This is a genomic window from Limnothrix sp. FACHB-881, from assembly GCF_014698135.1.
Taxonomy (GTDB): domain Bacteria; phylum Cyanobacteriota; class Cyanobacteriia; order CACIAM-69d; family CACIAM-69d; genus CACIAM-69d.
Map to the genome: position 1 here is coordinate 57672 of NZ_JACJSN010000005.1, position 56181 is coordinate 113852.

60 protein-coding genes, 3 tRNA genes and 1 pseudogene (2 of these 64 running past the window's edge) are annotated in these 56181 nt (G+C 56.8%); 23 read left to right on the forward strand and 41 right to left on the reverse strand.

From position 1 onward, the window contains the following. From H6G52_RS06585 to H6G52_RS06600, 4 genes are all read right to left on the reverse strand, one after another. Positions 1–351 carry the start of a diguanylate cyclase gene (locus tag H6G52_RS06585; protein WP_190527247.1) on the reverse strand. It extends 669 nt beyond the left edge of the window, so only the first 351 of its 1020 coding nucleotides appear in the window; it begins with the start codon at positions 349–351; the stop codon falls past the left edge of the window. Positions 352–592: 241 nt separating this feature from the next. After that, positions 593–3055 carry an ATP-binding protein gene (locus H6G52_RS06590; protein ID WP_190527248.1) on the reverse strand — a complete coding sequence of 821 codons (2463 nt, stop codon included), beginning with the start codon at positions 3053–3055 and terminating at the stop codon, positions 593–595. 120 nt (positions 3056–3175) lie between these two features. Further along, positions 3176–3685 (reverse strand): GNAT family N-acetyltransferase, encoded by a 510-nt coding sequence (locus H6G52_RS06595; protein ID WP_099532059.1) that lies wholly within the window; start codon positions 3683–3685, stop codon positions 3176–3178. 237 nt (positions 3686–3922) lie between these two features. Then, positions 3923–3996: transfer RNA gene (locus H6G52_RS06600), tRNA-Arg, on the reverse strand. A gap of 173 nt (positions 3997–4169) precedes the next feature. On the opposite strand from H6G52_RS06600, the gene hemL reads away from it, so the two are divergent. Beyond that, on the forward strand, positions 4170–5468 hold the full coding sequence (gene hemL, locus H6G52_RS06605) for a glutamate-1-semialdehyde 2,1-aminomutase (protein ID WP_190527250.1): 1299 nt from the start codon (positions 4170–4172) through the stop codon (positions 5466–5468). A 204-nt stretch (positions 5469–5672) separates the two neighbouring features. Then, positions 5673–5828, forward strand: a complete 156-nt coding sequence (locus H6G52_RS06610; protein WP_190527252.1) for a hypothetical protein — start codon at positions 5673–5675, stop codon at positions 5826–5828. Positions 5829–5866: 38 nt separating this feature from the next. On the opposite strand, the gene H6G52_RS06615 is transcribed toward H6G52_RS06610, so the two are convergent. The 3 genes from H6G52_RS06615 to H6G52_RS06625 are packed head-to-tail and all read right to left on the reverse strand — an operon-like array spanning position 5867 to position 6856. Next, on the reverse strand, positions 5867–6271 hold the full coding sequence (locus H6G52_RS06615) for a type II toxin-antitoxin system VapC family toxin (protein ID WP_190355447.1): 405 nt from the start codon (positions 6269–6271) through the stop codon (positions 5867–5869). Further along, positions 6271–6531 carry a hypothetical protein gene (locus H6G52_RS06620; RefSeq protein ID WP_190355397.1) on the reverse strand — a complete coding sequence of 87 codons (261 nt, stop codon included), beginning with the start codon at positions 6529–6531 and terminating at the stop codon, positions 6271–6273. Before H6G52_RS06620 ends, H6G52_RS06615 begins: the two co-directional genes overlap by 1 nt. Positions 6532–6568: 37 nt before the next feature. Beyond that, positions 6569–6856, reverse strand: a complete 288-nt coding sequence (locus H6G52_RS06625; RefSeq protein WP_190405014.1) for a hypothetical protein — start codon at positions 6854–6856, stop codon at positions 6569–6571. A 307-nt stretch (positions 6857–7163) separates the two neighbouring features. On the opposite strand from H6G52_RS06625, the gene H6G52_RS06630 reads away from it, so the two are divergent. Then, positions 7164–7595: a GFA family protein gene (locus tag H6G52_RS06630; RefSeq protein ID WP_190527255.1), complete on the forward strand. Its 432-nt coding sequence runs from the start codon at positions 7164–7166 to the stop codon at positions 7593–7595. 227 nt (positions 7596–7822) lie between these two features. Here the strand turns inward: H6G52_RS06630 and H6G52_RS06635 are convergent, their stop codons facing one another. After that, entirely contained in the window at positions 7823–8722 is a 900-nt protein-coding gene (locus H6G52_RS06635; RefSeq protein WP_190527257.1) for a metal-dependent hydrolase, read from the reverse strand. Between the two features lie 305 nt (positions 8723–9027). Between H6G52_RS06635 and H6G52_RS06640 the strand changes: the two genes are divergently transcribed. Continuing rightward, complete coding sequence (locus H6G52_RS06640; protein WP_190527259.1) at positions 9028–9972, forward strand: glycosyltransferase family 2 protein; 945 nt, start codon at positions 9028–9030, stop codon at positions 9970–9972. A gap of 79 nt (positions 9973–10051) precedes the next feature. On the opposite strand, the gene H6G52_RS06645 is transcribed toward H6G52_RS06640, so the two are convergent. After that, entirely contained in the window at positions 10052–10660 is a 609-nt protein-coding gene (locus H6G52_RS06645) for a pentapeptide repeat-containing protein (RefSeq protein ID WP_199312224.1), read from the reverse strand. A 229-nt stretch (positions 10661–10889) separates the two neighbouring features. Here H6G52_RS06645 and H6G52_RS06650 point away from each other — a divergent pair. Further along, positions 10890–10963, forward strand: a tRNA-Val gene (locus H6G52_RS06650). A gap of 60 nt (positions 10964–11023) precedes the next feature. Here the strand turns inward: H6G52_RS06650 and aroQ are convergent. Together aroQ and H6G52_RS06660 are read right to left on the reverse strand one after the other, a co-directional pair. After that, on the reverse strand, positions 11024–11464 hold the full coding sequence (aroQ, locus tag H6G52_RS06655; protein WP_199858076.1) for a type II 3-dehydroquinate dehydratase: 441 nt from the start codon (positions 11462–11464) through the stop codon (positions 11024–11026). A gap of 248 nt (positions 11465–11712) precedes the next feature. Beyond that, positions 11713–11853: a hypothetical protein gene (locus tag H6G52_RS06660; protein ID WP_190355392.1), complete on the reverse strand. Its 141-nt coding sequence runs from the start codon at positions 11851–11853 to the stop codon at positions 11713–11715. Positions 11854–12176: 323 nt separating this feature from the next. On the opposite strand from H6G52_RS06660, the gene H6G52_RS06665 reads away from it, so the two are divergent. From H6G52_RS06665 to hisS, 3 genes are all read left to right on the forward strand, one after another. Beyond that, on the forward strand, positions 12177–12851 hold the full coding sequence (locus H6G52_RS06665; protein WP_190527261.1) for a MotA/TolQ/ExbB proton channel family protein: 675 nt from the start codon (positions 12177–12179) through the stop codon (positions 12849–12851). Positions 12852–13079: 228 nt separating this feature from the next. Further along, positions 13080–13364, forward strand: coding sequence for a hypothetical protein (locus H6G52_RS06670; RefSeq protein WP_099532068.1), 285 nt, complete (start codon positions 13080–13082; stop codon positions 13362–13364). 119 nt (positions 13365–13483) lie between these two features. Further along, entirely contained in the window at positions 13484–14755 is a 1272-nt protein-coding gene (gene hisS / locus H6G52_RS06675; protein WP_190527263.1) for a histidine--tRNA ligase, read from the forward strand. A gap of 73 nt (positions 14756–14828) precedes the next feature. Here hisS and larB read toward each other — a convergent pair whose 3' ends face one another. From larB to pyrH, 6 genes are all read right to left on the reverse strand, one after another. Further along, a complete protein-coding gene (gene larB / locus H6G52_RS06680; protein WP_190527265.1) occupies positions 14829–15629 on the reverse strand; it encodes a nickel pincer cofactor biosynthesis protein LarB in 801 nt (266 codons plus the stop codon). Between the two features lie 69 nt (positions 15630–15698). Then, positions 15699–16499, reverse strand: coding sequence for an alpha/beta fold hydrolase (locus tag H6G52_RS06685; protein ID WP_190527267.1), 801 nt, complete (start codon positions 16497–16499; stop codon positions 15699–15701). Then, the gene (locus tag H6G52_RS06690; protein ID WP_234406562.1) at positions 16489–17016 is read right to left on the reverse strand and encodes an NUDIX hydrolase; all 528 of its coding nucleotides are present in this window, start codon (positions 17014–17016) and stop codon (positions 16489–16491) included. Before H6G52_RS06690 ends, H6G52_RS06685 begins: the two co-directional genes overlap by 11 nt. Then, on the reverse strand, positions 16979–17458 hold the full coding sequence (gene bcp / locus H6G52_RS06695) for a thioredoxin-dependent thiol peroxidase (RefSeq protein ID WP_099532071.1): 480 nt from the start codon (positions 17456–17458) through the stop codon (positions 16979–16981). The genes H6G52_RS06690 and bcp overlap by 38 nt, the downstream gene beginning before the upstream one ends. Positions 17459–17639: 181 nt before the next feature. Then, the gene (frr, locus tag H6G52_RS06700; RefSeq protein WP_099532072.1) at positions 17640–18191 is read right to left on the reverse strand and encodes a ribosome recycling factor; all 552 of its coding nucleotides are present in this window, start codon (positions 18189–18191) and stop codon (positions 17640–17642) included. Next, positions 18178–18906, reverse strand: a complete 729-nt coding sequence (gene pyrH, locus H6G52_RS06705; RefSeq protein ID WP_099532073.1) for a UMP kinase — start codon at positions 18904–18906, stop codon at positions 18178–18180. The genes frr and pyrH overlap by 14 nt, the downstream gene beginning before the upstream one ends. Before the next feature lie 292 nt (positions 18907–19198). On the opposite strand from pyrH, the gene H6G52_RS06710 reads away from it, so the two are divergent. Further along, positions 19199–19594, forward strand: coding sequence for a metalloregulator ArsR/SmtB family transcription factor (locus tag H6G52_RS06710; RefSeq protein ID WP_099532074.1), 396 nt, complete (start codon positions 19199–19201; stop codon positions 19592–19594). A gap of 95 nt (positions 19595–19689) precedes the next feature. Beyond that, positions 19690–20409 carry a heterocyst differentiation pentapeptide repeat protein HetL gene (gene hetL, locus H6G52_RS06715; RefSeq protein ID WP_099532075.1) on the forward strand — a complete coding sequence of 240 codons (720 nt, stop codon included), beginning with the start codon at positions 19690–19692 and terminating at the stop codon, positions 20407–20409. Between the two features lie 338 nt (positions 20410–20747). On the opposite strand, the gene rsgA is transcribed toward hetL, so the two are convergent. The 6 genes from rsgA to grpE all read right to left on the reverse strand — a co-directional run bounded on the left by rsgA (position 20748) and on the right by grpE (position 26898). Further along, positions 20748–21833, reverse strand: a complete 1086-nt coding sequence (gene rsgA, locus H6G52_RS06720) for a small ribosomal subunit biogenesis GTPase RsgA (RefSeq protein WP_190527268.1) — start codon at positions 21831–21833, stop codon at positions 20748–20750. After that, positions 21830–22105 (reverse strand): sulfurtransferase TusA family protein, encoded by a 276-nt coding sequence (locus H6G52_RS06725; protein ID WP_099532077.1) that lies wholly within the window; start codon positions 22103–22105, stop codon positions 21830–21832. Before H6G52_RS06725 ends, rsgA begins: the two co-directional genes overlap by 4 nt. Before the next feature lie 23 nt (positions 22106–22128). Beyond that, positions 22129–23268 carry a molecular chaperone DnaJ gene (gene dnaJ / locus H6G52_RS06730; RefSeq protein WP_190355385.1) on the reverse strand — a complete coding sequence of 380 codons (1140 nt, stop codon included), beginning with the start codon at positions 23266–23268 and terminating at the stop codon, positions 22129–22131. Between the two features lie 220 nt (positions 23269–23488). Continuing rightward, entirely contained in the window at positions 23489–25690 is a 2202-nt protein-coding gene (gene dnaK / locus H6G52_RS06735) for a molecular chaperone DnaK (protein WP_190527270.1), read from the reverse strand. 5 nt (positions 25691–25695) lie between these two features. Beyond that, complete coding sequence (locus H6G52_RS06740; RefSeq protein ID WP_190527272.1) at positions 25696–26022, reverse strand: hypothetical protein; 327 nt, start codon at positions 26020–26022, stop codon at positions 25696–25698. Positions 26023–26163: 141 nt separating this feature from the next. Further along, positions 26164–26898 (reverse strand): nucleotide exchange factor GrpE, encoded by a 735-nt coding sequence (gene grpE, locus H6G52_RS06745; protein ID WP_190527274.1) that lies wholly within the window; start codon positions 26896–26898, stop codon positions 26164–26166. Positions 26899–27581: 683 nt separating this feature from the next. Between grpE and H6G52_RS06750 the strand changes: the two genes are divergently transcribed. After that, positions 27582–29612, forward strand: coding sequence for a GspE/PulE family protein (locus H6G52_RS06750; protein WP_190527276.1), 2031 nt, complete (start codon positions 27582–27584; stop codon positions 29610–29612). A 281-nt stretch (positions 29613–29893) separates the two neighbouring features. Next, a complete protein-coding gene (locus tag H6G52_RS06755; RefSeq protein ID WP_099532084.1) occupies positions 29894–30982 on the forward strand; it encodes a type IV pilus twitching motility protein PilT in 1089 nt (362 codons plus the stop codon). On the opposite strand, the gene H6G52_RS06760 is transcribed toward H6G52_RS06755, so the two are convergent. Further along, entirely contained in the window at positions 30979–31212 is a 234-nt protein-coding gene (locus H6G52_RS06760) for a hypothetical protein (protein ID WP_190527279.1), read from the reverse strand. The genes H6G52_RS06755 and H6G52_RS06760 overlap by 4 nt on opposite strands. Positions 31213–31231: 19 nt before the next feature. On the opposite strand from H6G52_RS06760, the gene H6G52_RS06765 reads away from it, so the two are divergent. The 4 genes from H6G52_RS06765 to H6G52_RS06780 all read left to right on the forward strand — a co-directional run bounded on the left by H6G52_RS06765 (position 31232) and on the right by H6G52_RS06780 (position 34994). Further along, entirely contained in the window at positions 31232–32491 is a 1260-nt protein-coding gene (locus tag H6G52_RS06765; protein ID WP_190527281.1) for a type II secretion system F family protein, read from the forward strand. 88 nt (positions 32492–32579) lie between these two features. Next, positions 32580–32729, forward strand: a complete 150-nt coding sequence (locus H6G52_RS19040; RefSeq protein WP_190527283.1) for a pentapeptide repeat-containing protein — start codon at positions 32580–32582, stop codon at positions 32727–32729. Next, positions 32704–33450, forward strand: a complete 747-nt coding sequence (locus tag H6G52_RS06775) for a hypothetical protein (protein WP_190527284.1) — start codon at positions 32704–32706, stop codon at positions 33448–33450. Before H6G52_RS19040 ends, H6G52_RS06775 begins: the two co-directional genes overlap by 26 nt. 200 nt (positions 33451–33650) lie before the next feature. Next, positions 33651–34994 (forward strand): ATP-grasp domain-containing protein, encoded by a 1344-nt coding sequence (locus tag H6G52_RS06780; protein WP_190527286.1) that lies wholly within the window; start codon positions 33651–33653, stop codon positions 34992–34994. A gap of 30 nt (positions 34995–35024) precedes the next feature. Here H6G52_RS06780 and H6G52_RS06785 read toward each other — a convergent pair. The 4 genes from H6G52_RS06785 to H6G52_RS06800 all read right to left on the reverse strand — a co-directional run bounded on the left by H6G52_RS06785 (position 35025) and on the right by H6G52_RS06800 (position 39768). Then, a tRNA-Ala gene (locus tag H6G52_RS06785) sits at positions 35025–35097 on the reverse strand. Beyond that, the gene (locus H6G52_RS06790; RefSeq protein ID WP_190527288.1) at positions 35088–35849 is read right to left on the reverse strand and encodes an HAD family phosphatase; all 762 of its coding nucleotides are present in this window, start codon (positions 35847–35849) and stop codon (positions 35088–35090) included. Before H6G52_RS06790 ends, H6G52_RS06785 begins: the two co-directional genes overlap by 10 nt. Before the next feature lie 163 nt (positions 35850–36012). After that, entirely contained in the window at positions 36013–38307 is a 2295-nt protein-coding gene (locus H6G52_RS06795; protein ID WP_190527290.1) for a transglutaminaseTgpA domain-containing protein, read from the reverse strand. Positions 38308–38442: 135 nt separating this feature from the next. Beyond that, positions 38443–39768 (reverse strand): adenylate/guanylate cyclase domain-containing protein, encoded by a 1326-nt coding sequence (locus H6G52_RS06800; RefSeq protein WP_370567679.1) that lies wholly within the window; start codon positions 39766–39768, stop codon positions 38443–38445. Positions 39769–40269: 501 nt separating this feature from the next. Here H6G52_RS06800 and H6G52_RS06805 point away from each other — a divergent pair. Continuing rightward, a complete protein-coding gene (locus tag H6G52_RS06805; protein ID WP_190527292.1) occupies positions 40270–41013 on the forward strand; it encodes a Uma2 family endonuclease in 744 nt (247 codons plus the stop codon). A gap of 51 nt (positions 41014–41064) precedes the next feature. Continuing rightward, positions 41065–41658 (forward strand): Uma2 family endonuclease, encoded by a 594-nt coding sequence (locus H6G52_RS06810; protein ID WP_190527294.1) that lies wholly within the window; start codon positions 41065–41067, stop codon positions 41656–41658. A 10-nt stretch (positions 41659–41668) separates the two neighbouring features. Here the strand turns inward: H6G52_RS06810 and H6G52_RS06815 are convergent, their stop codons facing one another. The 8 genes from H6G52_RS06815 to H6G52_RS06850 form a co-directional block, all read right to left on the reverse strand. Continuing rightward, positions 41669–41848 (reverse strand): hypothetical protein, encoded by a 180-nt coding sequence (locus H6G52_RS06815; RefSeq protein ID WP_242026240.1) that lies wholly within the window; start codon positions 41846–41848, stop codon positions 41669–41671. Positions 41849–41992: 144 nt separating this feature from the next. Beyond that, entirely contained in the window at positions 41993–42307 is a 315-nt protein-coding gene (locus H6G52_RS06820) for a DUF2442 domain-containing protein (RefSeq protein ID WP_190527296.1), read from the reverse strand. Further along, complete coding sequence (locus tag H6G52_RS19045; protein ID WP_370567680.1) at positions 42282–42686, reverse strand: DUF4160 domain-containing protein; 405 nt, start codon at positions 42684–42686, stop codon at positions 42282–42284. The genes H6G52_RS06820 and H6G52_RS19045 overlap by 26 nt, the downstream gene beginning before the upstream one ends. 118 nt (positions 42687–42804) lie before the next feature. Next, a complete protein-coding gene (locus H6G52_RS06830) occupies positions 42805–44919 on the reverse strand; it encodes a tetratricopeptide repeat protein (protein ID WP_242026241.1) in 2115 nt (704 codons plus the stop codon). A 56-nt stretch (positions 44920–44975) separates the two neighbouring features. Continuing rightward, the gene (locus H6G52_RS06835; protein WP_190527297.1) at positions 44976–46364 is read right to left on the reverse strand and encodes an ATP-binding protein; all 1389 of its coding nucleotides are present in this window, start codon (positions 46362–46364) and stop codon (positions 44976–44978) included. A gap of 36 nt (positions 46365–46400) precedes the next feature. Continuing rightward, the gene (locus H6G52_RS06840) at positions 46401–47987 is read right to left on the reverse strand and encodes a DHA2 family efflux MFS transporter permease subunit (RefSeq protein WP_190527299.1); all 1587 of its coding nucleotides are present in this window, start codon (positions 47985–47987) and stop codon (positions 46401–46403) included. A 12-nt stretch (positions 47988–47999) separates the two neighbouring features. After that, positions 48000–49385 (reverse strand): HlyD family secretion protein, encoded by a 1386-nt coding sequence (locus H6G52_RS06845; protein WP_370567681.1) that lies wholly within the window; start codon positions 49383–49385, stop codon positions 48000–48002. Between the two features lie 184 nt (positions 49386–49569). Beyond that, complete coding sequence (locus tag H6G52_RS06850) at positions 49570–50046, reverse strand: MarR family winged helix-turn-helix transcriptional regulator (RefSeq protein ID WP_099535137.1); 477 nt, start codon at positions 50044–50046, stop codon at positions 49570–49572. 186 nt (positions 50047–50232) lie between these two features. Here H6G52_RS06850 and H6G52_RS06855 point away from each other — a divergent pair, with 186 nt between their 5' ends. The 4 genes from H6G52_RS06855 (at position 50233) to arsC (ending at position 52981) form a co-directional block, all read left to right on the forward strand. Continuing rightward, complete coding sequence (locus H6G52_RS06855) at positions 50233–50820, forward strand: Uma2 family endonuclease (protein WP_190527301.1); 588 nt, start codon at positions 50233–50235, stop codon at positions 50818–50820. Between the two features lie 56 nt (positions 50821–50876). Continuing rightward, positions 50877–51212 (forward strand): helix-turn-helix transcriptional regulator, encoded by a 336-nt coding sequence (locus H6G52_RS06860; protein ID WP_190527303.1) that lies wholly within the window; start codon positions 50877–50879, stop codon positions 51210–51212. 170 nt (positions 51213–51382) lie between these two features. Beyond that, on the forward strand, positions 51383–52522 hold the full coding sequence (arsB, locus tag H6G52_RS06865; RefSeq protein WP_190527450.1) for an ACR3 family arsenite efflux transporter: 1140 nt from the start codon (positions 51383–51385) through the stop codon (positions 52520–52522). A 51-nt stretch (positions 52523–52573) separates the two neighbouring features. After that, positions 52574–52981 (forward strand): arsenate reductase, glutathione/glutaredoxin type, encoded by a 408-nt coding sequence (gene arsC, locus H6G52_RS06870; RefSeq protein ID WP_099535131.1) that lies wholly within the window; start codon positions 52574–52576, stop codon positions 52979–52981. Here the strand turns inward: arsC and H6G52_RS19050 are convergent. The 4 genes and pseudogenes from H6G52_RS19050 to H6G52_RS06885 all read right to left on the reverse strand — a co-directional run bounded on the left by H6G52_RS19050 (position 52978) and on the right by H6G52_RS06885 (position 55319). Continuing rightward, a complete protein-coding gene (locus H6G52_RS19050; protein ID WP_370567682.1) occupies positions 52978–53412 on the reverse strand; it encodes a nucleoside 2-deoxyribosyltransferase in 435 nt (144 codons plus the stop codon). The genes arsC and H6G52_RS19050 overlap by 4 nt on opposite strands. A gap of 9 nt (positions 53413–53421) precedes the next feature. Further along, positions 53422–53961, reverse strand: a pseudogene (locus tag H6G52_RS19055) (HD domain-containing protein); the annotation flags it as partial. 106 nt (positions 53962–54067) lie between these two features. Beyond that, positions 54068–54784, reverse strand: coding sequence for an HAD family phosphatase (locus tag H6G52_RS06880; RefSeq protein ID WP_190527307.1), 717 nt, complete (start codon positions 54782–54784; stop codon positions 54068–54070). 175 nt (positions 54785–54959) lie between these two features. Then, on the reverse strand, positions 54960–55319 hold the full coding sequence (locus tag H6G52_RS06885) for a translation initiation factor (RefSeq protein WP_099535125.1): 360 nt from the start codon (positions 55317–55319) through the stop codon (positions 54960–54962). Positions 55320–55476: 157 nt separating this feature from the next. Here H6G52_RS06885 and H6G52_RS06890 point away from each other — a divergent pair, with 157 nt between their 5' ends. Further along, a complete protein-coding gene (locus tag H6G52_RS06890; protein ID WP_099535123.1) occupies positions 55477–55920 on the forward strand; it encodes a hypothetical protein in 444 nt (147 codons plus the stop codon). A gap of 89 nt (positions 55921–56009) precedes the next feature. Here H6G52_RS06890 and H6G52_RS06895 read toward each other — a convergent pair whose 3' ends face one another. After that, positions 56010–56181: the final stretch of a hypothetical protein gene (locus H6G52_RS06895; protein WP_099535121.1), read on the reverse strand. It continues 491 nt past the right edge of the window; the window shows 172 of its 663 coding nt (coding positions 492–663); its start codon lies beyond the right edge, outside the window — the gene reads right to left on this strand; its stop codon occupies positions 56010–56012.

Here is a 56181-nt window from a genome sequence, read left to right on the forward strand (position 1 = left end):
GTTGGCCGCGCTGATAAAAATGATCGGGATAGACTGCGATCGACGATCAGCCTTCAAGCGTTGACAAACTTCATAACCATCTAGGTTTGGCATCCGAATATCTAACAAGATCAGGTCTGGGCGATGGGCCGCGATCGCCTTCAGCGCCTGTTCTCCGCTGTTGACCGGCCGCACCTTGTGACCCTCCCGCACCAGCAACTGGCTCAAGACTCGCAGGTTCACCAAATTATCATCCACCAATAGGATGTTGCCTTGCACTGTCGGGATTGTGCAGGGCGGGTGCTCCAGTTCATGGATGGCTTCGTGCTGGCCGTCTGCTGGGGGGACACGATCGATCATTGAATAGTTCATCGGCTCTGCATCCTGAAGATTGTGGTTTCGAGTTTCTGAAAATTTGCAAATTTAATTCACGAATTGTGAAACTCGAATCATGAAATTCGTGAATTTATCCTAATTGCCAATGAAGCGAAGGAGCAAAATACAAGCACAATACTTAAAAAAATTCACTAAGCACCAATTAAAAATATCAATCAAATATCAATCAGATATCAATCAAATTTCGTGACAGTCTCATGGCAATTTTGTAACGGTTTCATGACAGATTGATACTCAACAATGACTGTAATTGATCATAGTCATAATCATGCAAAATACGATTCAGTTGAGCAATGATTAACGCCTCTTCCGGGGGCAACTTATGAATTAAATATTCCAGTTCAAAAAAGTCCGCTTCTTGGGCGGCTTTCAGCATTTGCTTGCGCCAAGATTCTGGCAAATTCCGTAGTTTTTGACTCACGCGATCGGTGAGTTCAGGGCTGGCCACGGGCGATCGCCCGCTGAAGCTGCTGCTGATCTCGCTTTCCAAACCGGTGGATAAGTTGGCATACAGATAGCGAACCTGGAGATGATGGGCGATCGCATCCAAAATCGTTTGCTCTCGGAAGGGTTTGCGCACAAATCCATCAAAACCGGTTGCTAAAATCTGTTGTTCATCTTCCTGAAAAGCACTGGCCGTCAGGGCCAGAATAGCCACAAACTGCTGTTTTGAGCGGGCTAGTTTCTTAATTTGTCTCATGGCCGAAATGCCATCAAGTTGCGGCATTCGTAAATCCATCCAAATTAGGTGGGGCTGCCATTTAGACCACTCCTCAATCGCCTGATAGCCGTCATGAACTTCCCGAACAGCAAACCCCACACGCTTGAGCAATTGACTCAAAAGGGTGCAATTTTCCGGGCGATCGTCAGCAATCAAAATTCGAGGAATTGGGGAATCGGGCGCTAACCCAATAATTTGTCTGGGATCGGGATTGGCGCTGTTTGGTTCTCCAATGGGCGCACTGATCGAAAAATGAAAAGCAGTGCCCTGATTGGGCTGGCTTTTAACCGTAATTTCACCCCCCATGAGTTGTATAAAAGAGCGACTGAGGGCTAATCCCAATCCGGTTCCTGCGCGGCTCGATCGCCCCGATGCGGTTTGCTCAAAAGACTGGAATAACTTGGGCAACTCAGCCAGTTCAATGCCCACCCCGGAATCAATCACTTCCACCATCAGGCGATCGGGCGGTGCATATCGCACTTGCACAGAAATGCCCCCTTCCGGCGTGAATTTAATAGCATTGCCTAAGAGATTGACCAACACTTGGCGCAATTTTCCATCATCCATCACCACATAGGTAGGCAAGGCGGAATCCAGTTCAAAATCGAGGCGTAATCCCTTTTGATGGGCGGCTAATTCGAACATGGCCATGACTTCTTTAAAGAGCGATCGCACCTCGATCGACTGTGTAACGAGTTCCGCCTTGCCCGCTTCAATCTTGGCCATTGATAGGAAGTTATCAATGAGTCTCAATAAATGCTCGCCGCTCATCTGAATCACGGCCAGGTTAGTTTTTTGCTCCTCAGTTAAGCCAATATCGCGCTTCATCAGTTGCGAAAATCCAATGACAGCATTCAGCGGCGTTCGCAACTCATGGCTCATATTCGACAGGAACTCACTCTTAGCCTGATTGGCTAGTTCCGCTTGGTGCTTGGCTGCTTCGGCCTGTTGCTTTTGGCGGGCTAATTTTTGTTCTGCCAGTTGGCGTTGGTGTCGCATGGCCACAAACTCAGTCGCCAGTTGGCCAATTTCACCATTCGCCTTAACCTCGATCGCGCGGTCTAAATTACCTTGCTTCATCAAACGAACGGCTTCTGTTAATTGCTCCAAAGGCTGCGCGATCGTATTTCCCCAAAAATAACCCATCATCCCAATGGGAAGTGCTGTGACCAAAAAAGCCAACAAAAAACTAACCCGCACACTTTGTTCATAGGCTAGGAAGCTGTCATCTACTTCCGAATCATTTTCAAATACAATGAAGCCAATAATTTGCTCATCTAATTGCAGCTCAGAAATGCGCTGTGACCATACTTGAGACCACCAACGTTGCAAGTCGAAAAATGGGACGCGATCGCCCCGCGCGGCCCGCTCAGGCGGCAGGATATAGTTGCCTGCTGAGTCCACCACGGAAAACAGCGGGCGGCTGGGGGGCCAGGCTCGCTGGTCGGTTCTGGTTTGTCCTGGCTTGGGAGGTGGGAACAGGCCAGGCATCGTTGCTGGATCTTCTGGCAACTCCGGGAAATCCGGTGGCAAAGCGGCTTCCGAATTGCACGATGATGCCCCGAATCCCCCATGGGTCACGGGAGGCGGAGAGGGTCGCCCAAACATCACCAAAGGGCCTAGCCAAGCCTTGAGCCGCTGAAGCCAGCTTTCCACAGGACAATCGATCGGGCGGGGATCCTTAGGCAGGTCAGCAGCGCGATTGTGGGCCAGTGCTGCCCGACGGCGCTGGATGAAGTGGCCTAGGTCTTCCCGCTGTTTGGCTGCGTCCCAAGATCCAGCCGATTGGTAATAGGCCAATACGTGCGATCGATACTTTTCCTGGTGGCCCTGCACGGTGGCCGGCGAAAAAGAAGCCCGCATCATCTCCAGGGTCAAGTGACCGACCACCGCCGCCCCCAGCCAGCCACTAGCCACCACAGCAAGGACGATTTTGGTGCGCAGGGGCAAAAATTTCATGGGCAAATTAGGGGCTGACGGCCCTTGCTTCTCACCATTTCAGTCTGCGATCAAAGTCCACGATCGCACCCCACGATCGCCAGAGGGCAGGCTTGGGGATCAGGGGATCAACTGCACAGCTTATCCCTTGGCCCGGCGACGGTGCTTGCGAGCAGCCCGTTCCACCTGATCTTGCTCGTAGTCAATCAGTCGGCCAAAGTAGGGATGTTGTCCCAAATCGAGCGACATGTAAACGTGGCGGCGCACATTGTCAAAGCCCTTGCGGGTAAAGAACTTCACTGCCGGTTCATTGGCGGGATCCGTATCAATAAATAGGCTGCGGGCCCCTTGGTGGATCGTGCGCTCCACGAATCGATCGACCAAGGAGTCGGCCACGCCCCGGCGCTGGAATCGGTGATCAACCCCGAGCCAATTGATGTAGCCGTAGGTCACCTGTTTTTCAATCACCGTACCCAACACAAATCCCGCAAACTCGCCTTCCACTTCCGCAATCAGGCAATATTCCGGATCCGTGTTGTAGAGGCCCGTGACCTCCCACTCATCCCAAGTGCGGTAAAGCGTGGGATACAACTCATTTTGAAAAAGCTGTTCGCCCAGGTGAAAGACCGGAGCGAGGTCATCGATCGTCATGTCGCGAGTAACCACCGCATTGGCCGGGGCTGGCTTGGCGGTCGCAGATTCCGCAGGGGGTGAAGACTCAGACCCGAGACCAACATTAGCCCCAGCCCGCGATTCGGACGACTGGGAAGATAGATGAGGCGAATGAGAAGGCGATGCGTCAGTGGTCACAATAAACCTTAGGGCTGGTTGAACAACACCAAAACCAGCCCGCGATCGCCATTTTATGCGATCGTCATTTGATGGGAACGGATGCGGAGGGACTCGAACCCCCGACCCTCAGAACCGGAATCTGATGCTCTATCCAACTGAGCTACGCATCCAGGGTCGGCTATGCAAGCGGCCGCGCAAGCGCCACTCAACATCGCTTGGCTATATTACCACTTCTGACAGCGATCGCCCCTCTCATTTTAAAATTTTAGGGTTGTAAAAATGGTTTGATATTCGCCAACCCCATCACAACCAACCATTACACCCAACTAAGGAGAAGCTCGCTGTGGTTGCCACTGCCCTTAACACCACCCGTTCAGAAGAAATTTTTGCCGCTGCCCAAACGCTGATGCCCGGCGGCGTGAACTCGCCCGTGCGCGCGTTTAAGTCCGTGGGTGGTCAGCCGATCGTGTTCGATCGCGTCCAGGGAGCCTATGCCTGGGATGTGGACAACAATCGCTACATCGACTACGTGGGCACTTGGGGCCCCGCCATCTGCGGCCATGCCCATCCCGAAGTGTTGGAAGCCCTGAAAGCCGCGATCGACAAAGGAACCAGCTTTGGTGCGCCCTGCTACCTAGAAAACGTGCTGGCCCAGATGGTGATTGATGCCGTCCCCAGCATTGAAATGGTGCGCTTCGTCAACTCCGGCACCGAAGCCTGTATCGCCGTCCAGCGCCTGATGCGTGCCTACACCGGCCGCACCAAACTGCTGAAGTTTGAAGGCTGCTACCACGGCCACGGCGACATGTTCTTGGTCAAGGCCGGCTCCGGCGTGGCTACCCTCGGTTTGCCCGACTCCCCTGGCGTGCCGAAAAACGTCACCGCCGACACCCTGACCGCCCCCTATAACGACCTGGAAGCCGTCAAGGCCCTGTTCGCGGAATATCCCGGCGAAATCGCGGGCGTAATCCTGGAGCCGATCGTGGGTAACGCGGGCTTCATCGTCCCCGAACCCGGCTTCCTGGCCGGCCTGCGCGAAATCACCAAGGAAAACGGCGCGCTGCTGGTGTTCGACGAAGTGATGACCGGCTTCCGAATCGCCTACGGTGGCGTGCAAGAAAAATTCGGCATCACCCCCGACCTGACCACCCTCGGTAAGGTGATCGGCGGTGGGCTGCCCGTGGGCGCTTACGGCGGCCGTCGCGAAATCATGCAAATGGTCGCTCCTGCGGGCCCCATGTACCAAGCGGGAACCCTGTCGGGCAACCCCTTGGCCATGACCGCTGGCATCAAAACTCTGGAACTGCTGCGTCGTCCCGGCAGCTACGAATATCTCGACCAAATCACCGGCAAGCTGATCACCGGCCTGCTGGCGATCGCCCGGGAAGCCGGTCACGAAGTCTGCGGCGGCCACATCAGCGGCATGTTCGGCATGTTCTTCACGGCGGGCCCCGTGCGCAACTACGAAGAAGCGAAGGCCGCTGACCTGACCAAGTTCAGCCGTTTCCACCGGGGCATGTTGGAGCGGGGCGTGTACTTGGCTCCCTCGCAGTTTGAGGCGGGCTTCACGTCGTTGGCCCACACGGACGAGGACATCGAAGCCACCTTGGCCGCCGCCCGCGAGGTGCTGTCGAGCCTGTAATCACTACTGTTGTAGCCCTGAGTTCTGTTTCCTGAACTCAGGGCAAATTAAGTGTGAGCACGAATGGGGGCAGACATAAAGTTTGTTCCCAAAACCGATTGAAAAATCCAACAAAACATCAACTCAAGTCCAACAAAGCAGCGGCAGCAAGACCAGCAAGCACCCGCTTTGATAGAGATATCAAATAAGTTCGGAGTGCAGCCAATGGAAACCCTCGAAGACATCAAGTTGTTGTTGGAAGTGACGGCGGCGTTGGCGGCTTTGTCGCAGACTTTTCCGGTGGCGGCGATGTTGGCTGGTTCGGCGGCGATCGCCTGGTTGGTGTTTCCTGGCTTGAAGCGGTTGCGTGACAAGAAGTAGGTTCGATCGAGGGCGTGGGGACTAGCAACCCTGCGCCCTCAATTTGTTTGCCGCAAAATTGCTGTAAATCCTTCTTGGGTGAAGTGTTTATCAGTCGTCAATGCTTCACGAATACCCCGCTGCTGCATCAAAACAAAGCTGACAGTATCGCAGAGAGAGTAAGTCTTATCAGGGCGATTCTGCAAGAGTGTGACGGCAGCTCTAACCAGAAATTCATCAACCCAAACTATTTCAATCTTTGGTGTATTCAACAATGAGTTGATAAAGTTGATAGCCTTGGTTCGCGAATAGCGCCGTGCCGTTGCTAGCGACATATATTCATCAATAATGAAGCTGTGAGTAATCCAAGCCGTTGCCATTCGATAGGCAGCGACGGCCTGCTGATGGCGCGACTCTTGCTCGTATTGCAGGCAAAGTAGCCCGGAGGTATCGAGAAGTATCATCAAGATTCCAGGTCACTAGCGTAAGCACGTGCCAAGTCAGCATCGATACTTTCATTGTCGAAATCACAAGGCTCATCGAGTGTTAATGTTCCGAATTGCTGCTCAAAAGGACTAGGTTCCGCAGTACTCAACCTATGAGACTCAAGAACTGTTGGTTTTTGCCAAAGCTGTTGCAGAATTTGCCAAAGAAGGCGGATTCGATCACCCCATGATAAATTCAGAATTTGTCTGGCTAGGTTTTCTAAAGCTGCGCTGGTCATCTTCCCTAATCCTCTTTATTCAGGGCAGAATTACACTTTAACTTGAGGGAGTGCTGTAGAGGTAGTGGTCAAGGTTGATTGAAAAATCAGCCGGCCAATCTTTCCAGGCTTCCTCGGGGAGTTCTGCACTTAGGCGCTGGGCAGTCGCAAAAAAGCTGGGTAATGGTGCGGCTTCATCCGTAGCAGATTCCGGTGTCTCTGCTTGGGGTTGTAGCGATGACTGAAGTTGTTGCTGAACAAACATCAGCAACGTCAAAACAATCTCTATGACGGTTTCGGGTGCTTGGTCGATCGCTAGGAGGAGTCGCTCTTTGGCAGTCATCATTTGTTAGCTCGCTAGGGTTGATAGAAGGCTTTGTTGGTACGCTCAATCTGGAGTGGGGCATTGAACGATCGATAGAGTTCTTGGGCGCGATCGGGCAGCACCTTCAGCCTAGATTATTGCAAGACTGGTGCTAGGGGACGAGGCAAGCGATCTCCCGATTGATTGCCGTTGCGACATTTTGGCAGTGACCATTGAGGATTATCGTACTAAAATCAAATAATGGTTGCCGTAACTGCTGTTGTTGCAGTCCTTGTTGTAACCATTGTTGCGGCCGTTCAAATAGTCTCTGATGGAGGAGGCGCGATCGATGAAAGGTCACTGTCTATGTGGGGCGATCGCCATTGAAGTTCCCGACAAAACTACCGTGGATGCTTGTCATTGTGGGATGTGTCGTCGATGGAGTGGTGGCCCAGCGCTGGGAATTGCTTGCGGTTCCGATGTGCAAATCGAAGGAAGCGAGAAACTGAAGGTTTACCGATCATCCGACTGGGCTGAGCGAGCCTTTTGCGGTGAATGCGGCACGCATTTGTTTTATCGGCTGGTTCCGACTCAGGACTATTTTGTGCCAGCGGGATTATTTGCCGATGACCAGCCTTTTGAATTCACGGAGCAAATTTTTGTCGATCGCAAGCCCCGTTACTATGACTTTGCGAACCAAACGGTGAACCTGACGGAGGCGGAAGTGTTTGCCAAGTTTGCCGCGATCGCCCCTGATTCTTCCGAAGGGGAACCCGCATAGTTCCGAATTAATTTGCTGAGTTGAAATGTCCCATGATTTTGAGCTTTCAACTCGATCGGGGCATTGCAATGTTGACGGTGAATCATGAAAAACACTGGCAGGGCGATCGATCATTTTTTGATCAGCTTGCCAGTGTTTTTGGTGGACTGGTTGTTCATGAATTGCCCAAAAAGCCCATCAACGTTGATTGTTGGGTTGTTGATTTTTGGGCTGCAAAAATGCGGTTCCTAAATTTGTTCGGGAACCCCAATTTTCATCACCTTCATGGGCGTGGTGATGCGTCTGGCTTTCAGGGCTGCGGCGAACTGTTCCGGTGTGCCCGGCAACGAAAATAAGCCGTAATGCATGGGTATCACCAATTTGGGGCGCACCAATTCCACCGCTTCAGCGGCGCGATCGGGGCCCATGGTGAATTTGCCACCAATGCAGGTCAACATCAAATCCACGGGTCCAAATTTTGGAATGAGGGCCATGTCGCCAAACAGGTCTGTATCGCCCGTGTGGTAGAGGGTGGGGCCGTTTTTCACCTTGATCCAAAAGCCGCCCGGGTTACCTGCATAAAAGGGTTGGGGGCTGCCATCTGTGCTAACGGTGGAACTATGAACCGCTGGCACGAATGCCACTTCCACTTCCCCATCCAGCAAGGAAATTTGACCGCCGAAGTTGCCCAGGGCCGGAAATTGCAATTGCTCTTTGGGGTAGCCCAACAGGGAAACCAGAGCATTGGCCAAGTCAAAGGTGGCCACCAATTGGGCCCCGGTTTTTTGGCCGATCGCCACTGCATCTCCCACGTGATCGTTGTGGCCGTGGGTGACAAGCACCAAATCAGCCCGATCGAGCTGGTTCAGGATGGCTTTTCCTTCGGGGTTGGCCGGATTTTGCAACCAGGGATCGAGCCACAGCACTTTGCCCGAAGGGGTGGTGAGCTTGAAGGCCGATTGGCCATACCAAACCAGTTCCGTGCCGCCGGGGGTTGCGGCCTGGCTGGGCTGGGTGGCTCCCCAACTAACGATGCCCCCGATCGCGGCCAGGCCAATGACCAACGCGGCCAAGAATCCCCATTTCAGATGGCCCAAGGGGGGCCAGTAGGGTCGCCAACGGGGCGATCGCGCCGCCAAATTACGCATTATTGATCAACCTCTCAATCTCTGAATTTCTGCAACCAAGGTTCTACGGAGGCTTGACGAAGGCTCGATGGTCGAGTTTTCTCGAAGTTTCGCGATCAAATCACCGCCCCATCACCCCCTCATCACCGCTCCAAACAGCATGAGGCGATCGATCCTCTGCGGCGATAATGACCACCCCATTTAGAATTCCCTGGGGTAGATCAGGCCAATGGTAAAGTAGACGGCGTTTGGTGTGCGGGTGCTAACTGCATTCCCGCTCCCTTAATTTCCCGTCACTTTCCTGTTTTTTGAGGCGATTATTTCGCATGAGTAGCAATCCCCCAAGCATCGCTAACCATCCCGCTCTGGTGGATCAAAATGAGCCAGGCGATCGCTCTGGGGAAATAGCCTATCCTGCTTTTTCTTTGGTGTTGCCGATTTTTAATGAAGAATTGGGCGTTGCTCCCACCATCGAACATCTGCAAGCCACCCTCAGTGCTTATCCGGGTGTCTATGAAATCATTGCTGTGAATGATGGTTCCAGCGATCGAACCGGTGAAATTTTGCATCAACTACCCGGTATTCGGGTCATTGATCACAACATTAATCGGGGTTATGGTGCGGCCTTAAAAACCGGAATTCGTCACGCCAAGTATTCTTTGATTGTAATTACTGATGCGGATGGAACCTATCCCAACGAACAGATTCCGGCCTTGGTGAATTTAATTCAACTGGCGGAAGCGGACATGGTTGTGGGGTCGCGGACTGGGGAGAATGTGCAATATTCCAATTTGCGGAAAATTCCTAAGTGGTTTCTCGTTCGCTTTGCGGAGTGGATTACCAAAACCAAGATTCCTGACTTGAACAGTGGTTTGCGGATTTTTCGGAAGGAAATTGCCAATCGGTTTTTGAATATTTTGCCCAATACCTTTAGCTTCACCACCACCATTACGGTGGCCATGCTCACCAATGGCTATACGGTGCATTACGAGCCGATCGACTATCACCCGCGCCAAGGCCGCAGCAAAATTAAACCGATTCGGGACACTTTGCGATTTGTGCAAATTATTCTGCGCACGGGGCTATATTTTGCGCCGATGCGAATTTTGATGCCCGTTTCAGCGGCCTTTGCGATCGGGTTTTGCGTTTCGTTGGCGCAAGATATTTTTGTGCGCAATGACTTGACGGAAGCCACCCTAATTTTGCTGTTGGCTGCCACCCAAACGGCCATTTTGGCCTTGCTGGCAGACATGATTGATAAACGGCTTTGAGGGCTGTTTTGTGGATTTTGCGTGAGCTTTGCGTGGGACTTGCGAATCAGCGCGAACCAACCGATCGCCCCATGGTCTTCTAAAACTTATTGGGTTCGGGCTTGGGGGCTTCGCAGGGTTGCCGCACCAACGTGCCATTGGGCAGGGTTGCGCCACATAACTCGGCTCCGTCGCTCCGAATATTCACCAGGTGAGCATCCCTGAGGTTGGCATTGGCCAAGCTGGCTCCTCGCAAGTCCGCGAACATCAAATTGGAGCGAGCAAAGTTCACTCGATCGAGCTGAGCTGCACTGAAATTGGTGGCCCGTAAATTGGCCCGTTCTAAATTGGCCCCTCGAAAATCTGCCCTGGTACAGTCGGCTGCGCCTAAGTTGGCCTCTGCCAAGTTTGCCCGCTGGAGATTGACGTTTCGCAGGTTGGCTCCGTAGAGGTTGGCCGATCGCAGATCCGCATCTTGCAGGTTCAAACTGGTGAGGTCTCGATAGCGCAAATCGCAGCCTCGGCAATGGTTGAAAGCCCGCAGTTGCGCCAGTGGATCCAAGTTGGGGCGGGCGGCAGAAACCTGGGCCCCAGGGGCCAACGGCAACCCGATCGCCAGGCCAATCCCCAAAGCCATGCCCCCGATCGCCCCTAAACGGGCCAGTCGATCGGGGTTGCGCAAAGACTGGTGAGCGGTAATTTTGGCCACGAATCCGAATCCTCAGGGGAAATTGCCAACCATGACAGGCTGGGGGTGCAATGTCCGGCAGCAACGGTTGGGAAAGCGCCTCTATCCTAACCAGGCTCGGGGGCGACTGACAGCCGCTGAAGGCCGCTCGATCGCCCCCCCAACGCACCGCCCGCGAAAAAACCTTGAAAAACCTTGGTCAAAGCTTTGCGTTTTTTCAAGAGATCATGGTATGGTGATAACCCGTTGCGGACGTATAGCTCAGTTGGTTAGAGCACCACGTTGACATCGTGGGGGTCACTGGTTCGAGTCCAGTTACGTCCATTCAGGTTCAGCGAAATTATCCATAACACCTGGCAAAAAGTCCGGCAGAAATTAGCCGGATCACTTGCTTGATCGCAACTGGGTGACCAACGCCCGTAGCCCCAACCGGTAGCTTTCGGGGCCGAAGCCGGAAATTTGCCCGATCGCCACGGGAGCAATGTAGGAATGGTGGCGGAAGCTTTCCCGTTTGTGGATATTGCTGAGATGTACTTCCACGGTGGGAATGGCCACCCCGGCGATCGCGTCGCGGATGGCCACGCTGGTGTGGGTGTAGCCACCGGGATTAATCACCAAACCGTCAAATTGCCCCAGAGCCTCATGGATCCAGTCAATTAACGTTCCCTCGTGATTCGACTGGCGACAATCGATTGCCACTTGCAGCTCCGCCGCATCCTGTTCCAAACGTTCATTAATGGCCGCCAGGGTCAGGGTTCCATAGACACCCGGTTCCCGTTGCCCCAGCAAATTCAGATTGGGGCCATGCAAAATCAAGATTTTCACGCGGATTTCGGCGCTCTTTCGCGGTCTAAATTCAATGGACTGAGTGGCCCATTCTCGCAAAATTCCAGCCCCAGTTTTTCTGAGGCTTTTCTGAGGGTCGCGCCAACCTCAGAGCTAACCCCATTTCTCAAAACCCCTTTCTAAAGCACAAGCAAGAGGATAGTCCCCTTGCTTGGCGAATCGTCGGTTTAAATCGGTTGTTGAAAGATACGAACGCTTGACGCTAACTTCCCAGGACAAATATCCAATTAGCGGCGGCGATAGGCGCGATCATCCACAGGCACGGGAATCGGTTCCGCCTCCGGCTGGGCCTGTGGGCCAAGCAGCGCTTCGATCACCTTCTGTGCCCACTGTTTCAGCTTTTCTATCACCTGTTCGATATAGTCCATTAATCGAAGGCTCCTTGACGGCGGTTCGATCGACTGTTGAGGGATCGCTCAGAGTCGCATGTCTTTAGATTAACCCAATCCTCCGTTGAGATGGTGCAAATTTGGTTGCAGTTTGCCCGGTGATTTTACGTTGAATCCCGATCGAGGGGCGGGGTGGCCGCTCTGGGGCGTTAGGTATGGATCCGTTAAATTTGCTAAATTTGCGAAGTTAAGTGTAAAGCCGAGCGCAATGCTATGCCCTTAGCGCGGGGCTGACCGATGCTTTGGCTCTCCTGCGCTCTGGCCAGGGAACGAGCGATCGCGCAACGAGCAAGGACGAAACCGTGAGTGTAAGTGATCTGTTTACCAAGGGCGGCCCGGCCATGTGGCCGTTGTTAACACTGTCGGTGCTGTCAGTGGGGACGGTCTTTGAGCGCTGTTGGTTTTGGGGGCGCATTTTGCTGCGAGAACGGGAGGTGGCCGATCGAATCTTGGAGTCGGCCCGCAATGACTGGAGCAGCGCCGGCCCGATCGCCAGCAAGGCCCGCGACCAACCGATCGGGCGGTTTTTGGCGGCTCCCCTAAAGCTAGAAGACCCAGACCCGGAACTCTTTCGCCTGGCCCTGGAGTCGGCCGCCGAAGAAGAACTCAGCGCCATGCGCAAGGGCGACAAGCTGCTAGAGGCGGTGATTGCCCTCTCGCCCCTGTTGGGTCTGTTGGGCACGGTGTTGGGGCTGATTGGCTCCTTGGGATCAATCCGAATCGGGCAGTTGGGAACCGATGCCACGGCGGGGGTCACTCTGGGCATTGGGGAAGCGCTGATCAGCACGGCGACGGGGCTGGTGGTGGCGATCGGGTCGTTGGCGTTTTATCGCCTCTTTCAAGGGCTAGTGTTTACCCAAGCCAAGCTGTTTCGGCGGGCGGGCAACGATTTGGAGTTGCTCTATCGACAATTGTGGGCCCAGCGGCGCGATCGCCCCGTGCCCAATGGGGAAACAGAGCCAACCCCGGAAGCCTAGGACATTTGATCTATTGCGATTGATTCTGTGTTGATCTGCACCGATCTGCACTGACTCATTCCATATCGATATTGACCCATTCCATATCGATACTGATCGCATTCATATCGATACCGATTGGATCCATATTGGCATTGACCGCAAGTGATCGCGGCGATTCGTCACAGCCGATCGACCCTTTTTATTTCGACATTATTTCGACCCTCGTTATCACCGACCGTAGCGATTATGGCGCTGTTAAATTCTGATTCCATGCGGCAAGCGTTAACCTGCGATCGCCTGCCTCTGGCGGTTTACCGTGAACTGGCGGCCCACCTGAACTTGGTCGCTGGGGTGCAGGCGGTCTTGTTGCCCCAAACCTCCCAGGAGTTTGATTATTTGCAAAGTCAGGTGGGAGGCGTGGCGATCGAACTGGATCCGGTGCTGGGCGATCGGGCCCGGCAACAGGTGGAAGCGATTTTGGATCACTATGCCGATCGGTTTGGCCCCTGGCGATCGCTCCCCACGACCTAAGCAGTTGCGGGGACTAATCAACAGAATTTGCAGGATCTCGGGGCCCCAACCGCTCTAGGATATTGAACGCTTCACCACCATTTCAATTCGATTCTTTTACCTCGACTCGATCGCCTGCCATGACTGCCATTCAAGCCCTACGCGGAACCAAAGATATTTTGCCGACCGAAATCGGCTATTGGCAGCACGTGGAAGCCACCGCCCGCCAAGTGCTGGGCCGCGCCGCATTTCGGGAAATTCGTACCCCCATCTTTGAGCAAACGGAGCTGTTTGCCCGGGGCATTGGCGAAGCAACGGATGTGGTGGGCAAGGAAATGTATACCTTCACCGATCGGGGTGATCGCTCCTTGACCCTGCGGCCGGAAGGCACGGCGGGCGCAGTGCGGGCCTTTGTGGAGCACAAGCTCTTTGCGGCTGGCGGCCCCCAACGGTTGTGGTATTGCGGCCCCATGTTCCGGTACGAGCGACCCCAGGCGGGCCGGCAACGGCAGTTTCACCAAATTGGCGCAGAGCTGTTGGGTAGTGGGGATGCGCGGGCGGATGTGGAAGCGATCGCGGTGGCCGTGGAACTGCTGAATCACTTGGGGTTGAAATCGTTGCGGATGTTGCTGAATTCCGTGGGCGATCGGGTTGATCGCGCCACCTATCGGGCCCAACTGGTGGACTACCTCACGCCCTACTTTGCAGATTTGGATCCGGATTCCCAAGATCGCCTCAGCCGCAATCCCCTGCGGATTTTGGATAGCAAAGTGGCCAAAACCCAGGAAATTTGCCAGGAAGCCCCCAGCATTTTAGATGCCCTCTCGCCCGAGTCGGCCGCGCGGTTTGCCAAGGTGCAACAGGCCCTGACGGATTTGGGCATTGCTTACCAAGTGGATTCACGACTGGTGCGAGGGTTGGACTACTACAGCCACACGGCCTTTGAAATCCAGTCCGATGACTTGGGCGCACAGGCCACCGTTTGCGGTGGTGGTCGCTACGATGGCTTGGTGAGCGAGCTGGGCGGCCCGGAAACGCCGGCCGTGGGCTGGGCGATCGGGATGGAGCGGTTGATTTTGTTGTTGCAGCAGTTGCAACCCTTGACGGGCGATCGGGTGGATTTTTACGTGGTTTCCCGGGGCGAACAGGCCGAACAACAGGCCTTGAAAGTGGCCCAAGTTCTGCGGCAGGGGGGCTTTGCGGTGGAAATGGACTTAAGCGCCAGTGCCTTTGGTAAGCAATTCAAACGGGCCGATCGCGCCGGAGCTGCCGCTTGCGTCATTTTGGGTGATGCGGAGGCCGAAAACGGCACGGTGCAGCTCAAATGGCTGGCTTCTGGGCATCAAGAGGCGATCGCTCAAGTGGACTTAGCGGCCAAGGCTGAACAGTTTCGTCAGCAGATTTCTCAGTAAATTCTCCGATAAATCTGCAAAAGCACTGCAAAGGAGCCAAATCAGCGCTTATTAGCGCTCAATTCTGATCTGCTCATTTCTGACCTTCAGAGGCGCGATCGGGAATGGGAATGCGAGCCGCCGTGCGCAGGATTTGGCCCGCCAGGATCGCCGCCCCGAAGCCGTTGTCAATGTTCACCACCCCCACGCCCGCCGCGCAGGAGTTGAGCATGGTCAGCAGCGGGGCCAATCCGTTGAAGTTGGCCCCATAGCCCACGCTGGTGGGCACGGCCACCACCGGCACATCCACCAACCCCGCCACCACGCTGGGCAGGGCCCCTTCCATTCCCGCTACCACAATCAACACGTCAGCCTGGGCCAGGCGATCGCGGTGGGCAAACAGCCGATGAATGCCCGCAATTCCCACATCCCAGAGCCGATCGACCCGAAATCCCATTAACTCAGCGGTCACCGCCGCCTCCTCCGCCACGGGTAAATCAGCCGTTCCCGCCGACACCAGGGCGATCGTGCCGGGCCGAAGCTGGCGACGCAGGGCGGCCGGCGACTGCCAAGCGCAAATCCGCGCCAAGGCGTGGTAGTACAAATCCGGCACGATCGCAGCAATTTGGTCATAGGCCGCGCGATCGACCCGCGTTGCCAAAATCACGGGCGCGCCCCGATCGCGCATCGCCAACATAATCGCCGCGATCTGTTCCGGGGTTTTGTTTTGGCCCCAAATCGCCTCCGGAAACCCCGTGCGCCGTTCCCGTTGCCAATCCACCTTGGCAAACCCTTCCACCGCAAAAAAACCCTGATCTTGCAGGCTGGCCATGGCCTGTTCAGGGGCCACCCGCCCCGCCGCGACCGCCTCCAGCAACCGTTTTAGATCCTCCATCAGTGCGCCCTGCTCCATCCTTGCCTTCACTTTCCCAAAATTGCCCAGGTTCCGCGCCCATCCTGGCTCCTAGAGATCCAGTTGCAAAATGGGCGATCGGGGGTTTGCCATGGTTCTGGCAATGATCTCCGCCACCAGTTCCGGCGCTTCTTGAATTTGCTGCCCCCCTTCCAGAGGCAAAAACGCCTGTCGAGTCTGGGCTAACCAAGCCGCATGGGGCCCCTTGGCTGAACGCCCCCGATCGCGCCCGGTTTCGCGCACAGCCCGCAGCGTCCAAACCGGACAAACCAGACTATCCCAATTCTTCGTTTCCAAAATTTCGGCCCGAACCGTGCCCCACTCCAAATTGATCGGTGATGCAGGCGATCGAACCGCCCGCTTCAGCAAGGATGGGGCCGCCGGTTGCCGCCTGCGACGGGGAGAACCCAACTGTGGCCACCGGAATCGTAATTGAGCACCTTTCAAGGTTTGCTCCGGATCCACCAGCAACACCCCCAGCACACGATGGGGACGATACAGGGCATAGCTGATGGCGATCCAAGCGCCCAAGTCGGCTCCCAACAGCCACAGCCGATCGACCCGCAGCGCGTCCAACCACTCATCGATCGCCGCCAGCAACCCCGGCAACGACTCCCAGCGCGGCCGCCCCGACTCTCCCACCCCGGGCAAGTCCGGCGCAAGGCAATGGGTCGATCGCCCCAACGCTTCCAAAAGCCCCTGCCACTGGCCGCCGTCATGGGCCGCCCCATGCAAACAAACCACCGCCAGCGAGTCCGGCTTTCCCGCCTCTCGCCAAAACCAATCCCCTCGCGGCAACCGCATTCGGGCATTACGCACCAGTTGGGCCGCTGCCTGGGGTTTAATCCACAACGGCTTGGCCTCTGAAATAATCCTGGACTTGTCTCGCATGATCATGCGCCAACAACATCCCCCCGATCGAACTTGGCGCAAACAAGCCCACTTCTGCAATTTCCAGTTGATCCACCGGGGCGATCGCTCCAGTCACCTGCACTTCCACAGAAATGTTCACGGCATGGATTCGAGGGTCGCGGTCAAAGGCCGAATAAACCCCCACTAACCGCCCCACCGCCACAACGGTGAGACCCGTTTCCTCCGCCAGCTCACGGTGAATGGTCGAAGCGATCGTGTCGCCCCAATCCACCAACCCACCGGGTAACGACCACAGGCCGTTATCCCGCCGCTTCACCAGCACGAACCGGCCATCCGGCATCACCGGAATCATCGTCACACCCACCAGGGGATGGCGAAACACCACACCCAAAACTGTTTTGACATAGCGCCAAACTTGGGCCAAAGGACGAAAACCGGTCACGGCCAAATTTCCCAGTTCATTCAGGGGATGCCAACGGGGTTGAAAGGTCAGCAAGAACCTGAGTTGGATGAATTTCAGGCTTCACTTTCCGATAGATTTGCTCAATCCTACCATCTACCCCAATAACGAAAGTCTGTCGGAAAACTCCGATATATTCTTTGCCCATGAATTTTTTAGGGCCATAGCTCTCATAGGCGGTGGCGACGGAACCGTCGAGATCACAGAGTAACGGGAAAGGAAGTGAAAACTTCTGGGTGAATTTCTGGTGAGCTTTTGCGTCGTCTGCACTGACACCCAAGATCACGGTGTTTGCTGCTTGGAATTCGGCGTGGTGGTCGCGGAAACCGCAGGCCTCTTTGGTGCAACCGGGCGTGTTGTCCCGAGGATAGAAATAGAGCACCACCCGCTGGCCCCGCAGCGCCGACAGTTGCACCAAGTTGCCTTCGCCATCGGGCAAGGTGAAATCGGGGGCGAGGTCGCCAACTGAAAGGGTCATAGGCCAAAAAATTCACTGCAAGAGGGATCTGGAAGCAACGGAGCTGAATTCAACCGAAATTCAACCGAAATTCAGATAGCCAACTCCATCGAAAAACAGCAAAACCCGATCGAGTCAGGCCAATCCCACAGCAGGGCAGCACCTGAACGAGATCGGGTTGCCAATTCGTTCACCAAACCTGTTAAACGGTCATGATGTCCTTTTCTTTTTCCGCTAGCAAGCTGTCAATTTTGGAGATGAATTTGTCCGTGGTTTTTTGCACCTGATCTTGCAAATCACGGGCTTCATCTTCCGACAACTCGGCGCTCTTTTCTTGCTTACGAATTTGATCGATCGCCTCTCGCCGCACGTTGCGAATGGCGACCTTGCCCTCTTCGGCATACTTCGAGGCCACCTTCACCAGCTCCTTGCGGCGCTCTGAGGTGAGCGGCGGAATATTCAGGCGAATCACCGAACCATCGTTATTGGGCGTGAGACCAATATCTTCATCCATCGAGATCGCTTTTTCGATCAACGACAGGGTGGTTTTATCGTAGGGCTGAATCGCAATGGTGCTGGCATCGGGGGTGCTGATGCCGGCCAAAGACTTCAAAGGCGTAGGAGTGCCGTAATATTCCACCACAATTCGATCGAGCAGGGAGGTGTTCGCCCGCCCCGTTCGAAGCGTATTAAAAGAGCGCAGGGTGGCTTCCACACTCTTTTGCATGTTGCTTTCAACGTCAGCTAACTTCACAGCGTCCTCCTACAATCGTGCCGACTGATTCTCCCATGACCGCGCGCTGAATATTGCCGCTAACGGTCAAGTCAAACACCACGATCGGGATGTTGTTTTCCTTGCACAGGGCGATCGCGGTACCATCCATCACGCGCAGATCCTGCGTCAAAACATGATTGTAGTTGAGGCTGGTGTAGCGTTTTGCCTCAGGATTGGTCTTTGGATCCGCGTCGTAGATCCCATCCACCTTCGTGGCTTTAAAGATCACATCCGCATCAATTTCCGCCGCTCGCAGCGCTGCCGTTGTGTCAGTGGTAAAAAACGGGTTGCCGGAGCCAGCCCCAAAGATCACCACTCGCCCCTTTTCCAGATGACGAATGGCACGTCGTCGAATGTAGGGTTCAGCCACTTCTTGCATGGCGATCGCGGTTTGCACTCGGGTGGGTACCCCTTGGCGCTCTAGGGCATCTTGCAGGGTCATGGCGTTCATCACCGTGGCGATCATGCCGATGTAGTCACCCGTGGCCCGATCCATGCCGCCGGCCGCCGCCTTGACTCCTCGGAAAATATTGCCACCGCCCACCACGATCGCCAGTTGCACCCCCGTGGCCATCACCTCCGCCACTTCGCGGGCAATGCCGTGGACAATTTCGGGATCGATGCCATAGGACAAGTCACCCATCAGCGCTTCGCCGCTGAGCTTCAGTAGAATTCTTCGGTATTTAGAGTCCATTCGGCTACGATCTCGCGTTGCTAGAGTCCAAGCTTCCCCCATAGGATATCGCAAGGCATTCCATGCGCATCAGCTTGGCTGAAAGGGTTGTGGGATGTCCCTTGGGCGATCGGGCAATCTCTATTAAACTCTTTATGGCTATCCAGTTATACTTATTGGGTCATCTCATTGGGTCATCGCGCATTGGGTCATCTTGCTCCTGTGCTCCCATGCTGAATTGCCCTCACCAGCAGCCTGTTTGCTCCCAAACGCTTGCATATTCTCCAACGCCATTGCTTGGCCCCCTTCTGGCATGACTGATCAAGATTGCAACCCGCTGACCCCTGAAGTTTTGACCTCGATCGCTGACTATTTCAAGGTGCTTTCGGAAGTGAGCCGCTTGCAAATTTTGTGTTGTTTGCGATCGGGGCCCATGAACGTGATGGAACTGACGGAAGCGACGGGTTTCAGTCAAGCCAACTTGTCCAAACACCTGAAGATTATGACCCAGGCGGGCATCTTGTCCCGGCAGCCCAAGGGCGTTAGCGCCTATTACGAAGTGGCGGATCCCAAGGTGTTTGTGCTTTGTCAGAGTGTTTGCGATGGCATTGGCGATCGACTGCGGCAACAGGCTCAACAGTTCCAATTGGGCCCGACGGGAATGGGCGATCGAGCAGGGCGATCGGCCGCCCAAAGCCACCCCGGATGATCGCGGCAATCGTGCCAGAACAACCATTCAAGCGGCCATGATTAGCGATTCAACAGGCTGTTAACCGAATTCATCGATAGGAAATCACGGACTTTATGGACGTGCAAGAACTGATTCAGCGCGGTGCAGCGGGTGAACAAAAATTCCATCTCATCCAAATGCGGGATGTGGAATTAACCGCCATGAATTTCCAGGGGTTTGACTTTAAGCAAGCGGATTTTCGGCAAGCAAGATTAGGTAAAAGCAACCTCAGCCATTGCAATCTGCAACAGGCGGATCTGAGTGAATCGCTGCTTTGGGGAACGAATTTGCATGGAGCAGATTTGAGCGAGGCAACGCTGCGAGAGGCAGATTTAACGGGGGCAATTTTGACGCAAACTTGTTTGAAGTTTGCCAACTTTTGCAAGGCAATTTTGAGCGGTGCGGATTTGGCGCGGGCAGATTTGCAAGGGGCCGTTTTGTATGAGGTGGATTTTCGATCGACCCCTAATCACCACACGAATTTGCAGCACGCCCACTTTGCGGAGGCAGATTTGAGCTATGGCCAACTGAATGGGGCAATTTTGCGCCATGCATCGTTGGAGGGAGCCAAGCTCTGCCGCGCCAATTTACGCCGCATTTCCGGCGCAACGCCTCTGATTACGGATCTGACGGGAGCCAATCTGAAGCGTGCTGACCTCAGCTATGCGGATCTGACGGGGGCGATTTTGCGGGATGCAGACTTGCGCGGGGCGGATCTGACCGGAACGCTGCTGGGGCAAGCGGATTTGCAGGGGGCCGCCCTGCCAGATGGGTTTGCGTTGCAAGTGTCCTAGGGGTGATTGCCTGATCGGGTCGATGGCTCGATCGGCTCCATATCGTTCAGGCGATCATTCTGGCTGTTGAAGCGGCTCAAGATTACCACCCGCTGCCAGCGCTTATCTTTCGGCTATCTTCCGGCCATTGCTCCGGGACAGGTTCGGGACAGGTTTGGAATATTAGACCTCTTGCATCAATCAAAACCCTCACCCTAAATCCCTCTCCCAAGTCGGGAGAGGGACTTGGCAACCAACAACGAAATCGCCGTTATTCCCGATTTCTGGCTCCCCTTCGCCCTCCTTGGGAGAAGGGGTTGGGGGATGAGGGCTGTTAACTGATTCGCGCAAGAGGTCTATTAAAGATCATCCGTTTCCTCGATCGCCTGGTGCTGCAATCGGCGGGAAGTGCGGCGAAATCGTTTGCTATTCAACCGGGGTTCCAGGACTTCGCGCCCGTCTCGCTGGATTTTGCGCTTGAAGGAGCTTTCGGTTTGGCGTTGGCGCTCTTGGGCGGCTTCGTAGTCGATCGCCTCCTCAAGCAACTCCAGATAGAAAGGATATCGTTCCCAGTCGCCGCGAACGGCGCAGTCTGGCTCATTGCGGTGGCGACAATCCCCATAGCGACAGGGAGCGATCGCTAGCCGTTGCTGAATTTCGGGAAACAGGGCCGGAATGGCAGCGGGGCCACAGGTCAGTTGAGGCTGATTGAATCCCGGCGTATCCGCCAGCAGACCACCACCCGGCAGCTCAAATAGCTCCACGTGGCGGGTGGTGTGGCGGCCGCGAGCCAATTTGCCGGAAACGGCGGCCGTTCGCAGATCCGTGCCAATTAAGGCCCCGATCGTGCTGGACTTGCCAACACCGGACGGGCCCGCCACAACGGTTGTTTGCCCCGAAAGGGCCTCATGCAGGGTTTGGAGTCCCTGTTGTTGATAAACACTAATCAGTAATGGGTCATAGCCCCAATTTCGCAGCCGATCGCGCCATTGCTGGCAGTCCGCCACCGACAGCAAATCCCGTTTGTTCAGACAAAGGGTGACCGCCAGCCCCGTAGACTCCGCTTTCACCAAGAATCGACTCAGTTGATGGGGATCCAAGGCGGGTTCCGCCAGGGCAAAGACCAACAACACCCGATCCACATTGGCCACGGGCGGCCGATCGAGCCAACTGCGGCGGGGCAGGACTTCTTCGATCGCCCCCCGTTGGCCTTGCCAGTCCGGTTCCACCACCACCACCCGATCGCCCACGGCCACTTGTTGACCCACCTTTTTCAGGCGGGCCCGCCGCAAACACAGCAACCGTTGAGTGGTGCAGGTGGCGGGAATGGGAGCACCAGGGTCAAGCTGCACCCAGTAATAGTTGGCTTGCACGGCCAAAACCGTGCCCATTAACCGTTCGATCGCGATCGGTTCAGCGGGGAGAGTCGTTGCTTGCCCGGTCATGACTCCGCAGCAGCAGCGGCCGGCTTGCGCACTTGCAGCACAAAGTGACCATCTGCCGCCTCGGGGTGAGGGCCCAAAAACTCGATCGCATAGCCCGCCATGGTTAAACTATCGGGCACTTGCTCGATCGGCTCCCCCGCATCCAGCCACACTTCCAGCAGCGCCCCGGCTGCCATCTGTTGCAGTTTCAACTTGGTGCGCACAAAGTTGATGGGGCAGGGCGTTCCCCGCAGATCAAGCTGTTCATCCGGTTCCAGGGCGATCGCCGCCATCCTGCCAACTCCTTTCCAGTCCCCTAATGAAACAAATTACCTAAAAAACCGCGGCCCCCCTTATGGGTCGAGTCGCCACGCAGGGCCGCCAATTTCTCGAGAATTTCCCGCTCCTCATTGCTGATCCGCGTGGGAATCTCAATCTGCACCGTAATCAGGTGATCGCCGCGCTGGCTGGGGTTCCCCAAGCGAGGCACGCCCTTGCCCTCCAGGGTTAACACCGTGCTGGGTTGGGTTCCGGCCGGGATTTCCAGCGCCTCCGTGCCATCGATCGTTTCCACCTCGATCGTGGCCCCCAAAATTGCCTGTAAATAGCTCACGGACAGTTCCGACAGAATATTGATGCCATCCCGTTGGAACTGTTCCTCCTCATTCACAAACAGGTAAACGTAAAGATCCCCAGGCGGGCCGCCGGCCTTGCCCGCGTCGCCTTCGTTGGAAACCCGCAGTCGCGTGCCGTTGTCTACCCCGGCTGGGATGGAGATTTTGAGCTTTTTGGTGACCTGTTTGGTGCCGCGGCCGCCGCAGTCGGTGCATTTGTCCTCAATCACTTGACCCGTACCGTTACAGGTCGGGCAAACGGACACTTGCGCAAAACTGCCAAAGGGCGTGCGGGTGGCTCGGCGCACTTGGCCTGAGCCGCCACAGGTGCCACAGGTTTTGGGGCTGGTTCCCGGCTTGGCTCCGGAACCGTTGCAGGTGTTGCAGGTTTCCAGATGGCTAATCCGGATTTCCTTTTCGCCACCGAAGATGGCTTCCTTGAAGTCAAGGCGCAAATCGAGGCGGAGGTCATCCCCACGCACCGGCCCGCTGCGTCGTCGGCCACCACCGGGCCCCCCAACCCCGCCAGCTCCGGCAAACCCGCCAAAAAAGGTTTCAAAAATGTCGGCGAAGCCCCCCATATCGCCCACACCAAAATCGCTGAAGCCTGGCCCCCCGGCGGCTCCCGACACACCGGCTTCGCCAAAGCGATCGTACCGGGCCCGCATTTCTGGCTCCGAGAGCACTTCGTAGGCTCGGTTAATTTCCTTGAACCGCTCTTCTGCCCCCGCCTCTTTGTTCACGTCGGGGTGATACTTCCGAGCTAACCGACGGTAGGCTCGCTTAATTTCGTCCTTATCTGCGTCGCGAGATACGCCGAGAGTCTCGTAGTAATCAGCCATAGCGCGATTTCAATCGGTGTGTGGGTGGTTAGGGGCAACTCCAACAGACGAAACTTAACAAAAGGGGGTGTGACGCTGCAACTGGCGAGGGGGCGTAATTGCCGTCTATGGATGAGGGGGGTTACCCAGGCCAATCTTGGGAGAGTTGGCCTGGGCTGGCGACTGTTGGAATGGGTCGAAACTGGATGGGGAATTGCTCGGAACTGGAGCGATCAGGCGTTTAGTCCTCGATCGCCTCGTAGTCGGCCGCGATCGTGGAGTCATCGTATTCTGAATCGTCATCGTCCGGTAACTCAATGCCCAAATCTGTGAGGGCGATCGAGGCGATCGGGGACGGCGGATCCACACTCAATTCCGGCATCGAAAAGCTATTCCCATCCCCGTTGGCCAACAGGTTCACCGCAGGCACGGCAGGGGTGACCGCCGGAACCGGGCTGGGGCTGGGAACGCTGACAGGCGCGGGACTGGTGGCCACGGGAGCCACGGGCGGCGGCGTGACCGGGGGGGAGGCGATCGGGGGGGAGCTGAATGCTGAACTGGTTGGCCCCGTCACGGAAGGAGCGGGAGCGGGGGATGGGAATTGCGGGGAAGATGAGGGCTTGTTGGCAGCTTCCGAATTCTGATAAGCTCGTTTACCCACCGACAGTAGGGATTCCTGAAGCGCATTGAACGCCGATTGCAAATCCTCAAAGCGTGCTTCCGGATCGCTATCCAGTCGCCCAAGGGTGTCGGCCTGGGTTTTCAGCACTTGGCGCAACGAATCATCGATCAGATCGGCATTGCTTTGGAGTGCCGATTCATAGCTATACATCAGGCTATCAATCTGGTTTTTCAGATCCACGCGCTGCCGTCGGTTGCGATCGAGATCTGCAAACTTTTCCGCATCCTGCCGCATCCGCTCCACTTCTTCCGTGGACAGGCCACCGGTATTGGTGATCCGGATACTTTGTTTTTGGCCCGTGCCTTTGTCCACGGCCGAGACCTTGAGGATCCCGTCAGCGTCAATTTCAAAGGAGACTTCGATTTGCGGCAGGCCGCGGGGAGCGGGGGGAATGCCGGTCAGCAGGAACCGGCCAAGGCTCTTGTTGTCGGCAACCATGGCCCGCTCCCCTTGGGCCACATGGATTTCCACGGAGGTCTGACCGTCGATCGCGGTGGAGAAGACTTGCGATCGGCAGGTGGGAATCGGGGTGTTGCGATCGACAATCCGCGTAAACATGCCCCCCAGGGTTTCCAACCCCAAGGACAGGGGAGTCACGTCCAACAACAGCAGGTTTTGCACTTCGCCGCCCAAGACTCCCGCTTGGATGGCAGCCCCCAGGGCCACGGCCTCATCAGGATTCACGGAGCGATCGGGCTGACGACCCGCAAACCTGGCGCTGACGGCCTGTTGGACGGCGGGAATGCGAGTGGAACCCCCCACCAAAATGATTCGATCGATCTGATCGGGCGCAAGGCCCGAATCCCGAATGGCTTGATCCACCGGGTCGAGCGTGGCCTGCACCAAGTGTGCCACCAGTTCTTCAAACTTGGTGCGGGTCAGCTCCATTTCCAAATTCTTGGGCCCTGTTTCGTCGGCGGTGATGAACGGCAGGTTCAGGGAGGTGGTGGGGGAACCGGACAGTTCAATTTTGGCCCGCTCTGCCGCTTCCCGCAGGCGCTGGAGGGCCATCTTGTCTTCGAGCAGGTCAATGCCCTCGATCGCCTTGAACTCTTCGATCGCCCAGCTAATGATGCAGTTATCAAAGTCATCGCCCCCCAGGTGGTTATTCCCGGCCGTGGCCTTCACTTCAAAAACCCCATCCCCCAGTTGCAGCACCGACACATCAAACGTGCCGCCGCCCAGGTCAAACACCAGCACCGCCCGATCGACATCCTGCTTGTCAACACCGTAGGCCAAGGCCGCCGCCGTCGGTTCATTCACGATCCGCAGCACTTCCAGACCCGCAATCTGGCCCGCGTCTTTCGTGGCCTGGCGTTGGGCATCGGTGAAATAGGCAGGAACCGTAATCACCGCTTGGGTGACCGCCTCCCCCAGGTAAGCCTCCGCGTCCTGCTTCAGCTTGTTCAGCACCATGGCAGAAATCTGCTGGGGCGTGTAGGACTGGTCGCGAATTTTCACATCCACAGTCTCATCGCGCCCGGCCACGCAGGTGTAGGGCATGACACGCCGCTCGGACTCCGTTTCCGTCCAACGGCGACCGATAAAGCGCTTAATGCTGAAGACCGTGTTTTCGGCGTTGGTGACCGCCTGCCGTTTGGCCAACTCCCCCACCAGCCGTTCGCCCCCCTTGCCAAACCCGACAATGCTGGGAGTGGTGCGGGCCCCCTCCGAGTTGGGAATGACGATCGCTTGGCCGCCTTCCAGAACGGCGACGCAGCTATTGGTCGTGCCAAGATCGATCCCGATAACTTTTCCCATAGTTTTCAACTCAATGGCAGCAGCGGTTCAATCATCCCCATCACGGCAAGATTGATCGATACCTCATCAATACCCAGGCAGTTTCCATTGGCCTTCATATTGACCGGTTTTCGGAACAAACACACCGCAACCCGGCGATGAATGGTTTCAAGCTCAATTTCTAAAACTTTAAGATCGAGAGCTGAGAGTTCCGGCACTCGAATGTTTTTGGAACCCCAACGGTCAGAACCCAAACTTCTAGAACAAGCCGCTAGAACGAATTGCCCGGTAGAGCCAATGACGAAACTGGGCTGAAAAGGAGGCCACCACATCAGCACTGAACCCGGAACCATAACCCGGAGCCGTTGGGCCAGAGCCTGGGACGATCGATTAACCGATCACTAACCGATAACCGAGGCGATCGCCCCAGGGCCATCGCTGAATCATCATTGACCCTGGGCCCAACGGGTGCGCCATTGCTCATTCGGCGGCCCTTAGGACTCAGAGGCGGCCTGGTCGTTGTCCTCAGACGCTACCACAGGCTCACCGGGAGCGGCAACTTTCACCATGGCATGGCGCAACACCCGATCGCCCAACAGATAACCATCCTGCAACTGCTCCAGCACCGTGCCTTCCGGGTGCTCATTGGACGGCTCCCGCATCACCGCCTCATGCAAATTCGGGTCAAATTCCTGGCCCTCGGGGCGCATTTTCACCACCCCTAACCGCTTCAGGCTGTCCACCAACTGGCGATAAATGCCCTGATAGCTCTTGTGCAGATTTAATTCGCCATCGGTTTGGGGCTTGATAAACGATCGGGCCCGCTCAAAGTTATCAATAACTGACAACAGCTCGCGGATCGTATCGCAGCGAATCCGCAACTCCAACTCTTCGCGCTCTTTGGCGGTGCGGCGGCGGAAATTCTCAAAGTCAGCCGTTAAGCGCATGTGCTGGCCGGTGCGATCGTCCAGTTGCCCCTTCAAGCCCTCAATTTCCCGCAGCAAGTCCGCCACCTTGGGCCCATAGGTTCCTTCGGCTGCCGGTTCTTCCAACTCAGACAAGTCCAGATCATCCAGGGTGGCCGGTGCTTCCTCGGTTGCGCTGGTTTCGGGGGTGGCGGCTTCGGGGGTCGGCGCTTCGGCGGTTGGGGTTTCTACTACCGCTTCGGGGGCCGGGTCATTCACCGAGGCATTGTCTTCCGTCAGGTTTTCTTCAGGGCTGTAGGTCATTGGTTCCTCGCTAGCAGTGATCACAATGGAGTTTTTGTTGAGTTCCTGTTGAGCTTTGACCATCAACAGTCCAACAACGGTCAAATTTCCTGACCCGTGCAAATTGGCCAAATTGGGGCGCTCGCCCGTGGGTGGCCCTCACCACTCCAGTACTCGCTGAAGTGCAGATTGCCCATCACCCACCTGTCCCGCAGGGCTGCCCGGACAGTGACCCGCACAGGCTCAACCTATGTTAGAACGCCACCCGGCCGAATCGAACATTTCCCGCCCTGGCCCCTACCTCAGATGCCAGCTCTAGATGCCAGCTCTAGATGCGAGCTTTCCCGAGACCTTTAGCTTAGGATTGATTTGGTTTTGATCCATTGGCTTTGCATGACCCGCCAGCCCACCCTGAAACCGATCCGAGAACAGGCTCGAACCCGTGGCCCAAAACTCAAAACCATGGCCCAAAAACCAATCAGTGTCAATGCCTGCCATTCTTAGGCATCCAGCTTCAGGATCCAGCTTCGATCCTTGGGGCTGCGCGGCTGCGGGCTGTTGTTTTCGGGAGGGAGACCGGGGTATACCTGGGTCATGCTGTAGCTGAGTTGGGCCCTGTAGCTGAATTGATTGCCCGTCCGTTTCGCTCCTCGCGCCCGATCGCCCGATCGATGCGCCTTCGATCCCGCTAGGTGTCACCTGCTATGACAAACTCCATAAACCGGCGCGCCCTGGTTGTCCAAAGCAATTTTTCGCCCTTCGGTAACAAACTTGTGCAGTCGGGCTATGTGGATCCCGACCAAATGAGCCGCGCTTTGGCTGAACACCGCCAGTCGGGCCGGCCGCTGATGGAAGTGCTGGCAGCGATCGCCGGCAAAGAAGTGCCACCGGAATTGGTGCGCCAGTACAAAAAGCAACTGCTGTTTGAACTCAAAATTCTCCACGGGGTTGAGGCGATCGACCCGGAAATTGAAGAAGTGTCCGCGGCCCAGGTGGAGCAATGCATTGAAACCCTGATTCCGGTGGATGTTTGCCGTCGCTATCGGTTGCTGCCCCTGGGACGGGCCCAACGGGGCGACGCACCGGCCATGATGGTGGCCATGGCCGACCCGGACAACCTGGACGCGCTGGACGATTTGAATCGCATCCTGCGGCCCCAAAACCTGGCCCTGATTCGGCGGGTGATTGCCCCCGAAGATTACCAGGCCATCATTAGCCAATACCTAGACGAAGCGGCCCGCAAGTCCCAACAAGCCTCCCGCCAAACTTCCGTCGCCGTCAGTTTCGATGAGTCGGATTTGCAGAACCTCGAAGCCATGCAAATGGAAGAGGCTTCCGACGAATTGGAGACGGACGACCTGGCCAGCTCCATGAACGACGCGGAGTCAGGGCCGATCGTCAACCTGGTGAATAAGGTTTTGATTAAGGCCCTGCAAGACGGCGTTTCGGATATTCATGTGGAACCCCAAGAGGAAGAAATGCGGATTCGGTTCCGCAAAGATGGGGTGCTGCAAGAGGTGTTCCGACTCCCGAAAAAGGTGGTTCCGGCCGTGACCTCCCGGTTCAAAATCATTTCCAACCTGGACATTGCCGAACGACGGGACACCCAGGATGGGCGGATTCGCCGGGTCTTTGAAGGGCGGAAAGTGGACTTTCGGGTCAATGTGCTACCCAGTCGCTACGGCGAGAAGATTGTGTTGCGGATTTTGGATAACTCCTCAACACAACTGGGTTTGGATAAGCTGATTGGCCGGCCGGAATCGTTGCAGTTGGTGCGGGAGATGGCCAGCCGCCCCTTTGGCTTGATTTTGGTGACGGGGCCGACGGGTTCCGGGAAGTCCACCACGCTCTATTCCATTTTGGCGGAACGGAACGACCCGGGCATCAACATCAGTACCGCTGAAGACCCGATCGAATATGCCTTGCCTGGGATTACCCAGGTGCAGGTGATTCGGGAAAAGGGACTGGACTTTTCGCGGATTCTGCGGGCATTCCTGCGCCAAGACCCGGATGTGATTCTGGTGGGTGAGACGCGGGACAAGGAAACGGCCAAAACGGCGATCGAGGCGGCCCTCACGGGGCACTTGGTGTTAACCACCCTGCACACCAACGACGCATCCGGGGCGATCGCCCGCTTGGATGAAATGGGCGTGGAACCTTTCATGGTGGCGGGGGCCCTGTTGGGCGTGGTGGCCCAGCGGCTAATGCGCCGTGTTTGCAGCGAATGCCGCGTGCCCTACACCCCCACCCCCGAAGAGTTGGCCCGCTACGGCATGAGCGCCAACCAAGAATCCCACCTGACCTTCTACAAGGCCAATGTGGTGTCGCCTGATGAGCGCAAGACCCTGGGCGAAATGGGCAAACTTTGTCCCAAGTGTGGCGGTGTGGGCTACAAGGGCCGTTGCGGGGTTTATGAGGTGTTGCAAGTGACGGAAACCTTGCAAAACCTGATTACCCAAGGGGCCCCAACCGATCGCATCAAAGAAGCCGCCGTTGAAGAAGGGATGGTTACCCTGTTGGCCTACAGCCTGGATCTGGTGCGGGAAGGGCTGACCACCTTCGAGGAAGTGGAGCGGGTCACCTTCACCGACACCGGGCTAGAAGCGGAACTGAAGGCCAAGCGCAAGAGCGCCCTCACCTGTCGCACCTGCGCGGCAGAACTCCAGCCAGACTGGATGGACTGTCCCTATTGCCTCACACCTCGGTTTGAAGAGCCGTTGGTGACCGGTCGCTAGCTTTTGGCGATCGCTCATGACTGGCTCGCCGGTTGGCAGGGAATGCGATCTTGATACGATCGCCCGCCCAATTGGGCATCCTCAGGCCAACTTCACGGCCAACTTCACGGCTGACCTCATCCCCGGTTTCGACGCTTCCCCATGGTTGGCCCCGCTCGAGTTGTTCAAACCCTGCCAACTTTGCGGGCCCCGACAGCGTTTTGATCCCGATCGACCCCCATTCGATCGACCCCTCATTCGATCCCCATTCGACCTAACCTCACTCGACAGGAGTAGCGACCATGCCACTGGATTACATGATCGAAGACGTGATGGAATCGCTGATCGAACAAGGCGGCTCCGACATGCATATCCAAGCCGGTGCGCCCATCTATTTTCGGATTAGCGGCAAACTGACCCCCCAACCGCAATTTGGTGAAGTTCTCGACTCCCAGGACTGCCAAAAGCTGATTTTCAGTATGCTCAACAACAACCAGCGGAAAGACCTGGAGCAAAACTGGGAATTGGACTGCGCCTATGGGGTCAAGGGTCTGTCGCGGTTTCGGGTGAATGTCTATCGCGAGCGGGGCTGCTGGGCCGCCTGTTTGCGGGCCCTGGCTTCCCAAATTCCCAACTTTGAAAAACTCGGTTTGCCCCAAGTGCTGCTGGAGATGGCGGAGCGGCCCCGGGGCATGGTGCTGATCACGGGGCAAACGGGATCCGGCAAAACCACCACCCTGGCGGCCTGTCTGGACTACATCAACCGCACCCGCGCGGAGCATGTTCTGACCGTGGAAGACCCGATCGAGTATGTGTTCCCGAACATGAAAAGCCTGTTCCACCAGCGGCAAAAGGGCGAAGACACCAAGAGTTTTGCCAACGCCCTGAAGGCAGCGTTGCGGGAAGACCCGGATATCATTCTGGTGGGGGAAATGCGGGACTTGGAAACCATTTCCTTGGCTATCTCCGCCGCTGAAACCGGTCACTTGGTTTTCGGAACCCTGCACACCAACTCCGCCGCCGGGACGATCGACCGGATTTTGGACGTGTTTCCCCCCATCCAACAGCCCCAAGTCCGGGCCCAGATGGCCAACTCCCTCGTGGGGGTTTGCTCACAAAACTTGGTCAAGAAAGTTGGGGGCGGTCGCTGTGCAGCACACGAAATTATGCTGAATACCCCCGCTGTGGCGAACCTGATTCGGGAAGGCAAAACCTCGCAAATCTATTCCACGATTCAAATGGGTGGTAAGCAGGGGATGCAAACCATGGAATCTTGCCTGGCGAAGCTGTACCAAGAAAACAAGATCACCTACGAAGATGCCCTGGGCAAAAGCTCCAAACCCGACGAGCTACAGCGGTTGTTGGGTGGCAAGGTGGGTGCTGGTCGCTAGGGACGCGGCATTCCTGCCCTAATCAGGCGGATCCAGTGAGGCGCACCTAGATTGGCATCACCGATCGAGCGCATATCGGGCGCATGATCGATCAACAGAAGGTAACGACGGGGTCGATCGCTCGGCAAACCCTCGGGCGATCGGCCCCAGCCCAACCCCCACAGCCCCTTTTCCCCCCGTGCCGCCGCCACCCCTGGCAACGGACTCTCGACAGAATTCTGAGGACTCACGTAGTTTGAGCAGCGCCCTATGGCTAAATTCATCGCCACCATCGCTGGCCCCGACGGCAAAGGCAAGCGCGAAGTTGTTGAAGCAGAAAGCATCAACGGGGCGCGTAATAAACTGATTGCCGCTGGGTTTAGCCAAGCCCAAATTCGCGATCTCAAGGAACAGAAAAGCGGCCTAGACATTGACCTTGCCAGCCTCACGGCCAGCGTAACCGTAAAGGATTTGGCCGTGTTCTCTCGGCAATTTTCCGCCATGTTCAATGCGGGCATTGCCATGGTGAAATGTTTGGATATTTTGAGCAATCAATGTGAAAATCCCAAACTGAAAAAAGCCCTATTTAAAATCAATGCTGATGTGCAAGAAGGGGAAACCCTGTCTTCTTCGCTGAAACGACACGGCGACATCTTCAGTAAGCTCTATTGCGCCATGGTGGAAGCAGGTGAAATTGGGGGGGTGCTCGATGAAGTGCTCACCCGACTGGCAACCCTGCTGGAAAATGCCGCCCGGCTACAAAACCAAATTAAGTCCGCCATGTCCTATCCCTCCACAGTGGGATCCTTGGCGGTCATTATCTTTTTGGGAATGACCATTTTTCTGCTACCAACCTTTACGGGAATTTTCGATAAGTTGGGGGCTGAATTGCCGGCGTTCACGCAAATCATGATTAATATCAGTGAGTTTTTGCGTGGCCCCACCTTCCCCGACGATGATCCCAAGGGGCGCAAGAATTTCTATGTGGTGTTTTTGGTAATTGCCTTGGTCATCGGCAAGGTTGTCTATGACCTGTGGTACAAAACACCGGCTGGCAAGCGCCAAATGGATGCCGTCTTTCTGAAGTTGCCGATTTTTGGAGACATCATTCAGAAAAGCTCGGTGGCTAGTTTTTGCCGTACCTTTGGGACGTTGACGCGATCGGGTGTGCCGATTATTCAAGCCCTCGAAATTTGTAAAGATACCGCCGATAACCAGGTGGTTTCGGATGCGGTGGCTTCCTCCATTACCGAAATTCAAGGTGGGGGGACGATCAGTGCGGCGATCGAGCGATATAAGGTCTTTCCGGCCATGGCCATTCAGATGATGATGATTGGTGAGGAAACCGGGGAACTCGACAAAATGCTAATGAAGGTGGCGGACTTCTATGAAGATGAAGTGGAGCAAGCAATCAAGGGTCTAACCAGTATGTTGGAGCCGTTGATGATTGTGGTGATTGGGGGGATGGTTGGTTCGATTTTGTTGGCGATGTATTTGCCCATCTTTGCGGTGATGGATGCGATTAAGTAGTGCTGCAAGGCAATGCTATTAACCATCAAAACTCCAAATATCAACCACCAAAACTCCAAGGCAAAGCGATCAATCATCAAAACTTCAGGTGAATTTTTCGCGGGCGAATTCTTCTCAGGTCAGCTTTTCTCAGGCGAATTTTTCTCGGGCGAATTTTTCTCAGGCAAACTTTTCCAGCGATCGAGTGAGCAGTAGCATCAGCGAGGCAGCCTATGTCCATCAAGTCTGCGGATTATGAGGAAATTCTGGCGACTTATAGTGGGCGGCAGGCGGCGATCGAGCTGCTGCGGGAATATCGGCCCTACTTGGAACTGTTGCCCAGTATGCGGCGGCCCCTGGACAGCACCGTGGTGATTACGTTGCCGTTGGCGCGGATCGATCCCGATGTGCTGGAAATGACCCAACTGGCCGAGGTGGCCGATGTGAGCCGATCGCGCCGTCGCCACTCGATCGAGTCCGAGCGATCGACCAACAAGCCGGGGCGGCAGGCGGTGCGGTTGCCCTGCGAGATTGCCCTCCTGATGTGCGATCCCGAGTGGCAGGTGACCACGGGCGTGGCGGTGTTTGTGTTTGTGCATCGGCCCAATGAGGATTTTTATGGGCTGATGAGTCGCTGGCGACAGACGCAATTGCTGCTCGATCGCGACTATGAATGGGTGATGCCCCTGGCTTACCGCCATGTGGTGGGCGATCGGGCCGATCGAATCTATCCGCTGTTTTTGCTGTCGGAGCGATCGCCCGAACGGTTGCAACGGGGCTTGAAGGGCGCAACCTTGCCCTATGTGGTTTGTCCAACCCAGGCGGAACCCCCCGCTCGATTCGATCCCCAGGTTGACCACACCCCCGCTCCCACCACGGATCTGACCCGCGAAACACCCCATCCGGGCCCGGGGCGATCGGCCCGCGATGCTCAGCCCACCTCCGATCCAGAGCTGGAAGGCGATCTTTGGGTTGAGTGAGGGTCGCCGCTCGCGCCCTTGGGGCCCAGTTGGTCTCAGTCGTTGCCCAAGACCCGGATTGGGCCCGGTATCCAATAGATTGCTTTTGTGCCTTGCGTGGCATTGGGCGACACAGCGCCGTTTTCAGCGCGATCGTATAATGCCAAAGCCATCCCACAAGGCTGGCCATCCCCTCCCCACAGCGTTTAGCTAGGTTAACGATGGACTTGCTGGAGTATCAGGCAAAAGCCCTGTTTGCCGCCATGGGCATTCCGGTGCTGCCTTCCCAACCGATCGCCAGCTTGCAGGAATTGCGGGAATTGAAAATTCCCTACCCGATCGCCCTGAAATCCCAAGTGCGGGCCGGGGGGCGGGGGCGTGCTGGTGGGATCCGGTTCGCCAGTAACACGATCGACGCGGTGGCCGCCGCCCAAGCCATTTTCAGCTTGCCGATCGGGGGGGAATGTCCTGCGTTGCTGTTGGCGGAGGCCAAATACAACGTAGAGCAGGAGTTTTATCTGGCGGTGGCGCTGGATGACAACGCCCGGCGGCCGGTGCTGCTGGGATCCACCCAAGGGGGGATGGATGGCAAGCTGTCCGCCGGTACGGTGCATCAGGTGTTGGTGGATGGGGAATTTTCGCCCTTCTATGCCCGCCGTTTGGTGCTGAAGATGGGTCTGCGGGGCGAGCTAGTGCCTTCCGTTAGCGAGATTGTGGAGCGGATGTATGCCCTGTTTGTCCAAAATGATTTGGATTTGGTGGAGATCAATCCCCTAGGGGTCGATCGAGCCGGGGAACTGATGGCCCTGGACGGCAAAGTCACCGTGAACGACAGTGCGATCGATCGCCACACGGAGTTGAAATGCCTGCTCAACGGCGTAGTGATGCCGCCCAGCCTCAAGCCCGTTTGGATTGAGGGCGGAACCGCGCCCGCTTCGGTGGCCAATGCGGCCCACGGTGCTCAGGGGGCCGTGAACGGTCAGAACAGCAATTCCACCAATGGCGATCGCAGCAAAAAGAACGCCAGCACCCCGATCGGGATTGTTTGCAATGGCATGGGGCTGACCTTAGCGGCCTTGGATTTGGTTTGCCGCTTTGGGGGCAACGTGGCCGGGTTCATCAATGTGGGCTGGACCGTGGGCGGTGGTCGCCCCGAAATCCTAGAAGGGCGGCTCGAACAGGCCTTAGCCAGTCTCAGCCATCCACACCCGGTGCGGGTGGTGCTGCTGGATTTGTTGGGCAGTGCCATCACCCTGGATGGCGTGGTGGCAGTGATTCACCAATATGCCAAGCGCCATGGTTGGTGGCGACAGGAAACCCAACCGATGGAAGAATTACCGCAACCCCTCTCCACCACCCGCAGTGAAGGGGACTTGGCTGTGAATAATTGGGCTAATAATTTGGCCCTGAATCAGGGACGCGGCCCCGCGATCGTACTGCGGGTGTTGGGAGAACCCAGTGATGAAACGCGCGAGTTAATTGAAAGCTTGCCGATTTCCCTGGCCGACAGCCTCGAAGCCGCAGCCAAACTGACGGCTGTGTTGGCCAACGCGCCCCAAGTTTAAGGAACTGGTTGAAATGGGAACTGGTTGAAATGGAGAATAGCGGACTCGAACCGCTGGCCTCTGCGGTGCGATCGCAGCGCTCTACCAACTGAGCTAATTCCCCGAGGCAATTGGCGTATCGGACATGGTAGCACCAATCGGCGGTTCAGGCCGTTCCCGACCGGCAAAAAGCCGCTGCACCCGATCGAGATCCAACGTATTCAAAAAGTCCACCACCCAATCGGCCCGGCGGTGCACCATTTGGAATGGGTGGCTGGTGGCCACGCCCACCACCTGCATTCCCGCAGCCTTGGCCGCCGCAATGCCAGGGTAGGTGTCTTCGATCGCCAAGCAATTTTGGGGTTGTAAATCCAGCCGATCGAGCTGAGATCGCAACTGGGCCACCGCTTGCAAATAACCATCGGGAGCGGGCTTGCTCTCGATGCCCATATCACCCGTAATCAGCACGCTAAAGAACGATCGCAGTCCCGCCCGACTCAAAACCGTCTCCACCTCCGCAGCCAGGGCCCCGGTCACAATTCCCATGGGCAACCCCAGGGTGCGCACCCGACTGCAAAAGTCCACCACGCCTGGATAGATCGGCAGTTGGGGCAAGTGGGCCAGACGATCGAGATACAGTTGCGACTTGCGGGCCACCAACCGATCGAGCGTGTCATCATCCACCATTCGCCCCCGCCGAGCCAGCAGATCCCGCAAACAGGCCCGATCGCTCCGGCCCAAACAGACCTCGCGGAATTCCTCCGGATCCGGCCGCAAATTCTCACTCAGCAACATCTCTTGCAGAAGTTGCCCGTGCAGCGGTTCGTCATTAATGATGGTGCCGTTAAAGTCCAGCAGAATTGCTTTGAGGGTCATGGGCAATTGGGCAAACAACGGCCAACGGAGCCTTTACCGATTCCCAACCTCGAAGATCCTCGGTGCGGATTGGAGTCCTGAATCCTGGGAACGGGAATTGCGTCTTAAAAGTTTAGCGCCAAACCAGTCCCCCACCGTTGAACACCAAAGACCAGGCCGCCCCCTAGCGAGCCGCCGCTCCCAACAGCCGGGGCCGATCGCGCCGTCGCACCCGTTGCCACTGTTCCCGCAAAGCCGCCACATCCGCCGGGCGATCGCCATAGCGCCAATCACTGTAGGCTCCAGCCACCGCCGCCAACAGCGCCAAGCGATCGCCCGCGCCGGGGCCGCCCCCCTGCTGGGCGAGCCACTGTTCATAGGCGGCCACATATTCCAATGGTGTTTGCCAAGGATAGGCGGGACAGTCTTCTGCTAACCAATCGCGCACCTCCTGATATAACGCAGCGATCGGGACTAACCGAGCCAAACGCCGCCGCCGTTGCCAAGTGTGCCAGCCCAACCAACCCAACCACAGGGCCCCGCCCACCACCAAGGCCAGGGCGATCGCCGCCAAAATACCTGTCCAGCCCCCCGTTAACAAACCCAGCAACCGACCCACCAGCGCCAGCAGTCCCCCCAACACCCCTGAAATCACCCCATCCAGCCAATTGCGCAGGGGCGTGGGCAACCAACCAGCCACCCAAGCCCAGAGTTTTTCCAGGGTGCTGAAGGTTTCATTTTTCTCGATCGAGGGTGGAATCAAGGGATGGCCAGGAATCGGGTCAAAGCTATACCAGCCATACCCGGGAAAATAAACCTCTGTGATCAAATGGGCATCGGTGTTGTACACCTCGTATAGGCCGGTGAAAGGATTGAACCGACCCGGCGCAAACCCGGCCGCCACCCGTGCCGGAATCCCCAAACTCCGCAACATGAGAGTGAGGGTAGTGGGGAAATGATCGGGATAGCCCCCTTGATACTGAAACAAAAAGCGATCGACCAAATCTTCGCCCGCAGCCGGTGGCGGCAAGTCCGGTTGTACGGTGTAGGTTTGCTTCAGGGCTTGGGCTAAGAACAGTGCCTGCTCATACGCATCATTACGGGCATTGGGAGCCTTCGCGAGTAACTCTTGGGTCCGTTTTTGCAACTTGGGCCGCAGGGCCGCGGGCACATCGAGGTAATAGTTCCGAATGAAGGGGGGATAGGTACGGCGGGCCTGGCGCAGTCGGGTGCGATCGCGGTAGGCCACTTGGGAGATGACCGAGTAGGTTAACCCCTCATCCAAAATGCGGGGCGATCGAATGCTGCCTTCCTTGTCGATCGCAATTCCTCGGGTTGGGAAAAACAGCTCCGTTGGTTGGGCCAGGGTGGGAATCAGGTTGGGCAAGGCCGAAAGCACCGTGTAGCTTTGCACCACCTCTTCAATTTGGGCGCGGGTTGGCTCCGGCGGAATCACAAAGCGATAGGACCAATCGGGCCGCACCAGGCTTTGGGTGTCGTCATTGCGGGAAATTTCCCACCCGCGACCGGTGTAGCGATCGAACCCCAACACCCGCCAAAAGCCCGGCGACTGCGATCGCACCCGCATCACCAAGGTGGGAACCAGTTGCCCCTGAAGGGTTTGGTCGATCGTGCTGCTAAAGCCGTAATAGAACGTGTTGTCCGTTTGGCCGCGGCCTGCGCCGCTGGTTCCCCCGAGGGCTTGGCCATCTTGCCCATAACCGGGATTGCGAATCGACGCAGACTGATCCCGGTTATCAAACATCTGATCCATCAAATTGGGCGGGGCCGTCACCGGAAACTGGCGCAGTTGGTAGCCCGGAAAACGCGGCAGCAGGGCAAAGACCACTAGCCCCAAAACCGCCACCACCCCAAATAGCCGCGCCATCTGACCCGGCCGCATTAGCCCCGTGAGGTTGCGCCAATCCCGATCGCCCGGTTCCAATCCCAGGCGCGATCGATAGTCCAACACCAACATTGGCAGCGCCACCCCCACAAAGGCTACCAACACGGGCGCAAACAACATGGTTTGGCTGAGGGTTCCGGCCACCCCCATCAGAATCAGCCCGATCAGCATCGAGTAGCCCAAGTCCTTGCGCCGGGGCAAGTCAAAGCAATGGAGCACTTGCAAATGGATCAGCAACTCCGCCAAAACCAGGCGCGTATCTCCCAAATTGCCCAGGAGAGATCGAAAGAAAACGGCCAAGGCCACCAGCATTCCCGCCGCGATCGCCAGTTGCGCCCCCAAGTTGCGCCGCCGCCGTTGCCGCCAACTCCAGTAGGCCCCGCCAAAGCTGAGGGGAATGGCCCACCAACTGGTTTGGGTTCCAGCGGCCACATCGGTGGCCAAAATCCCGATCGCCACCAAAATTTGCACCAAGATTCGCAGGGCGATCGACTCTTCCGGTTGCGGCCGGGGTTGATTTTGCCAAGTTTGCAGCCGTTGCCACCAAGCCTTCCTTGCCGCTTCCGAAACCATGCCTGTTCCCCGGTCTTGCTTCAGCTATTCCCAGGATAATGGCTTGGCCAAAGATCCCCAGATCCTCAACCGATCAATCACAGTCACAATCACGCTCATGAACGATCGCGATCATCACCACGATCTCAACCCCCATCAAAGAGCAATTTCAGGAGTTGGCTCACGCGATCGCAACTCCGACGGCCCCGAGTCAGTGCCATGGGGCACAGGGGCCGGTGTTTCTTCCGAGGCCGAGTTGGCTTCCGGATTGGGCCAGGGACTCGATCGCCTCCGCACATAGAGATAGGCCGTCATGCGACCGCGCCCCTTCACTGGCAGATTAGACCAACGCTCAAACTCGTAATGATCCTTCAGGTAGGCATAGGTTGCCTCGGTCACCTGAATTTTGCCGGGAATCCCCTGGGACTCCATTCGACTGGCCACATTTACCGTGTCGCCCCAAAGGTCATAGCTAAATTTTTTGATGCCGATCACGCCGGCCACCACGGCCCCCGTGTTGATGCCAATTCGCAAGGCCAAGGGCAACCCGGTTTCTCGCCGCAGTTGATTAATTTCTCGGCGCATGGCGATCGCCATTTCCATCACCGTGAGGGCATGGTCAGGGCGCGGCACAGGAATTCCGCCGGCCACCATGTAGGCATCGCCGATCGTCTTAATTTTTTCGAGGCCAAATTCTTCGGCTAATCGATCGAACGCCGAAAAAATTCGATTCAACAATTGCACCAACTCCAAAGGCGGCAACTGCACCGAAAGGGGCGTGAAGTCCACAATATCGGCAAATAAAATTGTGGCTTCCTCAAACCGATCGGCGAGGATTTCGTTTTCCATCGCCAACCCATCCTCCCTTGCCAGCCGATCGACAATGGCTTGGGGCAACACATTCAATAGCAACTTTTGCGTGCGGCTTTGCTCATCGCGCAGGGCCGATTCCATTTGCCGCCGCTCCCGCACTTCCCGATCGAGCAAAAAGAGCTGCTCTTGTAATAATTCTGCCTGTCGTCGCAAACGCTTTTGCAAACTGGCGGCCAACAGGGCCGGCCCCCGAAACAGCGTCAGATTGCGGGCCCGCTCATGGAGTCGATCGAGCCGACTGCGATCCAAATGCAACCGAATGCGTGCCAAAGCCTCCGCCGGTTCCAAGGGCAACAGCAAATAGTCCGCCGCCCCCGCCGCAAACAACGCGCCCCGATCGATTTGCCCCGCCGCCCCCACCAGTACGATCGGGGTGTTTTGGTAGGGGGCCGCCGATCGCAACTGATGGCACAGTTCCAAGGCCGCCAGCTCCGGCCAAGACCCCACCAACACCAAAAGCGGCTGGAGCCGAGCGGCCGCCGCCATCAACTCATCCAAACTCGCGGGGCAATGGGCTTCGCACCCTAACTCCGCCACCACCTGGGCCAAGGCCTGCGCCAACTCCCGATCGGCAATGCCAATCAGAATTGGGCTACCGGAGGCAACCACAGCCGAGCTTGTCGTTGGAGCATTCACAATAATCGCAGCGCCATGCGGCCGAAAACGATGCAGCCTGTCGTAACCATCAGTTACTAGGTAGGGGCTACAACTCCGCACAGACCAAATCCGCCTCAAACCAGAGATTCAAGGGAAATTGCCCCCAAAATCTCGGTATTTCGTGGTCAAAATTCGGTAAATGATGACAACCGACCGCCACAGCGGCGATCGCCCCCCCAAAAGACAGACTGCGTGACAATACGCCGATTAAAGATGCACCAACGGTTTAGCTCCCTGAGGCCGCACTGTGGCATCAAGCAACCTTCAGCTCAGGGTTTTGAGCCAAAAGTATCTTGAGCCTTGAGCCAGCAACAAAGCTGCTGCGATCGTATCAAAATTCCCCCGAATCCAGGTTTCCTAGGCCCCACAAACCCCCACCGGGCGATCGCAGGCTCCGTTGGCATCAGGCTCCGTTGGCATAATGAGACCAACCGCGATCGTGAGGACTAACCGATGATTGCCCAACCCACCACCACGACGATCACGCCAGGGATTCAGCCCCCACCGATCGACTATCCCGACAGCGACGGCCAGCCGATCGCGGACAACACGAAACAGTTTCATTGGATCCAAAAGATCTACATGAACCTTGCCGCCGTCTTTACCAACGATCCGCAAGTTTTTGTGGCGGGCGATCTGCTCTGGTATCCGGTGGAAGGCGACAACAAAACCCGCCAAGCGCCCGATGTGATGGTGGCGTTTGGGGTTCCCAAGGGCGATCGGGGTTCCTACAAGCAGTGGTGTGAAAACAACATCGCGCCCCAAGTGGTATTTGAGATTTTGTCGCCGGACAATCGCTTTGGGGAAATGCTGAAAAAGCAGGCGTTCTATGACACCTACGGCGTTGAGGAATATTACATCTACGATCCCGATCGCCATGATTTGAGCATTTTGGTGCGATCGGAGCGGGGCGATTTGCGGCTCCGGGACGATCGCCCGGATGATTGGGTGAGTCCCCGGCTCGGCATTCGGTTCCAAATGGACGAAGACACCCTCACCCTATTTCGGCCGGACGGTCAGCCCTTTTCGACCCTGGCGGAAGAGATCCAACGCACCAAGCAAGAGCGCGATCGGGCTGAGGAAGAGCATCAACGCGCCGAGCAAGAACGGAAACGGGCTGAACAGGAGCGAGATCGAGCCGATCGCCTGGCGGCCCGGTTGCGGGAGTTGGGCATTGATCCCGAGGCGATCGGGTAGACCACGGCACAATAGCAACAGGCGATCGCGATCGGTAGGAGCGCAACGGGAATGACCATTGCCACAAGCCCTCAAACCTGGACGGATCAAGACTGGATGGCCTTACCCAGAGAGGGGCATCGCTACGAGTTGGTGGACGGTCAGGTGGTGGATATGGGCAATTCGGGGATGGAGCATGGCTATTTGGCCTGCGTTTTGGTGGCGGCACTGATGAATTGGGTGCGATCGCGCCGTTTGGGGGCGGTTTGTGATTCGAGCACGGCGTTTACCCTGGGCAATGGCAACCGGCGATCGCCCGATATTGCCTTTATCGATCGATCTCGGTTGCAGGGTCTCAGCCGCCCGCCCCGAGGCTATTTTGAGGGTGCGCCGGATTTGGTGGTGGAGATTTTGTCGCCGGGCAACACGGTGGACGAAATGCACCAAAAAATCGTGGAATATTTTGCCCACGGGACGCGCTTGCTGTGGAAGATTGACCCGAATGAGCGCTGCATTTTGGTTTATCACGGCCCGGAACCCGATCGCCTGTTGCGGGTTGGCGATTTGTTGGAGGGGGAGGATGTGGTGAGCGGGTTTGCGTTCCCGGTGGCGGAGTTATTTGAACCGTGGGATTTTGAGGAGCCGCGATCGCTCCCTGCGAGCTAGATTGGTTGGTCTATGGCGGGTCTGGGGTGATCCAATCCGTGAGCGATCGCCCTAGGTAGGCTTCCAAAAAGGCTCGGGCGGCGGCGGGTTCGATCGCCTCTAGGGCGGCCACGATGGCTGGAATTGCGTCGGCTTGGGGGTCTTGGGTTTCGTTGAACCAATAATGCACGGTCGATCGGGCAATGCCCATGGTGACGGCGAGCCGCCAATGGTCTGAAAGGGGGGGCTGATGCCGTAGTCTTGCAAGGTTTGTTTGAGTGCTTTTCCTGCTCGCGCCATGCCCCCAATAGTCTCAAAGGGGGGCTGATGGGTGCAATGATGAGGGCGATCGATCCTACGGTTCTCGGATGGGGGTCGATCGCCGTTGGGTGAGCCAGCGATCGAACGATCGGGTGCTTTCGCCGCTGCGTTTGCCGGCCAGGAGTCCATTGATGCCGATGTGTTCGTCGAGGTCGGGCCACTCGATCGCGTAGCCATCGCCGAGCAGTTGCCAGTTTTGGCGTTCGGTGGGGGTGGCTTGTTGCAAGCGGGGATACCAATCGAGGGGGATGGTGAGTTGGCGGCCGTCGGCGAGGTGAATGGTGAAGGTGTGATCGTCAAAGTCGATTCGCTGGGCTTGGGGTTCAATCTCCAAGATCAAAGTAGTCATGCCAGGCCTCAATCAGCTCGGGTTGGTGTTCTTGAACGAGTTTGATAATGCGACTGACTTCGTGGTCAGGAAAGCCGAGGTTTTTGCTAGTTTCAACTGGATCGAGCCAAATCTTAATCAGTTGCCGATCGCGTTTGACGTGGATGTGGGGTGGCTCTCCTCGATCGGAACTGAAGAAAATGAAGCTGTAGGGGCCGACTTGCAGAACGGTTGGCATTTTTGATCCATTTTCTAATGACTCAAGGGCGATCGGGTAGGGTGCTGTGGGAGGACGGTTAAAGGGTTGCGAAACGGTTGATTTGTTCTCCCACGCACCGTCGATCGCCCAATCGAGAGTCGGGGCGGTGCGTGAGGCGAAATCGATCTCGATCGTTCCCATGCTCTGCGTGGGAATGGCAGGTTGACGCTCTGCGTCCGGTTGGGGGTGTTTCGACGCAGAGCGTCGGGGAGGGCGTTCCCACTCAGAGTGTGGGAACGATGAGATTTCGGGCGACAGGTTATGGGGTGAGGTGGGACTGGAGCAGGTCGATCGCCCGGTGCAGGTCGGGGGTTTGCAGGGGCGATCGGGCGATCGCTTGGGAGGCTTCCAGCACGCCGCCCCGAATCGGCCACGTTGCTGTGGGATCAGTCAGGGTGGCGAGGGTGGCGGTGAGTTGCTCAAAACCGGCTTCGACATTGCCCAACAGGATCGAGATGATCGACCAATGGAGTTGTTCTTGATCGTCTGATTTGGGGCAGAGTTGCAGGCTTTCGGCTAGGAGCGATCGGGCACTGTCGAGATCGGAGCGCAAGGCTCGCACTGCTGCCAAATTGAAGGCGGACATATAAAAGCTGGGTTTGAGTTCTCTAGCTTTTAACAAATAGGTTTCGGCTTCGTCGAGGCGATCAATAATTAGGCACAAAAAGCCGAGATTATTGGGCGGAATTTCATCGGTGGGATCGAGTTCGGCTACCTTTTGAAAGGTGGCGATCGTCCCAGCGAGATCGCCTTGCTCAAATTGCAATAGTCCTAAATCGTAGTAGGGCGAAGTGTTTTGCGGGTTGAGTTTGATTGCTTGTTGAAAGGCGGCGATCGCCTCTTCATGCCGCCCAAGATGACCCAGCGCAGTGCCTCGGTTGTACCAGGCATCGTGGTCGTCGGGCTTGAATTGGAGGGCTTGGTCGTAGCTGGCGATCGCCTCTTCATAGCGCCCAAGATTATCCAGCGCAATGCCTCGGTTGTTCCAGGCTTCGTGGTAATCGGGTTTGAATTGGAGAGTTTGGTCGTAGCTGGCGATCGCCTCTCCATGCTGCCCAAGAGCATTTAGCATCATGCCTCGACCAAAGCAGGCGTGATATTCATCAGCTTTAAGCTGGAGGGTGCGATCATAGCTACTGATCGCATCTTCACACCATCCCAAAATACTCAAAACCAGACCTCGCATAAGCCAAACTTTTTCACTATCAGGATTGAGCTGGAGGGCACGATCATAGCTGCTGATCGCATCTTCATACCGTCCCAAATCCTTCAGTGCACTGCCTCGTTTACTCCAAACATCGTAGTCATCGGGTTTGAACTGAAGGGCGCGATCATAGCTGGTAATCGCATCTTCATACCGTCCCAAATCCTTCAGTGCGCTGCCTCGGGCACTCCAGGCATTGTCGTCATCGGGTTTGAGCTGGATAGCACGATCATAGTTAGTAATTGCCTCCTCATATTGCCCAAGAATACTCAGAACCAGACCTCGAATAAGCCAAACTTTTTCACTGTCAGGATTGAGCTGTAGAGCGTGACCATAGCTGGTGATTGCTTCTTCATACCGCCCCATATGAAACAATGAACTACCGTGCAAAAAAGCAGCTGAATCATTTGTCGGATCAAGATCAAGGGCACGGATAAAGTTACTGATTGCCGGACTGTAATTTTTAGCGAAAAAATTTAGCTTTCCAGCTTGAAAGTAGAGTTTGCTTAGTTGATTTATATCACCAGTAATTTTAATCAGGTCTTGTAATTCAAGCAGCTTTTTGATGAACTCTGCCTCAGTCAGATTTTCATAGCTATCTTCTGCTAATGCTTCTTCTAGGATTTTTCGATCAATTTCTGAAGATTCTAAGGGAAACCGATAGACCCCTAGCCGCCAATCAAAAAAGTCCGGCGCTCGCTCACTGAGATATTGCATGGTCGTCGGTCGGCAACCGATGATAAATGCACAAGGAAACTGATCTCGCAAGGTTTCCCGCGCCCAATTCAAATGCTGCAAAATTGGCGGTACACCGCGCCAATCAACCTCATAAATTTGTACATCGCTCCAGCCCGCCTGCCGCTTGGTGTCTTCGTAGTCCAGCAGGGTTGCATCCAAATCCCGCACAAACAGCACATCAAACTCGTTCGTTGCTGCCAGCTCCTTCACCTTGTCTAGCAGCGTCGTATCTTTTCGATCGAGCACCAATTGAGCAAACCGCTTTTCGGGAATCTCCCGCCGCAAGCGATCGAAGAGTTCCAATTCCTTAGCGCGATCGCACACCACAAAATGCAGCTCAAACCCCGTTTGCCGCTGGAGCGATCGCCGCAAATTGCCATAGATCTCCTCCGGTGTTTCCGGTAGCAAATCCTCCTCTTCATCCCAATCCATCCCTCATTTCCTCCTCAAACTCTGGACTGGCAGACCGTAGCTCAAGCCCCTTGCTCCTATGGGTTTGCTTTTACAAAAGCCTCCCACCGCTGCTTAAATTCCTTGGAACTCCGAATCAGCGGATGCACCGCCGCCCAAGTGATTTTTTCGTCGTTTTCTTCGTCCCACTCGCGATATTCCAGCACACACAATCGAAACAGCAAATTGCGACAGCGATCTTCGCACTCGTTGCGGCTGTCCTTGGTTTGCTCAACCGCCATCAACGCTTCCCAATCCTCAAATCGGATCGCATCCAGATAGGTTTCTCGCGCCTCCGCGATCGCCCGTTGCACCGTTTTCAAACTAATGGGCAACACATCAATCCGCTTCAACGATTCCTGCACCAACCGCATCAGTTCCCGCATATGCCCACCACTGGCCACACACAACCGCTGCACGGCGGCCTCATCGGCAAACACATCGGGCACGAGCGATCGCCCCGGCGCAGCTTTCGCCACCCGCCGAGCCAACACATCTCGCAATTTGGCATAGCCATCATTCAGCATTTGATGATCGCGATCGGCGATCGCCACCATCGGCAACCGTTCCACCCCGTCATACTCATCCCGCAACCGCGACGCACTGGCCGAAAACACAAAGGATACCGGAGCCGTATAAATCGTGTGGCAGTTGAGGGACTTCAGGGAATCCGCGCGATCGAGAAAAATCTCATCGTGATTGGTGCGGCCCTGGGTGCGATCGACCGGCGAAATGCGGTCTAAGTTGTCCGCCATCACCACCAAATCGCGTTTACCCAGTGGCAATTTTTGGCGCGCATTGGCTAGCAAATCGTTCAAGGCTGTTTCTAAGCTTTCGGTGCGATCGAGCATCAATTTGCGAACTTGATCGCGCTTTTGGGGTTCCAATCGTACCGCCGTAGTCAGCTTGGCAAACTGACTCAGTTGCAGCTCCACATTGGTTTTCAGATCGTCAATTTTGATATCAGCCGATAGGATAGTTTTGAGATCATCAAAAGACTTAGAAATCCATTGGGCGATCGGTTGCGAATCGAGTCCTTCTAGGCTCTTGAGTCCATCAATAATATTGCGAGCACAAGCCAGCAAAATATCTGAATATTCCGTATCTTTCAGGTTCAAATCCCCTGCATCTTCCGTGGCAGCGGCGAAGTAAACCACAAAAAAGCCGCGCTCTTCTAACCACTGTTTCAGCTTTTTCAGCTCCGTGGATTTGCCGCCGCCGCGATGACCGGAATAGATTTGGCAGGTTTTGCGTTGGGCATCGGTGATTGTGCGGCCCAAGTCCACGGTGATGTCATCGTCGCCCCGCACCGACGTGCAATCCACATATGCGGGATCGCCCGGTTCTAGCGGTCGCGACGGATCGAATTCGTGTTTGAGCTGAACAATGGTCTGAAATTCTGGGCTAAACACGCCGATAACTACCAACGCAACTAGCCTCGATTGTAGCCAAGCCGATCGCCCCTAGTGCCCCGCGCTCGGTGCTTGACCCTTGCGACCCTTGCCCAGCAACAACAACAGCGGCAACGAAGCCAAAAACGCCATCCCCACCACCCAAAACGTGTCACTAAACGACAAAATCGACGATTGCAAACTCAAGAGGCCATCCAGCGAGGCGATCGCCTGTTGGTGAGCCGTCGTCGGATCAACGCCACGACTCTGAAACGCGCTGGTCAGGGCATCGAGTCGCGCTTGGGTTTCGGGGCTATAAACACTCAAGTGCTCGCTCAACACACTGCGGTGAAAGGCATTGCGGCGATCGAGCAGCGTCGTCAAAATCGCGATGCCAATGCTGCCGCCCAGTTGCCGCGTCAGGTTATAAAACCCCGACCCGGCGGGAATGTCAGCCGGGGGCAACGAGCCGAGGGTGGCCAAGCTGAGGGGCAAAAACATCATCACCGTGCCCACGCCCCGAAAAATTAGTGGATAGAACAGTGAATCGCTGCTGGAGTCGGGGTTGAGGGTCGCCAGGGAAAACATCACGAGGCTGGTCATGATGCTGCCCGCCGCGATCGCCCAGCGGGGATCGATCAAGCTGCTCACTTTTCCCAGCATGAGCATCGTGGCGGCGGAGGCCAGCGCCCCCGGCAACAGCAACAGACCCGTTTGCTGGGCGGTGTAGTGCAACACGCTCTGGGCAAAAATCGGCACGGCGAACAAGGTTCCATAGAGACCCATGCCCACCACGGCGGAATAGATGCTGCCGGCCGCGAGCGATCGATGGCGCAACACACGCAAGTCCACGGCCGGGTGGCGCACGGTCAGCTCCCGCCAAATGAACAGCACCAACCCCACGATCGCGGCGATCGCCAGGGCGATGATCGTCGGGGACTCAAACCAGTTGTCCTGTTCACCCTCTTCCAGGAAGGTTTGCAGGCTGCCCACGGCGATCGTTAGCAGGCCAATGCCCCACCAATCGACTGATCGCCTTGGGCCGGAGCGATCGCGCGGGCGATCGGCGGGCAAAAACAGCAGAGCCATCGCCACCGCCGCGATGCCGAAGGGGATATTGATGAAAAAGATCCAGCGCCACCCGAGGTTATCGGTCAGGTAGCCGCCGAGGGTCGGCCCGATCGCCGGCCCCGTAATCACGCCGACTCCAAAGACCGCTTGGGCCAACCCCTGCTCGGCGGGCGGAAAGCTCTGGAACAAAATCGACTGGGCCTTGGCCAGCAAGCCACCGCCCAGTAACCCTTGCAAGATGCGGGCGGCCACCAGCTCGGGCAAACTGCCGGATAGGCCACAGAGAACGGAGGCGATCGTGAAGCCCGCCAAGGACAGAACAAAATAGCGCTTTTGGCCGAAGGTTTCGCCCAGCCAAGCCGTCAGGGGAATCACGATCACGTTGGCGATCGCGTAGCCTGTGACGATCCAGCCGATTTCGCTGAGGGTGGCTCCGACGCTGGATTGGATATCCGTGAGGGCGACGTTGACGATGCTGGTGTCAATCACTTCCAGGATTGCGCCCAGGGAAGCGGTGGCGGCGATCGCCCATTTCAGCCAGCCGGTGGGATAGGTCGGGGCGATCGCGGGATGAGAGTTAGCGCTCATGGGGTCTGGCTCCTAGCGCACCGCCACGCTGACATTGGCGGACATGCCCGGCGTGACCTGGGCTTCGTAGCCGCGCAAACTGTCGGGGTCGATCGTAATCCGCACGGGAATTCGTTGCACCACTTTGGTGAAGTTGCCTGTGGCGTTGTCCGGCGGCAACAGGGCAAATTGCGCACCGGAGGCGGGGGCGAGGCTTTCCACATGGCCACGGAACGGGCAATCGGGAAAGGCATCCAGCCGAATTTCCACCGCTTCCCCGGGGTGCATCCGCTGCACTTGGGTTTCCTTGAAGTTGGCTTCGATCCAGAGCTGATCACCGACGATCGCCATCAGCGGTTGACCCGCTTGCACCTGTGCGCCCACTTCCACGGATTTGCGGCCAATCCGGCCGCTGACGGGGGCGGCGATCGTGGTGTAAGACAACTGCAACTGGGCGGCGCGTAGGTCGGCGGCCTGGCGGGCAATTTGGGCCGTGGCGGCGGCGTAGCGATCGCGGTTCACCTGGGTTTGGTTGCCGGTGGCGCGGGCCTGTTGCAGATCGCCCTGGCGCGATTGGCGGGTGGCCTTGGCGCGATCGACCCCTTGGCGAGCCTGGGCCACTCGGGCGATCGCCTGTTGCACCTGTTGGCGGGCGGCGGCGGTTTGGGCCAGGGCCACATCGTAGGCGGCCTTGGCGGCATCCCGTTGCTGGGCGGCGATCGCCCCGTCTTGGTAAAGCGCATCGTAGCGATCGTAGTCCGCCTTCGCTTTGGTCAAGGCCGCCTGAGCTTGGGCCAAATTCGCCCGCGCCACGGGTACGCCTGCGGTGGCTTCGTTCAAGGCCGCTTCAGCATTGGCGATCGCAGCGGTGGCATCGTTCAGATCGCCGCTGGCTGTGGTCAGTTGGGCGGCGGTGTTGGCTCCGGCCAGGGTGATCGAGGATTGGGCCGCGCGGGCATCCTGTTGCGCCGCCACCAAGGCCGCCTGGGATTGCTGCACCTTCACTTGGTAGTCCGTCGGGTCGAGGCGCACCAACACCGACCCCGCCGTCACATGCTGGTTTTCCTCGATCGCCACGGCCGTGACTGTGCCCGGCACGCGGCTGGCCACTTGATAAAGATGGCCCGCCACCTGGGCGTTGTCCGTTTCCTCGTGGGTGGAGGCATATTGCCAAAACTGCCAAGCCCAGCGGCCCCCGGCGATCGCCCCAGCGGCCACCAGCACCAAGGCGATCGCCAGCTTGTACGGGCGGCGCTTGGCGGCGGTGGGCGGTGCGATCGGGGGGGCGGTGCTTGCTGGTTCGATCGGCTCAGTGCTCTCGGGTGGGGCGATCGGTTCTGGATCTGGGGCCAGCGCGGTGGCCGTGGCGGGCGGCTTGGTACCGTTGCGATCGACTTTGCTGATCAACTGGGGTTTCACGAGTCCTGACCTCTGACTAAGGGTTGGGGCGTAACGGGGGCCAATGCTCAAGGGCGAGATGACCAACTATTACGGGTATTTTTATTTCGTATACGTACTATTGGGGCGCTTGAAGGCTGGTTTGAGGGTGGTGGTGAGCCGATCGCGCCAACTTGCGGGATGGCGCGCGCTCAGACCCAGGACTTTAGGGGGGTGGAATTAAATTGGCGATCGCCTGATCGACCAAACGGGACATGAGTTGACGATCCTGATCTGAAAATCCCTGGAGGGTTTCCTCGCGCAACTGCATGGCGATCGGCGGCAAAATTTCCCACAGTTGCCAGCCCAAATCCGTCAGCCAAATCCGCCACACGCGCCGATCGTGGCAGTCGCGCTCCCGCCGAATCAGGCCGCGCTCTTCCATTCGATCGAGTGCGCCGGTCATTGTGCCGCCCACCTGCCGCAGCCGATCGCCGATCGCGCAGGTGGCCAGCCCGTCCTGTTCCCACAGGCAACAGAGCACCACCCAGTGAAACGGCGTGAGACCGTGCGGCTCCAGCAGTTCCTGAAACCGCCGTCCCATCAGTTGCGACAGCAGCCGAATCCGATAGCCCAAGCCATGGGGGGCTAAAATTTCCTGCCAAGGTGCAGCGGAACGGGGCGATCGAGCGGTGGCGTTCATGGGAAAACCGCAAGCGTGATTTATTTCGTGTACTAACTATTTAAGCACGAAATAAAATTTGGAGTATGACCTGAGCACTGTTGGGTATCCGGGCCGTGATGAGGCGCGGAGATCAGAACTGATCGTCCCCAATCGTCCCTAAGCCTTGGCTACAATTCCGATCGAGCCGATCGATCGCCCTGACCTATGCCGCCGATCCTTGCTGAACCCTTGACCCCGCGACCGCTGCAAGTGCGTGACTATCAATGCCTGATTGATCAGGGTTGTTTTGGCCCCGAAGAACATATTGAATTGCTGAATGGTCAACTGATTCAAATGGCTGCTAAGGGAACCCGCCACGCCGCTGCTGTGAGTCGTTTGGCGCGGCTGCTGGGTCGGCAATTGGGCGAAACGGTGCTGATTCGGCTGCAAGACCCGATCGCCCTGAATGACCAATCCCAACCCGAACCCGACCTGGCGATCGTCCGGCCCCATCCCCTCGACTATGCCGACCATCACCCAACCCCAGCGGAAATTCATTGGCTGATTGAAGTGGCGGACAGCACCCTCGCCTACGACACCCAAACCAAAGCCCGCGCCTATGCCCAAGCGGGTTTGGCGGATTATTGGGTGCTGGATTTGCCGGGCGATCGGCTCTGGGTGTTTCGCAATCCTAATCCGGCGGGCTATGGGTTGGTTATGCAGCTCGATCGCACCCAATCGATCGCTCCGATCGCCTTTCCCGATTGCGTTTGGCCCCTGGCGGACTTGCTGCCGATCGCCTTGGACTCTTGAGCAACCTGGGCCAAGGGGCGTTAGGCTGGGCAAGAGCGCGGCCAAGGAACCTCAAAATGGCACTGAAATCGATCGAACGGGTGGACACGGTGGAACGAGCAACCCTGCTGGCGGGGTTCCATGCCCTGGGCGATCCGATTCGGTTGGGGGTGATCGAACATTTGCGGCAGGGCGAGTTGTGCGTGTGCGACCTCTGCGAGCTACTGGGGGTTAGTCAATCAAAGCTGTCGTTTCACCTGAAGGTGCTCCGGGAAGCAGGCTTGATTGAAGTGCGCCAGGACGGCCGCTGGAACTATTACCGGCTGAATTCGATGGGATTTGAGCGTTTAGAGCAATATTTGGCGAGTTTGGCGGGCTGGGTTACCGGGGGCGATCGCGCCTGCTGTTCCTAGCGATTCGCCGCGCCCACAGACAAGGGGTTTAAACCCCTTGCCCCTTCGGTTGGGTAGCTGGAGATTTTCAAATCAACTTTTTTTGAATTCATCAATTTTTTTTGAACTATTCCTGGCACAATGGAGGCGATCGGGGGAAATCGGTGCGCATTGCCCGATCGCGAGGTGTTATGACCATCAATCCCAGTGCCAAGGCCCCAAAGGTGGGCGGCCAACTCAGTTTTTTTGAACGCTATCTGACCGTTTGGGTGCTGGTCTGCATCGGGGTCGGCATTCTATTGGGGCGGTTGTTTCCCGATGTGGCGATCGCCCTGGATGCCTGGACGGTGCATCAGGTGTCAATCCCGATCGCGGTCTGCCTGTTTTTCATGATGTATCCGATCATGGTGAAAATCGATTTCACCCAAGCCAAACGGGCCATGCGATCGCCCAAACCGGTGTTGCTGACCCTGGTGGTGAATTGGGGAATTAAGCCCTTCACGATGATCGCGATCGCCCAGCTATTTTTAGGCCATTGGTTCCGCCCACTGATCCAAGGTTCCGAGCTATTGCGCGGGGAATCAATTGCTCTCGCGGATTCCTACATTGCTGGGGCAATTTTGTTAGGCATTGCGCCCTGCACGGCCATGGTGTTGATGTGGGGCTATCTCTGCTATGGCAATCAGGGCCACACCTTGGTGATGGTGGCGGTGAATTCGCTGACCATGCTGCTGCTCTATGCGCCTTTGGGTCGGTGGCTGTTGGCGGCCAATGATTTGGCGGTTCCTTGGGCCACGATCGCCCTGTCCGTGTTGATCTATGTGGGCCTACCCTTGGCCGCAGGTATCTACACGCGCCACTGGATTTTCAAATATAAGGGAGCCGATTGGTTTGAGCAAAAATTTTTGCACTACCTCAGCCCGATCGCCACTTCAGCATTGTTATTAACCCTGATTTTGCTCTTTGCCTTTAAGGGAGAGCTAATCGTGAATAATCCGCTGCATATTTTCCTAATTGCCGTGCCGTTACTGATTCAAACGCTGACGATTTTTGGGATTACCTATGCCTTAGCGAAACCCCTGAAATTAGTCTACGAAGATGCGGCCCCGGCGGCTTTAATCGGTGCGAGCAATCATTTTGAAGTGGCGATCGCCACGGCGGTGATGTTGTTTGGTTTGAACTCGGGGGCGGCCCTGGCGACGGTAGTGGGCGTGTTGATCGAAGTGCCGGTGATGTTGTTGCTGGTGGAATGCTGTCGGCGCACGGCCCACTGGTTCCCCCGATCGCCCGAAAAGGCCACGTTGCTCGATCCGCGTTGCGTCGGATTTTAGATTTCTGCCCAGGCCAAGGGCGCAAGCGTTGCGCCCCTACAGGAGGACTCTATGAAGTCGGTGATGTTTGTTTGTCGGCGCAATTCTTGCCGATCGCAGATGGCGGAAGGCTGGGCGAAAACCCTGGGAGCGGGCAAAATTCGGGTGGTGAGTTCCGGTCTTGAAGCCAGCCGGGTGCATCCCACGGCGATCGCGGTGATGGCGGAAGCAGGAATTGAGATCAGCGACCAAACCTCCAACGCCCTGGCCGAATTTGCCCCCGAAGACTTCGACGGCGTGATTTCCCTCTGTGGCTGTGGGGTGAATTTGCCGGAAGCCTGGGTGCTGCGGGAACGGTTTGAGGATTGGCAACTGGACGATCCCGATGGCCAGCCGATCGAGGTGTTTCGGCGGGTGCGCGACGAAATTCGCGATCGCGTCACGGCCTTAATCGATCAAATCAGCCAAATCAGCCCTTAATTCAGCGGCACCAAGGCTTCAATCGCCGCCACCAAGCGCGATCGTACCGTGGGCAAGTCGGCGGCCGGATCCGTGAGCGCAATGACCGATCGGGCCGTTCCCAGTAGCATGGCGTTGAAGCCGCCCGCATCACCAGAGCCGCGAAAATCCGTGCGCAGCGCCACGATCGGTAACTGACGTGCGAACGCATAGCCACATTCCCAACAGGTTCCCGAGTCCGCATCGGCCCCATCCAACACGGCAATCACGGCGTTTGCCTGATCCAGCCCCGATCGACAGCGTTCAAAAATCGCCTGCGGATCACTGAGGCCCGCACATGCCGCCTGGGGCAAAAAGACGGGATAGCCCAAGGTTTGCAGTTCCTCGGCCAGGGTTTGATTCAGCCAGCGTTCTCCCAAGGAAAACAGCGGCCCAGCCCAATAAAGCCGCAAGGGGCGATCGGCCGCTGGGGCGGCCAGGTGGGCGCGGCCGGTTTGCAAAATGGCGCGAAACGGTTCCATCAGGGCCGGCGGCATTGGCCCCAAGGCAGTCACCACCTGTTCAGCCCAGTCGAAATAGGCCTGGCGACGGGCGATCGACCAGCGCTCCGGGGGCGACTGATCCACATCTCGCAAATTGCAAATTTTGTCCGCCAATTTCACCAGCTTGGCTCGATCGCTCAAGGTGGGCGCATGGTCAATTTGCAACTGCTTTCGCTCGGCCTTGGGCAATCGCTTATCGTCCGTCACCTCTTGCACCAGGGCGGCAACTTCGGGGCCAAAGTGGGTGACCAATTCGGCAGCGGTGGTGTCTGTGTCCTCGATCGTGTCGTGGAGCAGGGCCGCCGCCAACACTTGAGAATCCGTAATTTGGGCCTCATGCACCAGCACCCGCAGCAGGGCGATCGGGTGATTGATATAGGGCGATCGCGCTCGATCCTTGCGCCGTTGGTGTCGATGCTTGGCGGCGGCAAAGGCCAAGGCCCGCACTAACAAATCCAGTTGGGGCAAACCGTTGGGGAAATCGATCGGGCGATGGCTTCCCGATTCAGTGATCGGCTGAGGATCCATAGGGCTGAGGGTTGCGCAACGGCAAGGGAGATTGAGATTAAACGGTGGATGCAGCCGAAAGCGGGATCGCCTCATCTCCCAAGCGAGATCGCAACAGTTGCCAAAGCCGTCGATCGGTAAAGTTTTCAATCACCAACGAGGCCCCGGCTTGGGTCAGCTCCTCGGGCGCGTGGGTGGTGCTCAGGCCCACGGTGAAAATCCCCGCCGCCAACGCCGATCGCACTCCGGGGGGTGAGTCCTCAAAGGCGATCGCCCCACTGGCCGGCAGGTTCAACCGTTCCAGTCCCAACCGGTAGGGCGCGGGATCCGGTTTGCCGGGGGGCGCTTCCTCCGCCAGCACCACCGTTGCGAACCGTTCCCGCAGCCCCAAGGCCGTCAGCATGTGGATCGCATTGTCCTTGGGCGCATTGGTCACCACCGCCATCGGCAGATTGCAAGGCTCCAGGGCTTTCAGCAGCAAAGGCAACCCCAGCACCGGTTCCAAGTCGGGGGCCAACTGCCGAAACAGCGCTTCCTTGCGATCGCTCAGGGCCGCTCCCTCCGCCACGGAATAGCTGGGCAACAAATCCACCACAATTTGGGCATTGGTGCGGCCACTGATGATCTGTTCATAAATCGTGGGCGTGAGGTCATAGCCCACTTCCGCCAAAACCAGTTCCCAAGCTCGGTAATGCAAGGGATTGGTTTCAGTTAAAGTGCCATCCAAATCGAATAGCAAGCCGAAGGAATTGGGCAACGAATCAGCGGACAACATGGCAAAGGCGAGGGGCGAAGGGGAAGGGCGTATGATTCAAGCCAATTAATTCAAGCCGATTAATTCAAGCCGATTGATTTACTCCGGTCAATTAATCCAAGTTGATTAATCCAAGTTGATTAATCCAAGTTGATTAATCCAAGTTGATTGATTCAAGCAATCAATTCAAGCCAATTTATCCACCACTGCGCTTGGCTTTATAGCCCTGTTCCACCAGCAACGCCACCAGTCGATCGGCATAATCTCCTTGAATTTCTAAATTGTTGTCCTTGACTGTGCCGCCGGTTCCGCAGCGGTTTTTCAGGGTTTTCAGCAGGGCTTGTAGCGTCTCGGGCTTGTGCTGAAAACCGCTGATGACCGTGACGGTTTTGCCGCCGCGGCCTTTGCGGGACAGTTGCACTTTCAGGTTTTGTTGATTGGGCGGCAGGTCAGGAACCGCCCGGGCGATCGCGTCTGGATTCACCGCGTCGCCAAATTCCGAATAGACCACACGGCGATCGGGGCGATCGTCAGCAGCACGGCGAGGACTCGGCATTGGTAGCAACCATTCCTTTGCAGTTGGGATTCGTACATTATGATGAAACGACGTTAATCCATGCGGGTTTCATGGCCCTGAGTCGGGGTTTAGCGCCATTGCCCCGCCGCCGGCCCTGGCCCGCAGGCCGATCGCCCGTTTCGCCCGGAGGAGTTGCGTGAACGCCGCCGAACGTGCCCACTCGATCGCCCTAGCCAGCCAAATCGCGGCTGCGGTGAATTTGTTTCGCATCGCTTTTCCCGATGTGCGCGTGGATCTGAAACCTTGGCTCAATGATGCAGAAACCCGCGCCACCGTTGATCCAGACTCGATCGACATTGGGTTTCACTTCCCGGGCTACAGCCGCGCCTGTGCCTGCCGCAGTTTGCTGGTGCAAGTGCGCTTTTTTGCGGATCCGGTGGAAGACACCCAACGGGCGATCGGTGTGGAAGTGGCGGGCTACGACCATCGGGGGCAACAGTGGCGCTTCTCCACGATCGAGGCCTGGCAGTTTGAGGGCGACAGCCAACCCCGCGCCGAACCGGCCGATCGAATTAAGCATTACTGCCGCGAGGTGTTGGAACTGTTCAACGGGCGATCGAGCAGCGATTCGGCTGCCTAAGTATTGCGCGATCGAGTAATACGCTCGCGCCAACTCAGGTGCAGCCAGTCGAACAGGGAGACGCGAGTAAATTACGAGCGTAAATTACCTTACTCCTGTCCCCAACCATTAGGATTCAGGGTGTTATAGCCACTGATCAGCTTCCTTTGCCCCTTCAACTGATAATAATCATCTTCGTAGATTGAGAACATACAAAGGTCGATCGGGGTCACTTCCGAAGCATTAATCGACCCGATCGCCCCGCTGGCTTCCAGGGCCGCC

Coding starts and splice junctions, on each gene's coding strand:
- H6G52_RS06590 (WP_190527248.1), bottom strand. CDS start 3,055: ATGAAATTTTTGCCCCTGCGCACCAAAATCGTCCTTGCTGTGGTGGCT.
- H6G52_RS06595 (WP_099532059.1), bottom strand. CDS start 3,685: ATGACGATCGATGACCTCGCTCCGGTCTTTCACCTGGGCGAACAGCTT.
- H6G52_RS06610 (WP_190527252.1), top strand. CDS start 5,673: ATGGAAACCCTCGAAGACATCAAGTTGTTGTTGGAAGTGACGGCGGCG.
- H6G52_RS06615 (WP_190355447.1), bottom strand. CDS start 6,271: ATGATACTTCTCGATACCTCCGGGCTACTTTGCCTGCAATACGAGCAA.
- H6G52_RS06620 (WP_190355397.1), bottom strand. CDS start 6,531: ATGACCAGCGCAGCTTTAGAAAACCTAGCCAGACAAATTCTGAATTTA.
- H6G52_RS06625 (WP_190405014.1), bottom strand. CDS start 6,856: ATGATGACTGCCAAAGAGCGACTCCTCCTAGCGATCGACCAAGCACCC.
- H6G52_RS06630 (WP_190527255.1), top strand. CDS start 7,164: ATGAAAGGTCACTGTCTATGTGGGGCGATCGCCATTGAAGTTCCCGAC.
- H6G52_RS06635 (WP_190527257.1), bottom strand. CDS start 8,722: ATGCGTAATTTGGCGGCGCGATCGCCCCGTTGGCGACCCTACTGGCCC.
- H6G52_RS06640 (WP_190527259.1), top strand. CDS start 9,028: ATGAGTAGCAATCCCCCAAGCATCGCTAACCATCCCGCTCTGGTGGAT.
- H6G52_RS06660 (WP_190355392.1), bottom strand. CDS start 11,853: ATGGACTATATCGAACAGGTGATAGAAAAGCTGAAACAGTGGGCACAG.
- H6G52_RS06670 (WP_099532068.1), top strand. CDS start 13,080: ATGGCGCTGTTAAATTCTGATTCCATGCGGCAAGCGTTAACCTGCGAT.
- hisS (WP_190527263.1), top strand. CDS start 13,484: ATGACTGCCATTCAAGCCCTACGCGGAACCAAAGATATTTTGCCGACC.
- larB (WP_190527265.1), bottom strand. CDS start 15,629: ATGGAGGATCTAAAACGGTTGCTGGAGGCGGTCGCGGCGGGGCGGGTG.
- bcp (WP_099532071.1), bottom strand. CDS start 17,458: ATGACCCTTTCAGTTGGCGACCTCGCCCCCGATTTCACCTTGCCCGAT.
- pyrH (WP_099532073.1), bottom strand. CDS start 18,906: ATGGACTCTAAATACCGAAGAATTCTACTGAAGCTCAGCGGCGAAGCG.
- H6G52_RS06710 (WP_099532074.1), top strand. CDS start 19,199: ATGACTGATCAAGATTGCAACCCGCTGACCCCTGAAGTTTTGACCTCG.
- hetL (WP_099532075.1), top strand. CDS start 19,690: ATGGACGTGCAAGAACTGATTCAGCGCGGTGCAGCGGGTGAACAAAAA.
- rsgA (WP_190527268.1), bottom strand. CDS start 21,833: ATGACCGGGCAAGCAACGACTCTCCCCGCTGAACCGATCGCGATCGAA.
- H6G52_RS06725 (WP_099532077.1), bottom strand. CDS start 22,105: ATGGCGGCGATCGCCCTGGAACCGGATGAACAGCTTGATCTGCGGGGA.
- dnaJ (WP_190355385.1), bottom strand. CDS start 23,268: ATGGCTGATTACTACGAGACTCTCGGCGTATCTCGCGACGCAGATAAG.
- dnaK (WP_190527270.1), bottom strand. CDS start 25,690: ATGGGAAAAGTTATCGGGATCGATCTTGGCACGACCAATAGCTGCGTC.
- H6G52_RS06740 (WP_190527272.1), bottom strand. CDS start 26,022: ATGGTTCCGGGTTCAGTGCTGATGTGGTGGCCTCCTTTTCAGCCCAGT.
- grpE (WP_190527274.1), bottom strand. CDS start 26,898: ATGACCTACAGCCCTGAAGAAAACCTGACGGAAGACAATGCCTCGGTG.
- H6G52_RS06750 (WP_190527276.1), top strand. CDS start 27,582: ATGACAAACTCCATAAACCGGCGCGCCCTGGTTGTCCAAAGCAATTTT.
- H6G52_RS06755 (WP_099532084.1), top strand. CDS start 29,894: ATGCCACTGGATTACATGATCGAAGACGTGATGGAATCGCTGATCGAA.
- H6G52_RS06765 (WP_190527281.1), top strand. CDS start 31,232: ATGGCTAAATTCATCGCCACCATCGCTGGCCCCGACGGCAAAGGCAAG.
- H6G52_RS06775 (WP_190527284.1), top strand. CDS start 32,704: ATGTCCATCAAGTCTGCGGATTATGAGGAAATTCTGGCGACTTATAGT.
- H6G52_RS06780 (WP_190527286.1), top strand. CDS start 33,651: ATGGACTTGCTGGAGTATCAGGCAAAAGCCCTGTTTGCCGCCATGGGC.
- H6G52_RS06790 (WP_190527288.1), bottom strand. CDS start 35,849: ATGACCCTCAAAGCAATTCTGCTGGACTTTAACGGCACCATCATTAAT.
- H6G52_RS06795 (WP_190527290.1), bottom strand. CDS start 38,307: ATGGTTTCGGAAGCGGCAAGGAAGGCTTGGTGGCAACGGCTGCAAACT.
- H6G52_RS06805 (WP_190527292.1), top strand. CDS start 40,270: ATGATTGCCCAACCCACCACCACGACGATCACGCCAGGGATTCAGCCC.
- H6G52_RS06810 (WP_190527294.1), top strand. CDS start 41,065: ATGACCATTGCCACAAGCCCTCAAACCTGGACGGATCAAGACTGGATG.
- H6G52_RS06815 (WP_242026240.1), bottom strand. CDS start 41,848: ATGGGCATTGCCCGATCGACCGTGCATTATTGGTTCAACGAAACCCAA.
- H6G52_RS06820 (WP_190527296.1), bottom strand. CDS start 42,307: ATGACTACTTTGATCTTGGAGATTGAACCCCAAGCCCAGCGAATCGAC.
- H6G52_RS19045 (WP_370567680.1), bottom strand. CDS start 42,686: ATGGGAACGATCGAGATCGATTTCGCCTCACGCACCGCCCCGACTCTC.
- H6G52_RS06830 (WP_242026241.1), bottom strand. CDS start 44,919: ATGGATTGGGATGAAGAGGAGGATTTGCTACCGGAAACACCGGAGGAG.
- H6G52_RS06840 (WP_190527299.1), bottom strand. CDS start 47,987: ATGAGCGCTAACTCTCATCCCGCGATCGCCCCGACCTATCCCACCGGC.
- H6G52_RS06850 (WP_099535137.1), bottom strand. CDS start 50,046: ATGAACGCCACCGCTCGATCGCCCCGTTCCGCTGCACCTTGGCAGGAA.
- H6G52_RS06855 (WP_190527301.1), top strand. CDS start 50,233: ATGCCGCCGATCCTTGCTGAACCCTTGACCCCGCGACCGCTGCAAGTG.
- H6G52_RS06860 (WP_190527303.1), top strand. CDS start 50,877: ATGGCACTGAAATCGATCGAACGGGTGGACACGGTGGAACGAGCAACC.
- arsB (WP_190527450.1), top strand. CDS start 51,383: ATGACCATCAATCCCAGTGCCAAGGCCCCAAAGGTGGGCGGCCAACTC.
- arsC (WP_099535131.1), top strand. CDS start 52,574: ATGAAGTCGGTGATGTTTGTTTGTCGGCGCAATTCTTGCCGATCGCAG.
- H6G52_RS06880 (WP_190527307.1), bottom strand. CDS start 54,784: ATGTTGTCCGCTGATTCGTTGCCCAATTCCTTCGGCTTGCTATTCGAT.
- H6G52_RS06885 (WP_099535125.1), bottom strand. CDS start 55,319: ATGCCGAGTCCTCGCCGTGCTGCTGACGATCGCCCCGATCGCCGTGTG.